Consider the following 41,872-nt stretch of genomic DNA (forward strand, 5'->3'; position numbering starts at 1 on the left):
AGCATTACGGTGTGTCACAGGGCTGGTCCTTCTTGGTCGAGAACGGTTGTGTCGCAACTCCCATTCTTACGCCGAGGACCAGCCCGTCTACTTCAATCCCTCGTCAGCAACGTCCATACCCACAACAACTAGGCCTCATCGAACGACGACGCGCGATGAACGCTCGGTGCGCTTCTATAGTTTCCGAGGGGTAGACGGCCTTGTAGCCCATCGTCGTGTCAATTGTCTTGTGCCCGCAGATAACCTGTGCGATATGGGGTGGCAGTCCGTTCATGATCGCGTCGGTGACGAATATTCGCCGGAAGTCGTGAGGCTGAAACATCAACGGATCGCCACTGGCATCGGTGAGAGCTGCCGCCGTGAGCGCATTGATGAGGAGCTTGCGGACGAAACTCGGTGGGATCGCGCGGCGTTCGTTTCCGATTGCCCGCTGAAACAGCAGCGGCATCGGCGGATTCCAGAGCTTCTCCTGTGTATCGTAGGCAGCCACGAGAGGTATCGATCCGTTTGGTTGCCGTGAACGTTGAACTACCGCACTGAGGACTTCCGCAAGCTCGGGACTGACCAAGATCAGCCGCTCGGTATCGGTCTTCGATGGAGCTATCTGCAGCAGCGGAACCAGTTCACCGGTACTGGGTAGTCGGTATTCGGTGATGCTGTGGTGACTCAGCTCGAGGAGCTCTTCATGACGGATACCGCTGAGCCGCAGCACTTCGATGGTGGCGAATGCCCAGAATGCTTCCTCGTCCTCGTAGGTGAGATCGCGACGAACACCGCTGACAGTATTGTCGGCCCATACGACGCGGCCGGTTCCCCGAAGGATCAAGGATCGTCGCAGTTCTCCTTCGGTTCCCGCGATCACCTCACCTGGTTCGGTGTTCTGAGCCGCAACAAGTAGAGCCGCTGCGGCCGCGCGGCGGTCAGCGGCGGACCGAACCAACTGAGACAGGACAGGCAACCGCTCACGGGTGCGCTGATCCATCCGCGCTTTGCGGTGTTTGAGTTCCTTGCCTCTTTTGACCTCGGCATCGCTGATCGGGCAGGGCGCCACCCACTGCGCCCAGCGTGCCGGATCTTCGACGGCCCAGTGCGCGAGGTCGAGATAGAACGCGCGCACTTGCAACAGATTGTCTTTGTAATTCTTTCGGGGCGAAGTTGTTTCGTGCTTTCGTCCCGCCGCGTCGACGGCGGTGCGTGTGATCGAGCTCAGGTCGTCCTTCCATGCGCGGGCGACGTCAGGCGGCAGCGCCAGGGTGTCGATACCGGGTGCGAGTGCCTCGACGCGGCTCCAGAACAGCCCGGCGAGCCCTCGGGCACGAGAGTTGAGACTGGTGTAATCCAGCGCGGGTTGGCGCTCGCGCAGATAGTCAATGAGCAGAGCTCGGATCGGTTGGTTCTCGATCGGGTAGCGGTCGACGAGTTGTTCGATCGTCAACTGTCCGACCGGAGCGCCGAACGCGCGGATGCTGTGTGGTGCGTCCTCGGGAAAGATGCCCATCGCACGTAGCCGCAGGTAGAAATCGATTTTCTTCTGACCGCGGCGGGAGTGCACCTGCGCCATCGTTTCGATCAGCTCCACGCAATCGCCGACAGTGATCTCGGTGACCGTCCCACCTTTGGATACCAGCAGGGTCGCGATTCTGGTCGCTGCGATTCGTGCATCGGCTCGCGAGGTATCCGGCTGAGTGGCAGCAAGCTCGTCCAACCGCGCGAATCCGTCCGGATCTCGCAGCTTCGCCATCATCGGCGCGAGAAACGGGTGCGCCTGGGAGAGCATCCACGGCAACTGCGGCCGGATCACGTCCAGGCAAAGCAACATCAGCAGTCCTGCAGCCAGGTCGTTGCGATCGTGTCTGACAGGGCGCCCCTGTCGGGCAATCCATTCCACCGGGAGATCGGCCCAGGAGGCTGTCGCGCCGTAACGAGACCCGCGAATGTTCTCGGCGCCGCTGGCGAGCCACCGGGCTTGCCAGGTATCGCCGGGCACCGAAGCCAACCAAGTCAGTATCTTGATCACGCCTCGGTGCCGTCCGGCTCGGGTGGTGACCGCAGCCTCGGCAAGCACCGAGCAGTTCAGTCGGGCCTCGACCTCCTCGGCAGAGGCAGCGGTGTGCGGCCACCAGAGTTCAAATTCGCGTGGTGGAAACTGTTTGTGCAGTTGGCGAATCCTCGAATGCGGCACCGGTGTGACCTCGAAGCGTTCCGGGCGGGTCATGTGCTTGACGGCAGTGCTCACAACGTCCTCCCGAACAACACGCTCAACGCTGCCGGATCGTACCCAGGTGCAGGAGGCGGTAGAGGAGTCCTCGGATGTTCCCGCTGATCAGCAGTACGAGCGTGGTGGGCCAGGACGCTGGCGATCACCTCGTCCTTGTCGGGTGTCAGATAAATTTCGGTCGTCGACAAATGTGCGTGCCCCAACACCTCTTTGACCTCCACCAAGGACAAGTGCGGGTCGTTGGCCATCCGCCTCGCTGCACTGTGACGTAAGTCGTGCAGAGTCCAATCCGAACCGAGGGTAGCGTTCGCACGCTCGAACATCCGATGCGCCGCATGGTAATTCAACGGGCGACGAGGCCTTCGCAGTGTCCACCACAACGGTTGCATCCGTCCGGGTGGCACCTCGCCCCGCAGCTGCTCCTGATACAACCGCAACCAGACGAACGCGTCTGCCGACGCAGGGACCTGCTCCACCGCACGTGTTCCCTTGCGCACCACGGTAATCAACTGTTGACCAGGATCGACATCGCACTCGCGGACTCCCAACAACTCCGACGCTCGCACCCCGGACGAAATCCAGAACGCCACCAACGCCCGGTCCCGATCCGACGACAACGCCGCGAACAACTTATCGAACAGATCCTCGGGAATCGCTCGGGGAATCCGCTGCGAGACCCGGGGCCGGTAGCGCCCCACACGCTCAGGTGCCCAATGATCCATCGGATTGTGATGCGCATGAGCCCGTCTCGACCGGCGAGAGAGATCGAGAGGGAACGGATTCAGAAGCGGGCCAGTCCCCGCGTCCCGATGAAAATCGTAGAAACTTCGCAGCACCGTCTCACTGTGCGCCACAGTCGCCGGCGAGTACCCGGCCCCCAGGGCCGGTTTACCGGTGACAGGATTCGGCGATGCCGCAGCAGTAGCAGCCAATTCGGCACTGGCCGGCCCCCCTGATCCTTGTCGCATTTTCGCCGTCAACTGAATCCAACAACTGAAATCACGGGCATCGACCCGAGAAGCACGATCCCACGCCATGTCCACAGCGTGAAGGAACCGCCACCACCTCAGCAGATCCATACCGTACGAACGCACCGTCGCCACCGACCTCCCAGAAGCGATCAACTCCCGAAAGAACACCTCGACGGACTCCACTCGTTCACCGTCGCTGCGCTGCAAGACGTAAGGCTCCGACGCCTGACCAGTCGCTGTCAACCGACCCACTCGGGCCACCACCAGCCCCGACAGATCTCTCGAACTTTCCCCTTCGCTCATGTCCGCAAGCTACCGACCCACATCGACCCCACCCCTTCAGACCTGCACCGTTCGGCATTTAGTTCAGTCAACGGGGCTTCGCCTGTGCCGCAGCCTCTTTCGTAACCAGGGATGTTCGGCAACTTGTCGACGACAGTCACCGATCCGAGTAATTCGTCGAGGTGAGGCGTCGACTCGTCGGCCACTTTTGCGACCACGAGAGGTGCAGCAGGTGCACTCGTCTCGATTCCCGTCCAGGGGCCTCCCTGGGCAACCGCTGCACACCCCGAGACCGCGGTCATAAGAAGCCCCGCTGCGGCAACACACGTGGCGACCTTGCGCCTCATCACGGGTTCTTCGTTTCCGCTGACGGCCACATCAATTCGGCGGCGTTAGGTGCGACGGACGAAAGGCTGACTCTGCGGGCGAAATTGGAGGCCACCTCGCTCGGATCCGCAGCAGGAGCAAACGCGGGGTGTTCGTCGAGCATCACGATCAGTCGACCGCTGTCTTCGTCACCTTGGGATTCGGAGCTGTCCTGCTGTTCCTTTTCGGCCGCGTTTCGTACTGCGGCGGCAGCTTCCCTGGCTCGTGCGGCGAGCGTCGTGACAGTTGTATCGGGTGGTTCGATCGGCGTGGTCATGGTCTCCCTTTCCTGGCGAGCCGATGCGGTGCGTCCGGCATCGCCGCACGCTAACTCCGGACCTGGACTGGATGACGCCGTGCACGCACCTCCGTACAAAACCTGCAGCTCAGGCTCCTTTCACTTCGCCGTCAGCCGGGGAAATTCAGCCGGTATCCGGGTGCGCAAGTTTCAAGAGGCTGCCCCGATTCGGTACAGGCGAATGGCAGGACCGGCCGAGTTGGTCCACCGTGTGGGGTAGTGTCGGCGGCACTGAGAATGCACCGGGTGAGTCGGGGGCACACCATGTGGTGGCCTCCGACTTTTCTTTTGTGTGTGTCCTTCAGTTCTGTTGCGCTCCGATGTCGCGGACTGCGTCACCGGCTTTGTCGGGACCAGCTTCTTTCTCTCGGCGGGTGTCGACGACTCGGAACTGTGCCGGGATCCCGAGAATGTCAGGATGAAATGTCAGGTCCGGGCGGCGCCGACGCGACGTCTGGTCTTTGCTCATCGTTGTTCTCCTTCGGGTCTGTGATCGGTCAGTTGCACGACAAGGCGCTCACCAGGTTGTTGTCCAGGTCGCTCGTACGGCACGAAATGTGCACCCACCACGTCCAATTGGATTCCTCTCGGAAGCAAATGATGAGAGTTGTTCATCCGTGAAGACTGCCCGTAGTACATTCCGCGTTCTGTCGAGATCTCGAAGACGACATCTGTCGGGCGAGTGGTGGAATCGAGCTCGTGTAGAGAGTGCGTCGCCGCCGTGAACCTGTCGAAGGACAGCACCGTGCCGGGTTGAAGCGTGGCAGGCAAGTCCGCCGGGTTGACCACAGCATGGGGAACGCTGACAGATGTGTAGACGAGATGTCCGCGGCCGGATTCACGTTCGTACCGTTGAATGGCGCGGTCGACACGTTGCACCTGCTTACGCCTGTTGTCGTCGAGTTCAACGGCATCGCCGGCAACCGCAGAAAGCGCGTTGTTCGTTTCCTTCCAAGCGTTCGGATCCGACGTCAATGCCGACAGGGCGTTGTACTGTGCCTGCGGCATCGAATCGAGCACCTGACGTTTGGTGGCAGAGCGTGCGTTTTTCTGCCGTGCGGACAGTGAGCGACGCAGTTCGATCGCGGCCGGCAATTCTCGGCGCAACCTTTGGTTCTCGATCGGTGCCGGCGTCGGGCGTGGATAGGCCCGGTTGAGGTCTCGACTTGCGCGGGTGAGGCCGGGCAAGTTCTCTGTCGCATGGTCGAGTTCGCGTGCTCCGCTGCGAATGTCGGCACGAGTGCTGTAGGCGTGTTCCGAGATCAAGGCACCTTCTTTGCGGGTGGCGATGTCGCTCTCTCCCCGATCTGGGTCGAAGACGCCGTTACCGCGGTCCGGGCTGATCCTGTCGTGACTTCTCCCCATCAGTCCCGCTCCTCGAATTCGTAGAGCTCTCCGCGTAGTTCTGCCAACGCGGACTCTCGGGCGCGCCGAAGGTCTGTGAGGTCGGTCGCCAACTGGCCTATCGCCGAGGCCGCCACATCATCGCCGGCCGAGTTGACCAGAAGGCCCTCGATGGCCCGGTCTCCGTCGTGAATCCTGTCGAGAGATTCACCGGCTGTGATCGATTCCTGCAGCTCGAGCAGATGGCGACGATAGCTCCACAGCGCAGCTACACGTGTGAGCAGCGAACGCTCGACGCGCCCCAGCCACCGGCTGCTCACCAGGTGAGCTTCCCTCGCTGCGAGGGCTTGCGGGCTGCTACCCGGCGCCGGGGTTCCCAAAGTTGCTCGCACTGTGGCGAGTTCACCGGCATGCGCGAGAATTTCGGCCAGTTGCTCGTCGAGATTCAGGCGTATGCGACCTATGTCGAGATCCTCGCTTTCCCAGACCGGTACGGTGCGGATCTCGTCGACGAGTGCCGATGCCGCCAACGCCAACCGCAGCTCGACATGCGCTCCGCCCGCTGAGATCAACGTCTGCAGAGCTGTCACAGCGACGCCGATCTCGGTTTTGTCCTCCGCGCTCAGGCGGAGTGGATCGCGGCGGGTCCACCACCACAACCCCACCGCCTCTATCCCCGCGGCGAGACCAATGCAGACAAGTAGTGCGACGAATGGGTTAGCCTGCGCAGTCACGCCGGCAAGAACCGGGACGAGTCCGATCAGAACCGGCGCGAGAAGAGCGAGCGGAATCTTCACCTCCTCACCGCCGGCGGTGCGACCGGTATGTACCGTCGTGCGCCACACATCGCGCCGAGGGTAGTAGTCGAGCGACGAATTGCCTTCCCATCCAGGCTCGTCGGCACTCCACGTCTGCTCACGCCTGAGCCCGACGATCTCCGCCGCGCGCTCGCTGAGCATCTGCTCCCACAACCGGTCGAGCGCGCACAAGAATTCTTCGCTCTCCGGGTCCACGTCGATGTCGGCGATCATGGACCGCACCGCGGTTGCTGCACTATCTACGCTCACGTCACGCTCCGACCAGATCCGTTGTAGGTGAATGCTCCCGGTGATAGGTCTGCGCACGGACAAGCAGCCGATCGAGCGCTTCTCCGACGACCTGCGGTTGCTCCAGACCCACCATGTGCCGGCCACCGGCGACGGCAACGAGTTCGGCATTCGGCACAAGCGCAGCCAGCTGCTGTGAATGCAAGATCGGAGTGACCCGATCTCTGGTTCCGCACATGATCGATACCGGGATGCGCCCCAGCACTCCCACCGCGGCAGACGCGTCGTAGAGACGCAGGTCCCGCAAGAATGCCGCAACCGTCGCAATCGGTGTCGCGTGGACCATCTCGTACGACGTCGCTGCCGCCCGCAGGCCCGAGCTCGGAGCCATGGGACAGGTCGCGCCGATGACGGGCGTCAGCAGCCGCCGCGAGAGACTCCAGCTGCGCCCCACCAATCTCGGTGCATGCGCGCACGCACCGCCGAGCAGTGAGACTGCCGGGGTATTCAACGCGCGCCCGATGCCGGCGCCCGCGACGTTACTCAAGGCGGTCGAGATCAACCCCACGCCGACCACACGAGATGTCGAATCGGCGTGTTGTGCGAGGTACGACAACACCGCCATACCGCCCATCGAATGACCCACGAGGACAACGGGTCCGGTGGGCGCTACCGCACCAATGATTTCCTCGACGTCGCGTCCGAGCTGGCTGATCGTGTAGGTGCCGGCGTCCGCACCCCCGGAGCCACCGTGACCTCGGTGATCGAAGAACACCAACCTCGCCCGGCCACTCCACTTCCTACTCACATAGCGTTGCTGAGGCTCCCAGGCACCGGCGTGTAGGCAGAAGCCGTGGACGAAGATCACCGTCAGCGGCGCCGTTCGGGATCCGACCTCGCGGACCGCGAGTCTGGTTCCGTCCGCGACAACCAGCGTGTGCGAACGGCCCCCTTCGCCGTTCACAGCAGCCCGCCCAGAGTCCTGGTGAACGGCCTGAAGCCGGGGCTCTCGCCGCTGTCTCGCAATGTGCGGCATCCCGGATGTTCCCACGTCCTCGGAGTATTCGGCTCCCCCACCTCGAACCCCAACTCGCGCCAGAACTGCACACGCTCCGGAAGATCCTCCGTCGATCCGTACAAGCGCCCCTTACCTGCCGTGTCGTCGCTGAGCTCGGCGATCAACCGCTCGATCAGCGCGGCCCGGACCACGGCCGCATCGGGAACCTCCGGGTTGACGACGAGAGCGTCGACGATGCGGACGTGTGCAGCAAGCTGCTCACAACCCTCCGTAGACCAACCTGCCTGGCGCGCAGTCCGAATCAGCCCATGAGGCGCCGAAGCCAGTGCATACCCGAGCTGCCGGTACTCCGACGATGCGACGATGCCCACCGTTCCTGCGCCCCCAAGCCCCGCCGGAACGTCGGTACCCGGCGACCAGTGCCGGTGCAGCCTGCGCATCTTCTTCGCCTCGGTCGGATGAATACGAACAATCTCCACAGTCATCAGGCTCACTCCTCGTCGTCACAAACGGCATGTGGGAGGACCATAGGTTCGGACCTGGACAACTCAGCGCCAACCACCGTCCCGCCGATCCATGACCTGGTCAGCGAGTCCGAGTTGCACAGGGCGGACACGTGACGTTTCCTTGCGGCGGACGACGAAACGGGGGCGGCACGAGATAGGGAACTCGGGCCCGAACTCGCTCACTCATGCACTCGAACCGGAAAGGGCCGCCGCTGTGCCCGCAAAGTCCCGAACAACCTTCGGTGAGCTCGTACACACGTATGCAACGCCACACCGGTTCGCCGTCTTCACGATCGGTCTTCAACGGGCGCTCTCGGGGTTCTGCCTTGGCGCATTTCTCATTTACATGACAGGCGTACCCGTCGTGTCCGCTCAAGAGGGCAACATCGCATCTTTTGTCGTACTGTTTGTCGCATTCGTATTCGGGGCTGTGCTGCTCCTGTCCCTCATGCGGCCGATCTTCGGTGTCGCTACCAAGAACACTCGTATCGTCCTTGCCCGAGCCCGGTGCGCTGCACGCAGCATCGGCTGCGTACTCCCACAACCCCCAACCGTCGCGAACCTTGTCGCCGTCACCATCGCCACCCTGGCGATCACCGCACTGCTGCAAGGACCGATTCTCGACCTCGTAGTCGAGACGGTAGGAACACACCAATCCCCTGAACAACTTGCCGCGGACGCCGAACGATCCACCTGGTGGACCGCGGGCTGGGCATCTCACATCCCTGGTCTCACACTGATCTCCGGAGTCGTCACAGAAGAAATCCGGTGGCGTGGACCGCTGATCGCCGCAGTCGTTCTCGTACGCCGATACTTTCGCAACGGCTGGCCGAAATGGGCAGCACTCATGATGGTCACCGGACTGTGGATCCTTCTCGGCTTCAACTTCGGCATAGGGCACGACACTTTCTCCGCCGCCAATGCAACACACATGGTGATCTCCGGACTTCTCTGGGGCGGTCTTGCCATCTGGACAAGGTCACTGATCCCCTCGATCGCCAGCCACGCCGCCTACAACGCCCTCGTTGTCTAGTGGTGATCACTTCGCCGCCGGCCTGACCGATTGACTAGGTGCCACGGCACCCAGCTAGGGGACACGGCCTGCGTTCAGGCGGTGCAGATCGCACACCAATCCTCACGGACGAAGTCTGCACTCACAACCTGATCAAACCAAGAGCCGCTTCAGTTTTCGTGATCCTCGACGGCCCTCAAACGGTCTCCCGTTCAGGGGTGCAACGCCCGGTGATCCAACTGCGCCAGCGTGCTGCTGAACGTATACGGCAACGACGCCTTTGCTTCGCTGATCTTTCCGAACGTGTCCCAGTGCGGTCGCGCAATTACATCGTTGTCAGCGATAATCCAGTGGAGACCAAGCGAACCCGTAAACTCGGACATCGCTAAGTGCGCATCCTCCAGCCCCAATATCTGCAGTTTCAACGTCGCAGAAACGCATGCGTAGTATCGGCTGTCGCGGTCACGGTAGGCATCAGAGTTCCGCTCCATGGTCGGGTTATTACTCGACACCAACTCATCAGCCCGGTTCATCGCCTCCAGTGCGGACAAGAGAGCGTCGGTCACCTGCTGTCGATGCTGGACTGCACGATCCTCACCGAGGGTGGCCTCATGCAACGCTCTGTCGGATCGGGCCTTCACAAGGATTCCCAAGAACGCGATGCTCGCCGCCCCCACTGCGATCCCCGCCGCGATGATCGTTGCCTGCCCCTGCGTCAAACCTTCTCCGAGCGCCATGATCAACACGCTGCTGTTCACCCTTCACAAAGTCTGTCGCGGGACCTATTCAGCGAATCGAGGAACAGGGATGTCACGCCCCACCAACGGCCATGCGCCTTCAGCAGTCCGGCCGAGTGGAATCTCGGTGCTGACAATATCGGCTACCGAGTAGGCGATACGCCCACATCGTCGGCACTGGCCGGGCAACTGCTGAAAACGGATCATGGCCCAATGTTCGTCGCACAGTAGATAGTCCACGGGGGCGTTGCCATGACAACAGTCTTTGACCACCGCTGCCCACCTCGCTGCGCGCACGAAACCGACAGGGTCACCGGCAAAGTACTGCGGGTGCTCGGCGCAGAACTCGCACGGAAGTTCAGTCTGCACGACATCTGACTTCGCGTCCCTCGCTCGCTCGTCCATGCTGCAATCCTCTCCTCCACTTCCCCGTCCGAGAAGCATTCGTGTTCCGAAACAATCCTGAAGTGTTCAACCCCTAGCGTCGGATGCTTCTTACTCGATCGAGATGCCAGCGTGCGCGCTCGGACAACTCACACACCGTTGCGTGTTCGAGGACATGCGGCGCTGCCAACGTATTCGAACCTGTGCCGATCAGTCTGGCCGCATACTGATCGAAGAATGTCACCAATGTTCGAGCACGCACCACCGGCATCCGAGAACCGATAGGACCGGACGCCTCGTTCGCCAAACGTTCGAAGTGTTCGACCAGCCCGCGAAGCTCGCGATCAGGGACAGGGCAGTCGAGAAGTGCACCGAATCTACCGACCTCACTCACATTCTCGACATGCGCCGGCGTCATGTCGCCGCTGTGAGCTCGTCGTACCAACTCCGTCAGAACCTTGATCCCTTCCGGAGAAGTAGGCATCCGGTGAACATTGACGGTGATTCCGGTGGCTGCTTGAAGAGCATGAAATTCATCCAGTGCGGCAAGTCTTTCGTCATCGCGCTCCGGAGTGTCTTCCGCATCGAGATCCGCCGCGAGCCGTGCTGCGCATCCGTGCGCGGTCATCACGTAGAACTGTCCCAGACTGACCGACTCGACTGTCGTGCCTGCGATGGCGTTGTGAGTGCGCAAGTCCTCCTCCAGCTCACGAATCATCGAGACGACCACGTGCAGACGTCGCACACCGGCCGATCCCGGAGCATCCGATGCCGGCAGAGCGCGGTCTGCGACCTCCTGGACATGATCAAGGAACTCATTCACCCGTTCCACCCGATTCGGTGAATGAAAACGATTCCGCCGGCGCCACCTCATGTCCAGTTCCTCTCGTCTACACGGCCGCACTTGCTCAGATTCACAACATCCACCAGCCCGCGGGCAAGGCAATAGCGAGTGCTGTGCCGACAACGAGGTACGGAGCGAACCCGAACTCCACACCCCGGACCTTTCTGCCTCCGAACACCTTGGTGACCGCCACCCCTACTACCGCCAGAATATTCGGCAGCAGCACTGCCGAAGCCACGTTCATCCAACCGACCCATCCGACAGCTGCAGTGAGAATGAAGCTCAACCTCACATCCGCCAAACCGGGGTGACCGCGAGTAATGATCGCGAACACCAGGTAACTGGCGAATATCGCGGCCCCGGCCACCACAGCACGAAGACCCGCGGCAGGGTCCTGATCGACCACCACTGCCATCGCGCCGAGCAACAGACCCGCCGCGGTGACTGCACGAATCAGCGGCAAGGGGAACCGCAAGGTGAAGTGGTCAATCCACGCGGCCCAGACAGACAAAGCCGCCACCGTGAGCCATGCCGGCAAGATCGCGTCGCCGCCGGCGATCATCACGGCCCCGAACCACAATCCTGCTGTTGCTACTGCCGGGCCGATCGAGCGACTGGTCGGCGTCACGGGAATCTGCACGAGTGCACACAAACTTGCCATCATCGGACGCACCGCCACGCTCACCGCCGCCCCAGCCAGAGCAGCGAACGACGCGACCGACCACAGGCCAGCCTGCTCGTGACGACCGAACGCCCAGCGAGCAGCGATCCACACCGCCACACTCACAGCAATGACACCCAGGATCGGCAGATACGTCGAGAGAGGGGGTTTCCGCCTTCCTGCGTCGGCGGCGGTGACAAGCCCCGGTCGTTGACCACGGCCAGGCGTTGTGGACTCGACTTCCTCAGCGGAGAGAGAAGTCGAAGCACCGTCGGCAGTATTTCCCGACTCCACATTCGATTCGGCCATCTCGGAAAGCTCCTTCAGCGCGTCCATCACCCGTGGTCACAGGCAGAACCCGACCCTAACCGCTCTACCGGACAGCGCGGGCTTCCGAACTCATCGTTTGGCCGCTGGGGCGTGCGCTGTCCATGCCATGGACTATCACTGACCGCACATCTCAGATGCCTGAAAATCCGCTCGTGCTGCTCTCGAACGACGATGTTCCCGCATCGTGACCGGACTCGCCGCCACCAAAACCACTCGAAAACTCACCAGTAGAGGCAACATCACCCTATGAACGCCCCAATCGGAAAAGCTGACCGCCGCCGCGCACGACTCCACCCGGCACGTTCCTCCCGTCCAGCATTGATCGTTCACACCTTCAGCGAATACACCCACCACATCCGCGGCGGCGCCAAACGACTGATCATCGACGCCGACCCTGACCTGTGGTTCGACCTCGGGCATGTCCCGCACGGAGTCGACGTGAAGATCATCGGTCAATCGTGTGCCGGAATCAGCGGAGGATCCATCGCTGCCGCCGGTCGATGCTTCCTACAGGCCTGCCACCGCGCCCGTGTCACCGCCTACGAATTCGCGCACGTCGAAGCATTCGATGGCGTCACCATCGAAGCGCGCGGGAAAAGCCACATTGTCGGTACCGATCACGCCAAGATTCGCGCCGAAGATCAGGCTGTCGTTTTCGCCCACTCCCAGTGCCACGTCCAAGCGGCCGGCCATACTCTCGTCGCAGCGACAGACACTTCCTCTGTCTCCGTGAACGGCGACGCACACGTCCGCGCCAGCGCCGGAGTGCACATCATCGGAGTTCCTCAGCCGAGGAACCTGAGCATCGAGTCGCGCCCGATCAGTCGACTGGCCAACCAGCTCAACATGTAAGGCCCCGCAAGCGGCAGTTAATCGCAGAGCCTCAGCCAGCCGACGACCGATACACCGTGAGATCAATCGACTCCTGATCGCGGAAACTCGACTCCAACAATTCCACCGCCGGCACAATCACTTCACTCTCGATCTTCCACACCACCGACGTCGTCCACCCCACCAACCCGCCAGGCCCGGGCGTCTCTTCACCGAACAAACCTTCCAAGGCGTCCCGCCGGTAACCGAAGGTATCCACCAGGTCATCAGCGGTGTACCAGTACTGCCGCAACGGATCCGGGTCATCGGCGTGCAGAGCGCTGCCTTCGCTGATTCGAAATGGTTCGGTACTCATCTACATGCCCTCTCTGTGGTGCGGTCCGCCCTGCGCCGTCTTCACGTCGACAATCCGCACGTGTGCATAATCCGGGTTCTCCACAACGTATTTCGAACGCTCGATGCGCCAACGAGCGACAAGCATCTCCAGCTCCTGAACCTCCCGTGGGTCCTCGAGATACTCACACGCGAAGTCGAGCCACGGCACATAATGCCGCAGGCTTTGACCGATCCGTCCGGACTGGCCACCGATCACGCTCTCGAGCACGATCAGTTGTCGCTCGTCCTTCATTCGTCGGCGCAACGCTTTCTGAGTCACTTCGACCAGCGCAGGTTCCGCCGCAGACACCGACTCGCCTACCCCGTCGACGCGGGAGCCCATCTCGTGGCGGTGGTCGACGGCATCGACGAACTCGCGACAGACCGACGCTTGAACCCCTTCCGGGAGCATCGACATAAGCGCAAAGCCTCGTTCCTCAAGGAGCTCGAAGCCGTGTCGATTACCTCGGGCATACCAACAACTCATGACTAGTGACCGCTCCCAAGCCAACGCCAAGCGCCTCTCGAGAAAAGGAAGCGTTCGGGCGGCCGCCACGAATTGAGAATCACACTTTCCAGCGATCTCACGCGCCGACTCCCAGTCCACACTGCCTGTAGGAGAGCTGATCTCACGTACAGCGCGCATTCGACCACGAAGATCCGCAGCAGCAGCGGCGATGTCGACTCTCACCGCGTACTTGTTGGATCGAGAGCGCAAGAACCAGAGGGTCATGCGGCTGAGCCTAATCTCCGCACCTCCGAGCAGGAGTGCAGTAGCATCGTCAGCGGCGCATTGCTGGCGTAGTGTGCTCCGGCTCACCGCATCGATGTCATCGTCGATGCGGTGAGCCACCTTCACAGAATGGCTCAGACGCGAACAGCTCCATCGCCATCCACTCGTTGATCCTGTTGGCGACTCCGCATTCGTTCCGCGTGCCGTTTCTGCCACCGCGCGTGTTTGACCTTGAAGCGCTCGTCGAATTCCTCCCACCGCGGCGAAGCCTCCACCTTCCTCGCAGAGAGAACATCAACGGGTTCCGGTCCGGATGCAAGCGCAGGAACCACATCGCCGACTTTGAGGCGATCGAAGAGCTCCGAGAACAACCACGCCGGGCAGCCCTCCCCCCGAAGCGCGTCGACTGCGTCTGGTTCGTCGTCGATCCAGGCCACTATCGGGCTCGTCTCTGCGTAGTGGTTTTCCCACCGCCACCAATGCCGACGTTTGACATCAAACGCCCGACGCACAGTTCCGTCCACCCACAAGCTCCGTGATTCGATATGACCGGGCGGCAACGACTTCGCCCGGATCCACCGATCAGATGTCCGATTGAATTGGTCCAAGCGGGTTGTGCTGTAAGCAATGGTGAAGCCTGCACTGTCGAGCGCCCGAACCAACTTTCCACCCGCGCGGTTCAGGGAAGCTTCACCGAAATGGGTATGAAACCGCTTCCAATCTCGATCGGCGTATGACGGCGCGGCGATCAACCCCTCGAAATTGTGCATATCCGCAACGACGCCATCGATGTCGACAACGACAGTCGGCCCCGGGCGCGGAGCATCCAACCACGGTTTCGGGCGATCAAGAAAGCGTCGATTCTCCGTCATATCCCCAACGATATGGGCAGACACAGACATTGAGCACGGTCCCGCGCCCCACCCGGACGAATCCTCTGATGCATCTAGTTGCCAAAGGCCCTGTTCACGCACTCGAACAGGGCCTTCTTTGATGCTTCTGGCCTTAAGGCTCACCGGTCAACACAACTGACCGCGATTGCCGATCGCCCACGTCTACCCCGACCTCAGTGCCCAAACGAGAACCACGCGACCTCTCGATCTCTGCGATGTAGACAACAGCAAAGCCGACCACTACGACCGCGACGGCCACGACCACGACCACGACCACGACCAACCATCGCCGTCCCATCCAACCCGCCGCCACGCCAAGATTGAAAATACTGTGAGGCACAACTAATCCCAAGAGCGACCGATAACGGTAGTACGCGAAAACAGCAAACCCTCCCCACAACATCGCCCCGACTGCGAACCCCCACCCCTGATAGATGTACGCAACTGCAAGCAACGTCGAGACTGGACGGCCGCTCGGGAGATGAATCAATCAGGGCGGGCTGTAGTCAACTACCCAAGCGCCCTCGACCCTGCGGAGAGGCACCAGCCAGCGGTGGCGATGATCTCGCACGACCACCTCAGATCCCATGAACCCCAACACCAGCGAGGTGGAGAATACGGCCGACAGCGGAACCAACTCAGCCAACAAAATGCCCTCACCGTCCCTCGCGAAATCCAAGGCAACCTCAAAGTTGGCCGTAAACGACGACAGAGGCTGCGCGCTGTAATCGTGAGGTGCCCGGCGAGCCGCCAGTTCAGGCCAAACGTCGCGTCGAGGGCTTACCCCGAACTTCCCCAGTCCCCGCCACAACAAGATATAGCGACCCCGAACACCGATCTCGGCGAATTCGCTGCGTACCACCATCGGGATCGCAACTGCCAAAGCTGCGGCCAACCGCGCCTTCCCACGATCGACCCTCGACAGGCTATCCAAGGCCAGATACCTGCTTGTGCTGTCAACGGCGTGGTGCATCAACATCGGCCACGGACGGTTGGGCCACGCATCCCATTCCCGAGCCAGTTGGTTGATCGCAGTACCAACCGGATCCCCGAATTCGAATCTGAGTGCCTCCTCGAAGGGGGTGGGGTCGGGAGATTCTGCGCATGGGGTCAACGTCGCCAACAAGTCCGAAATCAACTCCGGATCGACGGAATTCACGCAAGCGCGCAACGCCGAGACGCGGACAGCAACATCAGTCGCGTGCCAGTAGTCCTCGACTCTGGCTGCATTACGGGATGCCTCACGAGCATGAACCGACCACGCACCCAGGTACGAGAGCTTTTGTCTCGCCGTCAGAACTGACGATTGCGTTATGGCCCTTCGGATTTCATTCAATGACAACGATGTTTCCTCGCTCGGATCCCCGGTCAGCACGTGTAGTTACATCCCCTCGACAATGATGTTCGGACAAGCGGCGACTGCTTGGCCTGGCGAGCTGGCCGGTACCAGGTGAGGAAGTTCAGGTTCGTCATCAAGGGACACCGGGCCGTCCCACGGAGCTACCAGTGACGAGTCGTATTCCCAACCGTCACAGGACAGGTCGTCTACCCAGATCGCCGTCAGGGGACTATCGAAATACTTCTCCGCGAACGCCATGATGGCCGGGAGTCTGTTCTGATCAAACGAACCTCCCCTACCGACCTTGATGTCGCATCCGAATGCGCTCGGCCTTACCCTGGCGACGTATTCGCCAGCTGCCGAGCGTAAGACCACGTGATGATAGGTGCCCACCGGTGATTCCCTTCTCGTTCTGCCGGCGCACGTTTCGCGCAGTACAAAAGCTTGCACTGAGCACGAACTTCAAGCTCTCGCTCTACGATGTGCGGTCTGATCCGATCGTCAGCGTCCACACCTCTTCGCCGCGACTGTCAACAGACATCTGCCATCCCTCCCCCAAAGGCTTCCTCGAATCCGATGGCAGCATCTCATCAGAATCCAACCCGCTGTTCCACTCGTACGGAAGTTCCCAACGCGCCCGGCGTTCGCTGTAGACAATCGCGTATCGCGGAGCATTCCTCGAATACCAGGGGCCCTCGATATGAACTCGATGCTCGTGAGGAAGCTGGATCACCTCTCCCCAAAAGAGCGTGTCATCATCGATCTGGCACGGCTCCTCCACCAGATCCCAGTTCAGGGTGGCAACTCGGTTCACCAACTCCCGATCGAGAACTGCCACGACAGCATCCCACCGCGCGCCCTCGTCCAGCGCATTGAGTTCGTCAACGATGTCCTGCACATCACGCTCAGACGGAAAATCCGGGACCATCGAAGACGAAACATCCTCGTACGCCAACCTCAACCGGCGGAGCTCGCCCCACCGCGGCCGCCGCGGCTGCACTCCCCGCGCCGCATCACCCAGCCGCCGCAGACCGCCGAACACCACAGGATCACCGCCGCAACGGCGGTACCGAAATCGTGCTCGCGCATGCACCAGTGCAGCTTCGATCCTCGCCCAGGGCACCACAACCACAACGCACAAGCCGACAACAATGACCGCGGAAACTAGCTGCATGACCGAATTTCCGTTGATAGCCCCCCATCCGATCCCAGAACCCGCGAATCCGAGACCGAGCCATGTCGCAATCTCCGATACTCGCTCTGCACTTGGTTTGCGCCACTCCGCAACGGCAATGAAGAGCAGCAACCAAAACAGAATTGAAAAATAGGCTCCAAAAACAACAATCACCCATCCGACATACGCGGGCGCTATCTGCATCTGAACCACCACCCACACCGCGACCGCCACAGCAGCCAACCTCACAGCAATCATTCGAACCCTCCTGACCATGACGACACGGACCCAACGCCCGTGTCGCGGGAACCATACGACTGAACCTGGACAGGCCGGGATCGACAACGCCCGACCCGCACCCCGACTCGCGGAAGAGAGCAGGTAATCGCACATCGCCACCAGACGCGACCGGCACCGATATGGTTTCATCAGCAAATGAAACGATCGCTGACAACGGTCACTCGGGGGGGACTCGCAGTAGCCTGCGCAACCATTGTGGTTGCGTGCGGCACCGCTTCGAACTCCGACGAAACCGTCTCCACGACGCCGGACAACACAAGCGCCGCAACAACTACGACACCGCCCGCCGTCACAGCCGCCGATCCCGCGCAGTACCAATTCGCACCGGACAGGTACCGTTTCGCCGTCGAGGGTACCCCTCGACGCGAATGCGTACTGTTCCCGGGCATCGCGGACTCCGGCCGGACCGTCACCTGCTCAGTGTCATTCCCTGCGGGTACTCCCGAGGTCGACGTGCCACCGTTTGGTAGCGGCCCTCCCAACGCCGTGGCGCTCACGAAGCAGGGCTACTACCCCACAATCACCGAATCCGGACCACCCGGCGCAGCCGTCCTGCCCGTCAATTCCCAACTGACAGTCGACGATACGACGTGCACCGCAATCAGCGGCGGTTTCGAATGCTCCGCCGACTCCAACCAGGTCCGCTACGTCGACGGCAACCTCACATTGACCGGCACACAAACCACGACAACAGCAGTACCGACCACGATCCCCACAACCACCCCGCCAACCGCATATGGGGCCCCCATGGACGTCTACACAGACAGCACCACCCCAGCCGCCCCAGGAACAACCTGCGGAGCATCCACCGGCCGACGAGTCCTCACCGTCGTCAGCGGAACCATTTCCTGCGCGGACGCACTCACCGTCATGGACACCTACCGGGGCCTCCCCCTCGACTCAGCCCACGGCAATGCGAACATCCGCGAATTCGACGGCTGGAACTGCGCAAGCCCCACCTACGTAATGTCCCGAGAACTCGGCTACGGATCACGATGCTCAAAGGGCGACATCGATCTGAGGACGCCCGTCAGCTGACACCGATGCACACACGAATACACGCGCACCCCCACTTCACCCAACCACCCGAAAGCAGCAACACATGAACACCGTAACCAAAATTTCCATCATTGCTTGCACTGCAGCAAGTCTCGCCCTCACAGGCTGCAGCAGCGACGACACCGAACAATCCGCTCCCACCACCACAACAACAACAGCCAACACAACAACAAACTCTCAACCAACCAGCACCACAACATCTTCGAGCACCACCACCGCACTCACCACCGGCAACCGTGCAAACTCACCAACAGACAACAAACCCCCACAAATCGGCGATACACAACACGCCACAGGCCAAGGATTCACCGCAGACCTGGCGATCCTCACACCCTCGTTCACCACAACGAAGTCCGGCAACAAAGCCTTGACGTTTCCAGTCGTCATCGATGTCACAACCGGCAAACTGAACGCCCAACCAAGCTATTGGAAAGTCACCACCCAAAGTGGGCAGACAATCAAAGGCAACTACTCAACCGGCATTCCCACCGCAATTGGCGACGCCGACCTCGACGGCCACATCGAAGGCCTCATCCCCTTCGCCGATTCAAATCTCTTGACGAACCCTGATGTCGCCATCTCCAAGATCACGCTCTACACAAGCTTCGGATACAACACCGAAATCGCGAGCTGGACCTTCCCCACAGCAATCGCGGTCACAGATATTCCCACGAAGTAGAACACTCGCGCACTACTCGTCACACAACACGACATGCCTTGTGCACGAAGGACATTAGTCCAACCACACAAACCGACCCGACAACCCCACATTCAGGGCCGTCGGGTCGGTCCTTTCACATCACTAAAACGCGTCGCAATCGACCCGATCGCCCACGATCCCCCTACGAATCGAGCGACTCCGGATAAACACCCGCGCGGACAACGTCGTAGCGTCCAAGGCCGGCAGGCGAGAGAATCTTCACCTCCACCGCGTCGACGTCCCCGCCCCTCGCTCTGTCCAAGATCCCGAGAGCGTGTCGAGCGCACAGCGACACGGCGCCCGAGCTGTATCCGTCGTCGATTGCATACGGGGGCGTGAAACGACCGCCAAGAGCGTCCTCCCCCGCACACCAGGCCCTACGTCCCTCCCACCATCGCGAGAGGGCCTGACGGTGAGCAGTCTCCCGCTCGACTTCCACACCCAGCACACGGATCTCGCTGTACCCAGCGGCAGCGAGTTCATCGTAAATAACCTCGACCTGGCCTGGCCACGACAACGTACCTTCGATGATCACGTTTTCGCGACGCCCGAGACAATCCCTGCGAATGATGTCGATCAGATCCGCCGACTCACGATGCACGAGCGCCGCCAACTCCATCGGTGCGATCGGATAACCGTCGTCGAGACGTCGCGACAAGAGATCGTCGTAGATTCCATCAGCCAAAGCCCGCTCGATCAATGGCACTTTCACGATGTCGGCGTCAAGCAGCCGGTACTCACTCAAACCGTCGACGTATCTGCCGAGCATGGTCGATTTGCCAGCCCCCGGCACCCCCGCCGAAATGATCGCAGAACCTTCCTCCTTCGGACCCTCATGTCTATCGAGATAGTCGGAAAACAATTGCCGATGAAACTTCGACCGGGCCGGATCGTTGATCCGATAACGTGATTTCGTGCTGTCGGCCGAATCAGTCCGCAGGACACCGCCTTCCGCACACAACGCGGCTAACTGCATGCCGACAGCAGTACGCAACTCGTCGACGCCACTCACGGCGAACTGAGGCGATCGAGGATCTCGTTCTGACGGTCAGCCAACGCCTGAAACTGATCGTCAGTGAGGAAACCCCGGTAGTACGCCAACTCGACCTCGTTCCAGTCACCAGTGATATAGGCGTCGGTCTCGTTGCCGTTGACGGTGGGGAGATACCCGAAGGTATACCGCCAACCCATCAACCGTTCCATCATTTCCGCCGGGTCGATTTCGCCCGCCGCACACCGATCTATCACCTCAGCCGGCGTCTCACGAACCAAATCAGGATCATGCTCCGCACGCTGAAGCAACCGCGTAACCGTCGCTTGCGAGACGGTCCCCAGACGATCACTGATCACCCGATGGGTATAGCCCCGCCTACTCGCATCGACAATAAGCCGAAGTCGATCACGGTCCGCGACACGATCACGTGCCCCGCGTCGAGCGAGCAAGTCGGTGAACTGATCATCGACAGTCACTGGCCCCACCTCCTTGATTCACTATGCATCAAGATTACGGCAGGAACACACAAGCAACAACCCCGCACGAGAATGCCGAGATTTCAACTGGACATGCCCTGCATCCGGTGCCGCGAAGCTCAGGGGCGTATCGACTTCGGCCACGCCGTCGCATCCTTTGCCGTAACAGCGGGGTGCGCGATGATGACGGCAATGAAACTGGGGATCGACATGCCCAACCCGTGTGAGAGCGTCGCCGCGACCTTGTCTCCTTCGAGCCACGCGCTCGGATCATCTGCGAGGTAGAAGCGGAAATCTGTGTCGTACGGAGGATTCAAAGACTCGGTGACCACACCGGGGCCAGTCGCCCCGTTCCACATCCACGCCACTGATCCCAAGGAACCGGGACCACGACCTCTAAAAGAACTGACGATATTCGCGGCATAACCCTTCACCGCGTCCTCGAACCGGCTGAAGGTAACCGCCCCACTCTCACTGTTACGCTCGGATGCCGAGATCGCGACGTACCCGTTCGCGGTCTTTCTCACACCGCGATACCCGTCGAAGAACCGCCCACCGCTACTACGCGGAAGTTCCGTCACAACGTATCCTTCACCCGAAAATGCCGGGTCATTCCATTCCAACCCGAACGCGGCAGGAATGACAGCACGCAGATAGTCGACGGTCGCAGTGAACTCGGCGACCTCGTCATCGGTCAGCGATCCGGTTCCGAGGAAGTTGTTCTCTTCCGCCTCGCGAAGAGGGCTCCTGGTCATAATCTGCTCCTGGGTGGGGTGGCCTGACGGTACTGCCCGCTCCCGACACGCCGCTGAGCGGCGACGCTGGTCACGGGGTATGTGGTGGGTAGATCTGTTTAATGATGTCCGCATCGAGCATTTCCTGGATAGATCACGAAACGGTGACAACCCGAACAAACAGCGACCAAACAGCGACCAAACAGCAACCAGCGCCCGAAACAGGACCACAAGCTCCTGAACTGCGCCCGCGAAGCAGAACGACGAGACCCGGAGTGCCGCTTCGACGCGACACACACAGAACGGCGAATCCGCAGAAACCACTCGGCGGCCATCGGAGATACGAAGCTTGGCGGCCAGATCCCGCCAGCAACTCCAGCGACGGCGCGGAGAGACCGTTCCCCGCCGCAACAGGGCCTTGCGCACCGGGTCGCCGAGCCGCGCGACAATACCTGCGTCCTCGACCTGAACATCACCACTCGCGCAGGGGCGGTGAAGAAGTAGCCACGACAGACACGCCGAAGATATCAGCGAGCACGGCAATGTAGACCTCACCGTCGGTGATATCGCCCTCGGCATGGGACTGGCGATCCTGCTCAACATGGGCACCATCACCGTCCCCGGCGGATTCCCCGTCATCGCAACATTTCTCGCGACCTCCCTCGATCTTCCGCTCGAAGCCGTGGGCATACTGATCGCCGTGGACTGGTTCGCCGGTATCTTCCGGACATTCCTCAACGTCAACGGCGACACCTTCGTCGCGATGCTGGTGGCCAACGCCGACGACGAGATCGACCGCGATGTCTACAACGGCAGGAAGACCGTGGTCTCCGAGGAGATCGACGTCAGCGAGTTCGCCGCCGCAATAGCCAAGGCCGACGCCACCGACTGAACTCGGGTGTCCCTGTGGTTTCTGTCAAACACACTGCGCGAGAGTGCTACGCCGAAGACTGGACTTTTCACGATCCTGGGGACTATCTCGTTAACGGTGTTTCGGCCGTTTTCATCAGTAGGTTTCTGATCCGGGCCAACGATCCGCGAACGTGATCGCGAAGGCATTGAGAGCGGGTTTCCACCGTGTGATCCATCGTGCCTGACCTTTGCCTGTCGGGTCCAGCGAACGGGTCACCAGGTACAAACATTTGAGCGCGGCTTGCTCGCTGGGGAAATGACCGCGAGCTTTGACCGCCCTCCGGTAGCGCGCATTCAGCGACTCAATAGAATTGGTAGAGCATATGACTCGACGTATCTCCGTGTCATAGTCAAGGAACGGGATGAACTCCTCCCACGCGTTGTCCCATAGCCGGATGATCGCCGGATACCGCTTGCCCCAGTTCTCGGCAAGGTCGTCGAAAGCAGCCCGCGCCGCTGCCTCACTCGGCGCGGTGTAGATCGGCTTCAGTTCCCGCTTCAGTGCGTCCCAGTGCTGACGTGCCGAGAGCCGAAAGGTGTTGCGGATCAGGTGCACCACACAGGTCTGGACCGTGGTGGCCGGCCACACATGCTCGACAACCTCCGGCAGGCCCTTGAGACCGTCGCAGACGAGAAAGAAAACGTCTTTGGTGCCACGGTTACGGATGTCAGTGAGCACGCTCATCCAGAACTTGGCGCCCTCGCCGCCCGTGCCGGCCCACAAACCAAGCACGTCGCGGCGCCCGTCCAGGCTCACCCCGATGGCCGCGTAGATCGGCCTGTTCGCGACCTGGCCGTCGCGGATCTTGACCACGATGGCATCGATGAAGATCGCGGCGTACACCTCATCGAGCGGACGTGCAGACCAATCCTGCATCTCCTCGATCACCTTGTCGGTGATCCGAGAAATCGTCTCCTTCGAGACCGATGCACCGTAGATTTCAGCGAAGTGCGCGCTGATCTCCCCAGTCGTTAACCCTTTGGCGTACAACGATAAAACGATCTCATCAACGCCGTTGAGCCGACGCTGCCGCTTCTTGACGATCTGCGGTTCGAACGTCCCTTCGCGGTCTCGGGGGACTTCGATCGGGACCTGCCCGGTCGACTCGGTCAGTACCGTCTTCGACCGAGTGCCGTTGCGGATATTTGTTGATGCCCGATCCGGGTTGGCCTGGTTCTTGTCGTGCCCGAGATGCTCGGTCATCTCCTCGTTCAATGCCGTTTCCAGGACCGTCTTGGTGAACTGCTTGAGCAGCCCATCCGGGCCCGTCAGCGACAGGCCCTGCTCTCTCGCCAAGCGCACGAGCTCCGCTGCCGCCGCCTCCTCGGCCGACGGTGGTGTCGACTTCTTCTTCGTCACATCATCCAGTGTCGTCATCACGGCACCCTTCTCGCCGGGCATTCACCCAGCGTGTCGGGCCGAAACACCGTTTAAGAAACACTCCCCGATCCTGTCGGGGAGACAGATGCGGGATGGCCGGGGGCGACGAGTGTTTGCGGGGCGAGGGAATTTCCGGGGGCGAATTTTCCGCAGTTACTCGGGGCGGGTGCGCCGTTGAACCGGTCGACGAGCCACTGCAGAGCGCCGGGCAACCAGAGCGCGCCACCGATCAAGTGCTCGATGGTGTCGTACTGGTCGTACTGGATGGCGAGGCCGGCATTGCAGTAGCGGGTGGCGAGGGCTGCGACGTCATCGGCGACCATGACGCCGTCACCGGGGCCGGTGCCGGGACCGCCGGGCAGGGTTCCGTTGAAGATGCCGTTGGCGGCTTGGGCGATGAACATCGGGATGGTCGGGATCGGGGCGATGCCCATGTTAATCGTGTTGACGACGTCGACGAACTCGGGAACCGAATTGGGGTCCGCGTACTCGGGTTTGACCATCTGCTGCCAGGTCAGGCCGGGGTACTGGGCGCCGGCGTTCACGATCGACGCGTCCTGCATTCGCGCCATGATCTCGCGGCCGTAGTCGTTGAGATACGGATCGAAGTCGATATCGTACGCGCGACCGATTCCCACGATCGCCATTCCGACAACCCCGCCCCACCCCAGACTTCCGTTTGCGTACCGCAAATTGGTGGCGGGATTGACCATGACGCCGGCTTCGGCGGCACCGATCAGGTCGTCGTCGACATCGGGGGCGTAGTCCGGGGCGAGGATCGCTGCCCAGTTGGTGGCGATCGCCCCTCCGGAGTACCCCATCAATGCGATCTCCGCATCGTCGGTGATGCCGGTCTCCGCGACCTCTCGGGCGGCGCGCAACGAATCGAGAGTCAGCATCCCGTACTCCGGCCCGGCAGCGAAGTCCGCCTCCGGGCCCTCGGTGTCGGGAATGACGACGGTGTACCCGGCGGCGAGCATCGGTCCGAACATCGCAATCTCGCCGGACACCATGGTGCCGCCGAGGTTGAAGTTGCGTCCGCTCGGGGTCCACTGTCCGATCGGGGTGTTACCGGCGATGGCACGTGAGGGGCTGTCGTCGGGGTTGAGTGAGTCGTAGACGGACTGGTAGGAGAGAACTTTTCCGGGTTGCGCGTTCGGCGGTCGCAGAATCGAGGTCACGTTGGCGACGGGCCGGCCGAGGGCGTCGGTGGAACGGTAGAGCACCTGCACCGCCTGCAACGGGGTCGGAACGTTCACCACGTGATAAGGCACGGTCCGCGTTTTGAGGACATCACCGGGGGCATACGAGGACAGCGGTGCCGAACCGTCGTAGTCGTAGAACGTGTCGAACACCCGCGGCTGCGCCGCTGCAACCGAAACCGTGACCGGAGCGGTCACACCCACGAATGCGGCAGCAGCAACCACTGTCACCACCATTCGGGCGAGTGTTCGTGAGGGCATATTTCGACTCCACATCTATGTGACTGACACCACCGCCGGACTGCGTTATGACGATCACCATATATTACTGCCCGGTAACAGCGGTAGCGTGAAAAATCAGACACCCATACCGAAAGATCATCTGCGCCAGCGATCGGCTTCCCCGTCGACCGGGTCAGCCGGAGCACGGCCCCCGCCGCTCCGCCCCGAATACATAAGCCCGCCAACCACAACCACCCGACGCGCTCGTCCTGCCGGCGGTATGGAACCACCCCTCCTCGTCGGGAGCGAATTCCCCGTCAAGTGGCTCATACGATCGAAAGCCGGGGACACCGCAGGTCACCGGGTCGCCGAGCAGGCGGATGACAGCCTGCTGCCTGCGGTCATGTCAGTATCGTGAATACCGAAGGGCACTCACGGTGAGGGAGTATTTAGTGCACGAATTCGCGGAACTGATCGACAAGGTTCGCAGCCGACACGAACGGGAACTACACCGACTACTGCGAAAAGCTCTGGTGCCAGGGACATCTCGCACGATCGCCCGCAAGAAACCCCCGCCGAAGCTGATCGGACGATCGATACTCGACCGAACCGTGGAGGTTCGGGTGTTCGCTTCCCATCTGGCATTGGATACGAGCACAACGATGACCGGTCCCTATCCGGCCGGGTCGGTGCTGATGATGACGTTCGTCGGCGGCCGGCACGTCCGCACCGGCGAACCCGTGGCGCTCGATCCCATCGAGGCGGATGCGTGGGGGCTGGCGCTCGTTCCTCCTGGCTTCGAGGAATATGCCTTGCGGCTGGGCACGATCGCGAAATTCTCCGCAGGTGTCCGGCACTATCGAATGGTCGTGGCGTCGGACGGAACTGCGTGTGTGATGCCCCCGGCCGACAAAGAGGTCCTTCTGACGAGCATGGCTGAGTTACGCCGTCTCAACGCTGTGTCGATCGCCCGATACGGAGTCACGGGATACTGATCGCGTCTTCACCGACACAGAGATCGAGTGTGACGGAATTCTGACCGTTTCCGCTGCTCGCATTCACGGGCACGACGGCCACCCTCTCCCGGAGCTGGTGTGGAACCATGCCGACTGCGTCGCAGCCATGATGCCTTCGACGCGCACAGCACAGGCTTTCACGCGTAGAGGTATGTGGTCTGCTCGTTTCCCGTATCGGGCGAGGCCGAGGGCGACGTCGATGTCTTGTGCCCGCTACCGCCCAAGAAGAACGGCATCGACAATCTTGCCGCGCTCTGGTCCAGAGCCGTCGCCGACCAGCCTCATCGGAGGCATCTCACTCATCGCTGTTCCCCGTCGTTCACAGTGCCGCGACTGACAATCCCCGACAGAGAAACGGGCCCACATGACCAGCAACAGTGAGGACACGAAAACCGACAGCAGCGCGACCTGGACGGTACGCACCGTGGGAAGCTTCGCCGCGATCCATGTCAGCGGAACCTCACGAGCACAAATCACGGCCGCCAACGCCTTCGTACGCACCGCGCAAAACCTCGGACTCGTCTGCTACAACCCGCTCAGCGAACGAATCCTGCCGCCACGGGACTAGAACTGGATCTCCTTGAGCCGACATCCCGAGATGCGACGGCTCCCCGATGACGGCTCACCGAAACCATCCACGACCTACTCCTGAGAAATGTCAGTGGCCCAGCAACCCACCCTCCCGGCACCGCTGCCGGAACGCTTCGTCTGTCAGCACAGAAACCCACCTTCGGCATCCCCAACCACCGTCGCGGCAATACGCGCCGCCCATCCCTCGTGACCGAGCAAACTCCACACCGGGTCACGGTCGTCCAATGGTGTCGCAGCCAGCTGCACACGCCGCACAAACCGGCCGACAGCAGGAACAGACAACGCGATCCACCGCCACGAACCATCATCCGAGCTGATACCGAGTCGGCTCATCAAGCCAGTCGCGATCACCGACACGTCACCGTTCACTCCCGCAAGAGCATCCGCCGAGACATGAAGAACAGCCACCCACGACTGCACCGGCGACTTCGGCCCCCGCGGTGACGACCTCAAACCTGATCTCACCCGCTGCGGCCCCTCCATCACCGCTGCCACCGACCGCACCCACCCCGCATCATCGACACGGCTCGCCGGCAACGGATGCGATCGAACATGCCGACTCATCTCTCGACAACCGCCAACGACCTCCACCCCACCGACAGGTTCGGTCCCCAGCAGAAACTGCAACAACGAACCCACATCACTCGTCATACGCACATCCGAAATCACGGCACCATCCCACCGGCAATCAAGTCACCCGACGCGTCGCTGCTCATCTCGACACCTTCCCCTCGATCGAAAACACCGTGAGCCAACGGATTCGGCGTACGCAGCGGACCCGGCCGCCCGATCAAACCATGACCGTTCAACAGCGTCCCGACAATCGCCAGAGCGCCACGATGAAATGTCGCACCAGAGATCGAACACACCCGACCAAACCACGGGCCAGTGTGAAACTGAAACGACGGATTTCGGCACGAGGAGATCGAAGTATGCAGATCATGATCTGACCGGCTTACCGAGACGAGCACCCTTCGACCCCCTGTACGCAGTCGGTGCGCGGTTCTAAAATGGACGTCGCGGCGGTTTGATGTCGGGCACACAGTCTGCCGCGCCGGCCGGCCCCCGGGTGTCTTTCCCTCGGGGGATGGGTCGCCTGAACTGCGCACTGTCAGATAGCAACGGTTCGGTGCGCACGGCTCACCGCCAGTGCGCTCACAGTCCCGCTTTGGCGGTGAGTCCCCGGCCTCAACGCAAACCCGGCGGACGCATCGGCGCCCAACACGTCGAAGGCCGCACACACCGCCTTGCAACTACGTCGTCAGCGTCGAGATCGAAGGCAACCTCGACCAACTCACCGTCGCACTTCCCGACAGAGAAACGAGCGGACCACAAATATGGCCGCGCACACTGCTCTTACTGAAATTTTTCGGCGTGATCGCTCAACAACCGAGCAAGAAACCGAACCGTCTCAGGGTCAGTCATATCACCACCCCGCGCGCAACCGAGTCGGGCACCGGACGCCGCCTCCGCAGCCCGCAACTCCTCGTACGCCGCAACAAGCTCAGGACTCGGATTCGCCGCCAGCTCCGCCCGCCGCTGCCGCTTGGCCTCCCGGGCAACGCGCATCCTGTCCGAAAACTGCTCCTCACGCCAGATCCCGAACCTGCGACGCTTCCACGGCGACCGGACCGCAGCACCATCCATCCACTCCGCGAACTCAGCCCCGTCCTGCTCCCACCTCCGCGCCCGAAAAACCGGACTCCAGTCATCCACCAATGTTCTCCCCCATCTCGCGCCCGAAAGACCGGACTCCAGTCATCCACCAATGTTCTCCCCCATCTCGCGCCAAACCTCCCGAACCACACGACAGAGTCTGCCAAGCCGTCCACACCAACAAGCGATGCCAAGTCGCATCGAATTGCGTCACACCCACATTCTGCGGCCCAGCACCCACCCAAAACCCCTACGCCTCTTCCCATTGCCACTCATGCTGACGCCACGCCTGTTAACGGGACAGACAATCGCCGAGTTGATGAACGATAGTCTTTTCTGCGAGAGACCACGACCGTGGTCGACGCAAGACCACGACGGGCTAACAGATGCTGCTGACGGCGAACTGGCGAGACTGGTACCACTTCCGCCATCAACAGGAGTGTTTCAAGTCGGGCACAGCATTCGAGGACTATGCCTCGAAGGTGCTGGATCGATTCCACGACGACTACGTGAACCCCGCTCCGTCAGGAACACTCGGCGATGGCGGGTGCGACGGGCTGGCGGACTCAGGCACCATCTTCTACGCCTGCTACGGCCAACGACCGGCCCGCAGCGCAGAGCGCGAACTCGCTGCCAAGATCAATTCAGACTTCGCACGGGGGCTCTCTCAGTGGGACAGCTTCCACACATGGAAATTCGTCACGAACGCACCAGCAGGTCCAGAGTCCTTGAAAGCCCTCACCGGTCTCCAACAAAGTCACGGTCCGTCCGCTGAGCGCCCACTGACCATCCGGCTCGTTAACACCGAGAAACTCTGGGTGGAAGTGGTCGGAACCCTCGATGTCGCTGTCCTCAACGCGCTGTTCCCTGGGGCGCCCGGGGCAGAGAACGTGGAACTTTCTGACTTGTTGCCCCTACTTGACGCGCTCGACTCCAACACCGTGATTGTGGAAACCGGCGCACGTGTACTGGCCGTCCCCGCAGGCAAGATGGACTTCAACGAGCTCCCCGACGCGAGCCGTCTCGAGTTCAACGCAGGCCGGTTACTGGCTCCTCGTATTGACCGTTGGTATGAAGAGTTGTCCGACCCAGGTCTGTGTGACGTTCATGGCGAGAAATTTCGGTCGATGTACCAGGACGCCCATGCGGTGACGGCAGTACCAGCCGAAGTTCTTGAACGACTGTATGTGTCGGTAGCCGGAACTAACTTCAGGATGGATGGAAAGCGCGCCAACGCGGCGTTCGCAGTCGTCTCGTACTTCTTCGATTCCTGCCACATATTCGAGATGCCACCCACCAACGAAGACGGCCCAGAAGTGGAGACACCCAATGCTTTTACCCACTAAAGGGGTGTCATCGGACCGCGCCCTCATGACAGTCGGTTCCAAGATCCTCGAAGAACTCCGCGATCCGATGTCGGTCTCGGCCCTCTGGGAACGGTTCAGCATTCACGAACATTCGTCACATCGAGCCCAACGCATCACATTCGATTGGTTCACACTCGCACTGGCCGCCCTCTACACAATGAGACTCGTGGACACATCCGATGAAGGCTTCCTCAGGCGCACACATGTTTCTTAGCCGCCTCACCTCCTCCGACCCAAGATTCAAGACTCTGCGGTTTCGCGAGGGCCTGAACATCCTCGTCGCCGAACGCACCGACACATCCCAGCAAGGCGACAGTCGAAACAGCATCGGCAAAACCAGCGTCATCAAGATCCTGAGGTACCTCCTCGGCGGCGACCTACCGCCAGAATTCAAAGCATCCGAACTCACCGACCACACATTCACCGCCACCCTCGCGCTTCCCGCGAAAGATGGCGACCGGGACGACGAAGTTACTGTCACACGCGCCGTCTCACCGACGACCCGCGTTCAAGTCTCCGGTTGGTCGATAACCGGAAACTCGACGGACATCCACGTCGATGAATGGCGCGAATTACTCTCCCACAACATCTTTCGGATACCATCCGACGCAACCCGCCCGACAGCCGGTCAGCTCTGGAGTCAACTGATCCGAACATTCTTCAACAACCCCATCAAGGGCCACCAGTCCGAGGCCGACTGGGAATCAGGCGTGAAGATCGGCTTCATGCTGGGACTCTCACCAGAAATCTTGGGCAAGGCAGGCGATGTCGATCGCCTCACCAAACAAGGCAAAGCCATCCGCGCAGCAGTCCGTGAAGGCGCAATCACCCACCTCTCACTCGACGAATCCGCGATCCGCGCACAACTCGCGACAGCCCGCCGCCACCGCGACCGCGCACAGGGGGATCTACGCGGGTTCAAAGTCGATGAACAATACGCCGATCACCAACAAGAAGCGGACAAGCTCAGCGCCTCGATCCAGAAACTCAACGACGAAGCCCTCGCTCTACTACGAAGGTCACGGGAGATCGACGAAGCAATAGCCGACGAAGTCGAGACGTCCGAGCAGGACGAACTGACGGCGAAACTCTCTCGTGTCTACGCCGAGATCGGACTCGTCCTCCCGAACACCGTCAGCCGGCGCTACGACGAGGTCAGAGCATTCCACGAATCCGTGGTCCGCAACCGCCGATCATTCCTGGAACAAGAACTCAACAGCATCCGCACCCGCCTCGAAGCCATCCACTCCGAACGCAGCAGCCTCGACAACCAGCGATCCCAGATCATGCTTCTCCTCAACGAAACCGTCGCACTCGACACCTTTCTGAGCCTCCAGCGTGATCTTGCGAAGAAGGAATCCGACGTCGCAGACCTGGAACGACGACTGGAAGCCGCGAACTCAATCAGCACCATCAGCGACACGATCAAACTGCGAACCGCAGAACTCGTCGCCTCGGTCCGAACCGAACTGAACGAGCGAAATGACAGCCTCGTTGAATCGATCTCCCTATTCGGCGAACTCGGCGCAGAGATCTACACCGACCGTGAGGCATCACTTCTGATTTCGCCGACACCCAAAGGACTCTTAGGCGTCGAGCCCCGCATATCAGGCGACGCGAGCGTAGGCGTCCGCAGCGTAGAGACCTTCATACTCGACATCGTGTGCGCAATCGCCGCAATCAAAGCAGGCCGTGCACCTCGGATACTCGTACACGACAGCCACCTCTTCGACGCAATCGACGGCCGCCAAGTCGCATCGTGCCTCAACATCGGAGCCCGACTCGCCGAACAACACAACTTCCAGTACATCGTGACCCTCAACTCGGACTTCCTCGCCACCGTGGAACTTCAAAGCGACGGCGCCTTCGACGCAGACCCCTACATCCTCGACACACGTCTAACCGACGAAACAGACGCCGGCGGACTCTTCGGCTTCCGCTTCGATTAACCGCTCAACATGGCCAACAAGATCACCAACCAATGGGGCCACTCGGGACATAAATCAATCAGGGTGGGCTGTAGTCAACTACCCAAGCGGTCTCGGTCCGGCGGTGCGGTGCAGGCAGCGGTGGCGATGATCCTTACAACCCAAGCATGCGTCCGGGGGCCTTTCCGTACACGGATCCCTATTTCGTCTCGTTCGGATGGTTGGTGTGCACCTGCTCCACGTGCACCGTGCGCCCCTCGACATAGAACCAAATGCGGGCATCACCCTGCTGAGTGGGTTTGTGCTGCCACCGCTGATGGCTCACGCCGTCGCGAGTGACGACGCCGAGGTCGCCGCGTAGCGGGTAGTTCTTCGGATCCACCACCAGCGGGGTTCGCGTCAGGAAATCCCAGGCCTCCGCCAACGGGTTGCGGATCACCGCAGTGAGGTCCCGCCAACCTTTGCGTGCATTGTTGGTCGCGAAGCGGATCTCGTACTCGGTCTTCTTCGTCGGTCGAGGTACGAGCTCGCCGCGTTTTCCTGCCACCGCTACGGACGCTCCACCATCGTGTCGTCTTCTGGAGTGTCCAGCCATTCGAGGTCGGCCTGACCGAGGCCGGCAGCGATCGCGGTCGCCGTTTCTCGCCACGAGGTCAGTTCCGCAAGTACCAGGTGCGGTTGGTCGGTCGCGAACGACGCGCGTGCGGCGTCGACCAGGTCTCGAGCGCAGACGGCACGATCCTTCGGGGAAAGTGCCAGCATCCAGGGGAATGCGCGCGACATCCGTCCGTCGAGGGGTCCGTCGTCGTCGACGGCCACTCCGATCAGCTGTGCCGCGAACTCGAGGAGTCGGGCGCGGCTGTCTGCTTCGCGTTGTGTCATGAGCACGAGATCTTCGCCGTCGCGGCGGGTGACGGTGACGGGGTGGTCCTCGGCCTCGGCGAACACCTCGGCCGAGTGTTTGCTCAGGTCGGAGGAGCGGCGTGTGGTGCGGGTCGCGGTCGGGGCCATGCCCCCACAATATTCGGAACGTGTTCGGAAGTCTATGTGAAGTGCACTGCACGGCGACCGGCATGGCCCGGGTCCAGGCTTCTCCGGAACCGAAAACTCAGGCCGCGACTGTGACTTTCGGAATTATTTGGCACGTTCTTCCCTGAATCTTTTGGCACGGTGGTAGCCGTCAGACACTCTCACCTTGGGATCCTCGGTCGAGCAGGAGGCGGGAGGTATCTCGGTTTTCTCACTGTGTTGAGATCCGCCAACCCGGCATCCTCAGAGCCTCCGAACAACTCCTCGACGCGGCGACTGTTCAGAAAACCACTGATCAACTGCCACAGTTCATCCGCGAACGCCGGGGCTTCTGGACCGACCAAGCGAAGCAAGAACACGAACGCATCATCATCATCGAGCGCGGCCACGATGCCGTGCTCGGCAATCGCCCCCGCATCATCGGGGTACACCCCACTCAGGAACTCAAGCCCATGCAGATAATCGTCGAGGTACCTGTTCGGGCGCATCCCCTCATTCTTCCATCACGATCACTCCTGCAAGATCGGCAAGCCCGATCGCCCCGTTCGACGGTCAAACCGAAAGGATCTGTTTTTTCGAACAGATGACGGTTGCTTTGGACGCGGGGAATATTGTCACTCACAGGCGAAATAGCAACGGCTGTCGAATAGCATTCGGAGAATGTATGTGTCCGGTTCCGACTTCGGTGCCAGGTGGGATGTCAGATTCACATTCGAGCCGTCACCGGAACTCCAAGAGATACTCCTGACCGTGATCGCCCGGATCTCGCGCGACACCCTTCGTTTCGATGGAATGCGGGAGTTCGATCCGGGGGTGTGGCGCGTCGACATTCGACGAGACGTGTTCCCGGTTCCTGGGCTCGTTCTCAGTTTGGGAGTGAACAATCAGGACGGTAGCGGGTTCGGGATCTCCAGCGGCCTCGATGCTTTGGCCGCAACCATCGAGATCGCGCACAACTTCCAGGACTTCAATGAATGGCTGCAATGGCCGACTCTGCCAAGCGGCGGTCATCTGGATCCCGGAATAGTCGACGGTGAGGCAACGTGGATGCTGCGAGGCGAGGTTGTCGCCCCGATCGGACAGCTCACCGAGTATCTCGACCTGCTGGACCATTGAGCCCGCACACTCTGGACCCGAATGGGCTCAGATCGTTTCTGAGGGCTTGGGTGTGCGTTTTGACCATCGACCAAGCAGGACAAATCATTCAGTGGGCGGGACCAGACATCGAATACGGGTTATCCAGTGGCCAGCGGACTGACAACACGACCACTCTTGCCTGAAATCCAGACTCTGAATCACACCGGCGAGTCCGGAGACTTACTGATTTGAGAACTCCGCGATTCGCGTAGCTCTGTGTTCACCGTAGTAGAACGCCTCGATTCGGCGAGAATACGCGTCGATGACGAACGCGACGTAGACCCAGCCCGACCATGTCGAAACGTATGTAAAGTCGGCTACCCACAACATGTTTGGCGCGATCGGGTTGAACTTCCGTTGCACCAGATCGTCTGCGCGATGCCCTTGTGGATCGGCGATGGTGGTGCGCTTGGCCTTGCCTCGACGGGCACCTTCGAGCCCGAGGACACCCATCAACCGTTCGACCGTGCACCGCGCGCTACCTCGATACCCTCTCGCCTCAGCTGAAGCCACACCTTGCGGGCGCCGTAGACCGAATAATTTTCGGTGTGCACCCGGCTGACCTCGACTTTAAGCCTTTCGTCGCGCAGAGACCGCCGAGACGCAGGACGGTTGCGGGCTTCGTAGTAGGTGGACGGCGCAATTGAGCAGCCGTGCTCGGTGAGCACCCTGCACATCGGCTCGACGCCGTACTTGCTCTTGATCGGTTGACGAAGTCGATGAAGTCCCCGGAAACTCCGGTGTGATTCAGCGGTGAGCCGGTCATGGTCCCGGAGAGAGATCGTGGAACGGAAGTCGAGATGTAGTCATAGATGACGGAGAGCGGGCCGCACCGAAAGGTGTGACCCGCTCTCGTCGATGTCCCATCACTCCGATCGGCGATGGACTTCTCGGAACTCTTAGTTTGCCAACACCACGATCTTGTTCGTGACCGCTGAGTTCGAGATGGTGATGGAAGGCGGTGTCGATGACGTCCCAGGGCTGAATTTCACGGTCTGGACCCCGACTTTGTAGCTGTTTTCACTCTTCCGAATACCACCGCTCTTGAGGGTGCTGTAGAAGAGTCCTCGCGCGTCGTTCGATTTCACGTAGCTCACTCGTGGTGAGACACCTGCTGGATTCGAGCTCCGATTGATCAGCGTTTCGGGGCTGTTGATGCTGCTCGCCTGCACCACGGGAATAGAGTTACTTCCGCCTTTCGGGACCAGGATCTCGATTACTTTGTCGAGGACGACTTGAACGACGACCCCCTTTGTTGCGTCCTTGAACTCCTTCTGCCAGTTGACCTTCTGGAGGTACTTCACAACTGCCCCCGCTGGGCCTTGCTGCGGTGCGACGACGGGGGTCGCGTGGACGACAGGGACGACGACGAAACCACCAAAAGCGGTGAACGCTGCGAGAGCAGCGGCAACCGTTGCAGTGCGGATGGAAGTTGACCTGGACATGTCGTTCCTCTCGGTCGGGCAGGCGCCCGGCGCGGCAACCTGCACAAACAGAGGCTAATGGGCGAACCTGCGCCGTTCAAGCACTCTGGTTGCTCCATAAATGGCACACTTGCCACATGGTGAACACAGCAGATCCCGCGTGGCTTCGATTCGTGGAGTTCGTCAAGGAAGACCTGGCGCATCTGACTCCGGTCGCACTTGCCGAAATGTTCAACGACGAAGAAGTGACACCCAAACGGATCGCGGACTGGAGGCGCGGCCACGGAAGGCCGAAATTGGCAGAACTGCCTCGCCTCAGCCTCGAGTGGACGTCATCTGCCGCTCACGACGGAGAGGTAGACGAGCTGTTCTTCGCCAGGATGCTCGATGCAGTCCCAGACGTGCAAGAGGCGCTTGCGCACGAAGTATGGCTGCACAGAAGGGTTTTCGAACTGCGCAGTGAACTCCGAGATCTCGAGATGTCGGTGCGTCATTCCGACACCACCGAGGCAACCGGCGCGATCATCGCAGCCACCACCGCGACGCAGAATTGGGCGGTCGCAGTTCAACCAGCTATTGAAGGACCCGGCGATCTTCGGTTTCACGTAGCGGACATCCTGGACTTTCGGCGGGTGTACAAGCAAGGGAACGACTCTGATGTCTCACTGCGGGACGAACGTAACGACCTGGAGAACGAACTGCATCACGTGCTGAACAGGTACGGGGCGGTCTACGCGCCTCGCGCCCCCACTCAATGGATGAGTAAGGCAGACGCGGAGGCTTCAGGGGACGCTGAACCCGACAGGTTGCGATACTCCGTCAGGCACACGATCGCCGAGCGTAGCCCGGATCGTCAGTGGCAGCACAAAGATGTCCCGGCTGTCGCCATCGTCTCGTTGACCGACGGTCCTTGGCCGGCAGATGTCGGTGCACTCCTCGCGAGAATGTTGGGTTACGGATTCTTCACTACTCGGAAAATTGCGCAAGGGTATAGGCCCAACAACAGCCTCCCCACCAGCGAAGAACTAGACGCCTACCGATCACAACTCCACGGAGAGCACCTGCACAAGCCTTGGCCTCGCTACGTCTGGGCCCATCGAGGCACCGACGTCCTACCAGGCCGGTTCTTGCCGACACCGCCGAAAGATGTAGGCAATGCGCCCCAATCGGGCCCATTGCATGTGATCTGGCTGAGGGAGGATCGCCAGCTCATCGCCAATCTGGTGAGGGGACGAAAGCTGGATCGGAAACAGGCAGCCGCGATCAGAGAGGGGCGGGACAAAATCGACCGGACGATCAAGTCGTTCGAGGGTGCAGACGCTCGCGTAATAGTGCACACGATCAACTGCGAATCAGTGGGGCCGGGGCCAGACGACCGGCGTGGCCCGCGATGGCAACGCTCGTTCAGGTTGGCCAGAGAGGCAGTCGAACTGGTTCTCGGAGAAGAATACAAGGACATCATCGCACCCCACCTAACCAAGCTGGCAGTCAAACAGAATCCCGACCCTATCGAGAAGTGCCTGATCGACTGGCTCGGTAAAGACTTCCTGAGTTGATGTCAGAGCTGTAAGTCGTTGCAGGATGTGCACCGCTGGCACCGCCGCAGAAACGGATCCCCAAATATCACCTATGAGTGATATTATGACGAAGTGTCGATCTGGAGTGTGGACGTCGAGTTGGTCGAAGATTGGCTTGCACAGCTGGATCAGTCGTCCTATGAACAGGTTGTCGCTGCACTTGAATTGCTCGAAGAACGTGGGCCTCAGCTCGGTCGGCCGCTGGTCGACACGGTCACTGCCTCCCGCCACAAGAACATGAAGGAGCTACGGCCGGGATCGAGTGGGCGCTCGGAGCTGCGAGTGCTGTTTGCGTTCGACCCGCATCGAAAGGCGATCTTGCTGATCGCGGGAGACAAATCAGGTCAGTGGACCAAGTGGTACAAGAAGAACATTCCGATCGCCGACGATCTGCTCGACACCCACATCGAAAACCTGGAAGGGAAGTGAACGTGATGGCAAAAAGTCTCGACGACATGCTCAACGCACGGCCCGTCGACCGGTCCGCCGTGGACGCGCACAAGGGCCGACTGCTCGAGGAGGTACGGGCCTACCGACTCAAGGAACTCCGCAAGAATGCTGCCTTGACTCAAGGTGAGGTCGCAGACCGTCTCGGCGTCGGCCAAAACCGCATCTCCAACATCGAGCGCGGGGACCTCGCACGAATTCAAATCGACACCCTGCGCCGATACGTCGAGGCAGTAGGCGGTTCCCTGCGTGTCGAGGTCGAACTCGGAGACGACCGCTTCCACATCGCCTGACCGCAGTGCCGGCCGGTCACCTACGGCGGTGGATCACCGTAGGTGACAACCATCGAGACGATCTCCGGACCGGGCAGGATGACGCGCATCCACTTGTCGGGAACCTTCGCCATCTGTGACGCGGCAGCATCGCGGACAGACAACGGGGGACTCAGGACCAATTCCCTGTTCGCCATCTCCGGGTCGGGCGTGTATTTGGCGACCCGCCCACCCCAGACCGTGCCGCTTTTCATTTTGACCAGGGCATATGCGACACCTGGGTCAGGTAGATCGTCACGCAGGACCGACCTCCATGCGGAAATGTCGGAGATCGCGGCTTTGTCCGTGCGGTAGACGAGACGGAACGCGCCGTAGGAGATGCCGAGCGAGACCCCCAAGCAAAGGGCTGCTGCCCACGACACCGCTGCGAGGTGCGCGTTGACGTAACCTGAGCCGCCGCGGATCATCGACGCCGGATCCGGAAACGGGTACTTCTCCCATCGTGCGGCGACGATCATGCCGATTACTGTCACCACAGCTGCAGCGCCGGCACTGCACAGCGTCGACATCAGTGTGATCCGGCTGATCTCGGTGAACACCGTCTCGTGTCGACGGGTGCGCTTGGTGACGCTGGCCAGGTCGTACAGCAGCCCAGGAGCTACGAACACGAAGAAGGCCAGCACTGTCAGCCAGGTACCAGGTGTCACAGTCAGTGGTCGAAATCGCCCCACTGGTCGGAGACGGTTTCCCCGGACGCGGGCGGCGACTCCTGGCGTTGCTCGACAACCACCGGAGCCTCGACGTGCAGCGAGTCGATCGACCCCAAGATCGTGTCCGGATCCTTCGGAGGCACCGCGTAGAGCGTGCCGTCGTCCTGAGCTTCTTCAATACCCATGCCGCTGTCCGTTCGTTCACTCGCGCCGGCACTACTCGCCGCCACTCTGCGCCGTCAGTGTGCCCCATCACCACGACACATGGTGATCGAACCGATGGTCACCCGAAGCTGTCGAGGTCGAGGGTGATCTCGACACCCTCTTTCTCCACCACGATCTTCGCATGCACTGCGCCGGCCGCGGCTAGGTACTGGCGCAGGGTCGAAAGCAGCAGATCGTCGCGATTTTCTATTCTCGATACCGTGCCCTGATCAGTGTCGAGGATCGTTGCGACTTCGGTCTGAGTCAGCTTGCCCGCTTTGCGGATGTCCGCCAGGCCTTGTGCGTAGATCCGGTTCACTTCCGCGCGCTCGGACGCGTAGCGGGTGACATCGTCAGCGATCAACGGGTCCGCAACGAGTCGGTCGATGCGATCATTTCCGCGAATGAATCGGGTCTTATCCGACTGTTCGGTCATCGTTGATCTCCTTCTGTCTGAAACTTCCATGCTCGGACTGCGGCGTCGGCTCGGGGTCCGACACTGTTGTAGAACACGTCGCCGATTCTCGATTTGTCGCCCGCGAACAGTGCCACTACGACGGTGTTGCTGTCGGGTGGGAACCAGCAGATCAGCCGAAATGCGATGTCGGGGTCGAACGGATGGGCAGTGCGCCAGACCTGGTGTTGACCTGATTGGCGGACTCGTTTCAAGTCGGGTTCATCTTCTTGTGGACAGCCTCGCAGGCTCCGCAACAGCGAGAGTGCATCGGCGGCCCACGCGAGGAGGCGCCGGGAGAGCTCGTCTCCTCCTCTGGCCGCGAGAGACCCGATTCGCCTCGTGGACTGAGGAAAATCGGGTCTCTCGATTTGCTTTGGTGAGCTACTCGGCCAATCGACGCAGACCGAGTACTGCCTCTGCGGCGGCGATTGCTTCTTCCTTACGTTCGCTCCAGCCCACGTTATCCCCCGCGTCGATCATGATTGGGTTTCGCAGGGGCACCTCGTACGGAAGCGTCCCGATACCGGTGGAAACCCACAGGTGGAACGCGCCGCCAACCTTCCATCCACCGTCCGACTTCAGTATCGCGGCGACGTTGTGGGTGACATTGAGCCACTGCGTCGCCCCGATTCCGCCGTCGTCGTATTCGTAAATAGGGCTGACGCGTTTTCCGGGGCCACGGCCTCGGTTGTATTCCTCGTCCGGAGTCGCCGCAACAGGGAACCCGTCCAGCCAATACTCCTTAATGATGGCCCTCACCTCGTCGCCCAGCAACGCCCAACCATCGGCATAGCCCGTCATTCTTTCCTCTTCGTTGTGTGCCCTGCCGACTGGCACTGTTCTACGCACGCGTATCCATGACCATTCAAGCGGACATATTTCCAATACTGACTCGGTAAAATCCTCGCCCTGGAGCAACGGCCGCGACCAGTCAATCCGACGTACCCTCGAACAATCGCTCAATCCGACGCACATGTTCACGCGTATAACCAGTCCGACGAACAACCTCCACCTGCGAAACTCCAGACTGTCGCGCGCGCCAAATCTCGCCGTACAGAGCATCCCGAGCAGCCTTCTCCGCGACTACTGCACGCTTGTGCGCCTCGACGGCCTTCTCCAGCGGATCCATGCAGGTGACGTTACCGTCCGACCTGGACGCGAAACGATTCTGAACCGAGTCCACCCTGAATGCTCGGCCAAATGTCCTTCTCACACTTGCCAATGTGACATGCATGAGGCATCCTGAATGTCACATAGAGTTCTTTCCTTCGTGCTTCACAATCCGCGACAGCTCCAGTCACGCTGACCGCATCGCAGACAGAGGACCTCATGACATCCACGGCAACAAATGTCCATGCCCACGCGCAGCGCGCCTGCGACTCCCTCGTCGACCTTGCCGACAATCTCGACGCACTCGGCCGCTACAACCTCCCACAAGACATCCACACCGCAGCCCTGACCGCACAACACATCTCAAACATCCTCAAAGTCGCTTACCAAATCGCGTTCGCCTACCACAACGCCATCCCAGCACCCCGCGATGCGCTCAAAATCTACGACGTCGACGAACGCTCCTATCTCCGCGTCATCCGCAAACACAGTCTCTTCGCCTTCCGTTCCGGATACGACGCATTCCGCTGCTTCGACGACATCCACGACGTCGCACGACGACTGGAAGCGACAACCAACGCCAAGACCGCAGAGCGACTGAGACCGAAGGGCGAGTAGACATTCCGCCCACAGACTGATCCGTTCACTGTCGTACCCCTACACAAGGATTCCGTCCATGCCCGTGCGCGCCATACCTGGACTTACCGATCTCGCCACTCTGCGACCAGATCTCGCCGCAGAGTGGGATGCAGAGAGAAACAAACGGCAACCGACCGATATCACGCCGAAAAGCAGCATCCGGGCGTGGTGGCGATGCGGAAAGAAGCATTCCTATCAGGCCTGCGTCGCCGACCGCACTGCCAAAATCGGTCCAGGATGCCCCTACTGCACACTGATCCGCCCAATTCCCAATGAAACCGACTTACCTACGACTCATCCCGAAATCGCGTCCCAATGGCACCCCACCTTCAACGGCGACCGGACGCCTACCGGCTTTACAGCAAAAAGCAACTGGAAAGCTTGGTGGCGATGTGCCGGCGGTCACGAGTACCAAACAGAAATCACAAAACGCACCAACAGAAAATATGGGTGCCCACACTGCGCAGGTCGCTACGCGATCACCGGGGTCAACGATCTCGCGACAACCGAACCCGAGATTGCAAAGGAATGGGACACCATCCGAAACGATCGACCACCAACTGCAGTCAAGACAGGATCCGAGTACAGCGCGTGGTGGATTTGCCCAGACCGCAGTCACTCGTACGCATCAAGAGTCGAGCAGCGCGTAAAAGCGATAATTGGCTGCCCTTACTGCGGTGGGCGGTTACCTATTCCAGGTGAAACCGATCTCGCCACGCTACGGCCGGAGGTCGCGCGCGAGTGGCACCCCACCAAGAACACGCTCTCCGCCCACGACGTTCTCGTTGCCTCGAACAAGAGCGTCTGGTGGGCATGTTCCAGTGGTCATGAATGGAAGACTGTCGACGGCCATCGTAAGCTCCCCACTGGCGGCCATTTATGGCGCATTTTGTGGCCATGGTTTCTCCCCGCGTACGGCCAGATAGTTCCCCACCTGCTGTGAGTCAGATTCGGTCCCGGCAACGC

Annotated in this window: 48 protein-coding genes and 2 pseudogenes; 16 read left to right on the plus strand and 34 right to left on the minus strand. The window is 60.8% G+C overall.

The window, feature by feature from the left end; genetic code table 11:
- Nucleotides 1-103: 103 nt before the first annotated feature.
- The 8 genes from ATN38_RS01505 to ATN38_RS01540 form a co-directional block, all read right to left on the minus strand.
- Complete coding sequence (locus tag ATN38_RS01505) at nucleotides 104-2,236, minus strand: site-specific integrase (protein WP_308255748.1); 2,133 nt, start codon at nucleotides 2,234-2,236, stop codon at nucleotides 104-106.
- The gene (locus tag ATN38_RS01510; protein WP_218747469.1) at nucleotides 2,233-3,492 is read right to left on the minus strand and encodes a site-specific integrase; all 1,260 of its coding nucleotides are present in this window, start codon (nucleotides 3,490-3,492) and stop codon (nucleotides 2,233-2,235) included. The genes ATN38_RS01505 and ATN38_RS01510 overlap by 4 nt, the downstream gene beginning before the upstream one ends.
- A gap of 325 nt (nucleotides 3,493-3,817) precedes the next feature.
- A complete protein-coding gene (locus ATN38_RS01515; protein ID WP_218747470.1) occupies nucleotides 3,818-4,114 on the minus strand; it encodes a hypothetical protein in 297 nt (98 codons plus the stop codon).
- A gap of 322 nt (nucleotides 4,115-4,436) precedes the next feature.
- Nucleotides 4,437-4,604, minus strand: coding sequence for a hypothetical protein (locus ATN38_RS01520; RefSeq protein WP_218747471.1), 168 nt, complete (start codon nucleotides 4,602-4,604; stop codon nucleotides 4,437-4,439).
- Nucleotides 4,601-5,500, minus strand: coding sequence for a hypothetical protein (locus ATN38_RS01525; RefSeq protein ID WP_218747473.1), 900 nt, complete (start codon nucleotides 5,498-5,500; stop codon nucleotides 4,601-4,603). Before ATN38_RS01525 ends, ATN38_RS01520 begins: the two co-directional genes overlap by 4 nt.
- Nucleotides 5,500-6,546 carry a hypothetical protein gene (locus ATN38_RS01530; RefSeq protein ID WP_218747475.1) on the minus strand — a complete coding sequence of 349 codons (1,047 nt, stop codon included), beginning with the start codon at nucleotides 6,544-6,546 and terminating at the stop codon, nucleotides 5,500-5,502. Before ATN38_RS01530 ends, ATN38_RS01525 begins: the two co-directional genes overlap by 1 nt.
- A 1-nt stretch (nucleotide 6,547) precedes the next feature.
- A complete protein-coding gene (locus ATN38_RS01535) occupies nucleotides 6,548-7,489 on the minus strand; it encodes an alpha/beta fold hydrolase (protein WP_218747477.1) in 942 nt (313 codons plus the stop codon).
- The gene (locus ATN38_RS01540; RefSeq protein ID WP_218747479.1) at nucleotides 7,486-8,028 is read right to left on the minus strand and encodes a hypothetical protein; all 543 of its coding nucleotides are present in this window, start codon (nucleotides 8,026-8,028) and stop codon (nucleotides 7,486-7,488) included. Before ATN38_RS01540 ends, ATN38_RS01535 begins: the two co-directional genes overlap by 4 nt.
- 235 nt (nucleotides 8,029-8,263) lie before the next feature.
- On the opposite strand from ATN38_RS01540, the gene ATN38_RS01545 reads away from it, so the two are divergent.
- Nucleotides 8,264-9,082: a CPBP family intramembrane glutamic endopeptidase gene (locus ATN38_RS01545; protein WP_218747481.1), complete on the plus strand. Its 819-nt coding sequence runs from the start codon at nucleotides 8,264-8,266 to the stop codon at nucleotides 9,080-9,082.
- A 191-nt stretch (nucleotides 9,083-9,273) separates the two neighbouring features.
- Here ATN38_RS01545 and ATN38_RS01550 read toward each other — a convergent pair whose 3' ends face one another.
- The 4 genes from ATN38_RS01550 to ATN38_RS01565 form a co-directional block, all read right to left on the minus strand.
- Entirely contained in the window at nucleotides 9,274-9,798 is a 525-nt protein-coding gene (locus tag ATN38_RS01550) for a hypothetical protein (protein ID WP_245220019.1), read from the minus strand.
- Between the two features lie 45 nt (nucleotides 9,799-9,843).
- Nucleotides 9,844-10,203, minus strand: coding sequence for a hypothetical protein (locus tag ATN38_RS01555; RefSeq protein ID WP_209923480.1), 360 nt, complete (start codon nucleotides 10,201-10,203; stop codon nucleotides 9,844-9,846).
- Between the two features lie 73 nt (nucleotides 10,204-10,276).
- A complete protein-coding gene (locus ATN38_RS01560) occupies nucleotides 10,277-11,005 on the minus strand; it encodes a hypothetical protein (protein WP_298783396.1) in 729 nt (242 codons plus the stop codon).
- A gap of 91 nt (nucleotides 11,006-11,096) precedes the next feature.
- Nucleotides 11,097-11,996: a hypothetical protein gene (locus ATN38_RS01565; protein ID WP_245220018.1), complete on the minus strand. Its 900-nt coding sequence runs from the start codon at nucleotides 11,994-11,996 to the stop codon at nucleotides 11,097-11,099.
- Nucleotides 11,997-12,263: 267 nt separating this feature from the next.
- Here ATN38_RS01565 and ATN38_RS01570 point away from each other — a divergent pair, with 267 nt between their 5' ends.
- Entirely contained in the window at nucleotides 12,264-12,869 is a 606-nt protein-coding gene (locus ATN38_RS01570) for a hypothetical protein (protein ID WP_037129826.1), read from the plus strand.
- A 31-nt stretch (nucleotides 12,870-12,900) separates the two neighbouring features.
- Here the strand turns inward: ATN38_RS01570 and ATN38_RS01575 are convergent, their stop codons facing one another.
- From ATN38_RS01575 to ATN38_RS01600, 6 genes are all read right to left on the minus strand, one after another.
- Entirely contained in the window at nucleotides 12,901-13,203 is a 303-nt protein-coding gene (locus tag ATN38_RS01575) for a hypothetical protein (RefSeq protein ID WP_003941817.1), read from the minus strand.
- Nucleotides 13,204-13,956, minus strand: a complete 753-nt coding sequence (locus ATN38_RS01580) for a hypothetical protein (protein WP_232508934.1) — start codon at nucleotides 13,954-13,956, stop codon at nucleotides 13,204-13,206.
- A 134-nt stretch (nucleotides 13,957-14,090) separates the two neighbouring features.
- The gene (locus ATN38_RS01585) at nucleotides 14,091-14,828 is read right to left on the minus strand and encodes a hypothetical protein (protein WP_245220017.1); all 738 of its coding nucleotides are present in this window, start codon (nucleotides 14,826-14,828) and stop codon (nucleotides 14,091-14,093) included.
- A gap of 133 nt (nucleotides 14,829-14,961) precedes the next feature.
- Nucleotides 14,962-15,189: a hypothetical protein gene (locus ATN38_RS01590; RefSeq protein ID WP_218747483.1), complete on the minus strand. Its 228-nt coding sequence runs from the start codon at nucleotides 15,187-15,189 to the stop codon at nucleotides 14,962-14,964.
- A gap of 150 nt (nucleotides 15,190-15,339) precedes the next feature.
- Entirely contained in the window at nucleotides 15,340-16,191 is an 852-nt protein-coding gene (locus ATN38_RS01595; protein WP_232509004.1) for a hypothetical protein, read from the minus strand.
- Nucleotides 16,192-16,663: 472 nt separating this feature from the next.
- Nucleotides 16,664-17,362, minus strand: coding sequence for a hypothetical protein (locus ATN38_RS01600; protein WP_157770423.1), 699 nt, complete (start codon nucleotides 17,360-17,362; stop codon nucleotides 16,664-16,666).
- 435 nt (nucleotides 17,363-17,797) lie between these two features.
- On the opposite strand from ATN38_RS01600, the gene ATN38_RS01605 reads away from it, so the two are divergent.
- Both ATN38_RS01605 and ATN38_RS01610 read left to right on the plus strand, forming a co-directional pair.
- On the plus strand, nucleotides 17,798-18,700 hold the full coding sequence (locus ATN38_RS01605) for a hypothetical protein (RefSeq protein ID WP_037131378.1): 903 nt from the start codon (nucleotides 17,798-17,800) through the stop codon (nucleotides 18,698-18,700).
- A 64-nt stretch (nucleotides 18,701-18,764) separates the two neighbouring features.
- The gene (locus tag ATN38_RS01610) at nucleotides 18,765-19,400 is read left to right on the plus strand and encodes a hypothetical protein (RefSeq protein ID WP_003944246.1); all 636 of its coding nucleotides are present in this window, start codon (nucleotides 18,765-18,767) and stop codon (nucleotides 19,398-19,400) included.
- A 163-nt stretch (nucleotides 19,401-19,563) separates the two neighbouring features.
- Here ATN38_RS01610 and ATN38_RS01615 read toward each other — a convergent pair whose 3' ends face one another.
- From ATN38_RS01615 to ATN38_RS01625, 3 genes are all read right to left on the minus strand, one after another.
- On the minus strand, nucleotides 19,564-20,190 hold the full coding sequence (locus tag ATN38_RS01615; protein ID WP_157770424.1) for a zeta toxin family protein: 627 nt from the start codon (nucleotides 20,188-20,190) through the stop codon (nucleotides 19,564-19,566).
- A gap of 239 nt (nucleotides 20,191-20,429) precedes the next feature.
- Nucleotides 20,430-20,891 (minus strand): helix-turn-helix domain-containing protein, encoded by a 462-nt coding sequence (locus ATN38_RS01620; protein ID WP_003944279.1) that lies wholly within the window; start codon nucleotides 20,889-20,891, stop codon nucleotides 20,430-20,432.
- A gap of 119 nt (nucleotides 20,892-21,010) precedes the next feature.
- Nucleotides 21,011-21,646, minus strand: coding sequence for a hypothetical protein (locus tag ATN38_RS01625; RefSeq protein WP_003944227.1), 636 nt, complete (start codon nucleotides 21,644-21,646; stop codon nucleotides 21,011-21,013).
- 517 nt (nucleotides 21,647-22,163) lie between these two features.
- On the opposite strand from ATN38_RS01625, the pseudogene ATN38_RS01630 reads away from it, so the two are divergent.
- Nucleotides 22,164-22,517, plus strand: a pseudogene (locus ATN38_RS01630) (cation:dicarboxylate symporter family transporter); the annotation flags it as partial.
- A 114-nt stretch (nucleotides 22,518-22,631) separates the two neighbouring features.
- On the opposite strand, the gene ATN38_RS01635 reads toward ATN38_RS01630, so the two are convergent.
- Together ATN38_RS01635 and ATN38_RS01640 are read right to left on the minus strand one after the other, a co-directional pair.
- Entirely contained in the window at nucleotides 22,632-23,915 is a 1,284-nt protein-coding gene (locus ATN38_RS01635) for an IS256 family transposase (protein WP_209923685.1), read from the minus strand.
- A 53-nt stretch (nucleotides 23,916-23,968) separates the two neighbouring features.
- Entirely contained in the window at nucleotides 23,969-25,381 is a 1,413-nt protein-coding gene (locus tag ATN38_RS01640) for a lipase family protein (protein WP_209923400.1), read from the minus strand.
- A gap of 413 nt (nucleotides 25,382-25,794) precedes the next feature.
- On the opposite strand from ATN38_RS01640, the gene ATN38_RS01645 reads away from it, so the two are divergent.
- Together ATN38_RS01645 and ATN38_RS01650 are read left to right on the plus strand one after the other, a co-directional pair.
- On the plus strand, nucleotides 25,795-26,337 hold the full coding sequence (locus ATN38_RS01645) for a hypothetical protein (RefSeq protein ID WP_218747485.1): 543 nt from the start codon (nucleotides 25,795-25,797) through the stop codon (nucleotides 26,335-26,337).
- A gap of 385 nt (nucleotides 26,338-26,722) precedes the next feature.
- Nucleotides 26,723-26,926: a hypothetical protein gene (locus ATN38_RS01650; RefSeq protein WP_037131380.1), complete on the plus strand. Its 204-nt coding sequence runs from the start codon at nucleotides 26,723-26,725 to the stop codon at nucleotides 26,924-26,926.
- Nucleotides 26,927-27,069: 143 nt separating this feature from the next.
- Here ATN38_RS01650 and ATN38_RS01655 read toward each other — a convergent pair whose 3' ends face one another.
- Both ATN38_RS01655 and ATN38_RS01660 read right to left on the minus strand, forming a co-directional pair.
- Nucleotides 27,070-27,600 (minus strand): hypothetical protein, encoded by a 531-nt coding sequence (locus ATN38_RS01655; protein ID WP_218747487.1) that lies wholly within the window; start codon nucleotides 27,598-27,600, stop codon nucleotides 27,070-27,072.
- A gap of 14 nt (nucleotides 27,601-27,614) precedes the next feature.
- Entirely contained in the window at nucleotides 27,615-27,818 is a 204-nt protein-coding gene (locus ATN38_RS01660) for a hypothetical protein (RefSeq protein WP_003944283.1), read from the minus strand.
- Between the two features lie 1,173 nt (nucleotides 27,819-28,991).
- Between ATN38_RS01660 and ATN38_RS01665 the strand changes: the two genes are divergently transcribed.
- Genes ATN38_RS01665 through ATN38_RS01670 form a run of 3 tightly spaced genes read left to right on the plus strand, consistent with a single transcriptional unit; the run spans nucleotide 28,992 to nucleotide 31,921 of the window.
- Nucleotides 28,992-29,951, plus strand: coding sequence for an ABC-three component system protein (locus ATN38_RS01665; RefSeq protein WP_003944224.1), 960 nt, complete (start codon nucleotides 28,992-28,994; stop codon nucleotides 29,949-29,951).
- A 25-nt stretch (nucleotides 29,952-29,976) separates the two neighbouring features.
- On the plus strand, nucleotides 29,977-30,186 hold the full coding sequence (locus ATN38_RS33320; RefSeq protein ID WP_003944266.1) for an ABC-three component system middle component 6: 210 nt from the start codon (nucleotides 29,977-29,979) through the stop codon (nucleotides 30,184-30,186).
- Nucleotides 30,176-31,921, plus strand: a complete 1,746-nt coding sequence (locus tag ATN38_RS01670) for an ABC-three component system protein (protein ID WP_037131384.1) — start codon at nucleotides 30,176-30,178, stop codon at nucleotides 31,919-31,921. Before ATN38_RS33320 ends, ATN38_RS01670 begins: the two co-directional genes overlap by 11 nt.
- A gap of 178 nt (nucleotides 31,922-32,099) precedes the next feature.
- Here ATN38_RS01670 and ATN38_RS01675 read toward each other — a convergent pair whose 3' ends face one another.
- The 3 genes from ATN38_RS01675 to ATN38_RS01685 form a co-directional block, all read right to left on the minus strand.
- Complete coding sequence (locus tag ATN38_RS01675) at nucleotides 32,100-32,447, minus strand: hypothetical protein (RefSeq protein WP_003944211.1); 348 nt, start codon at nucleotides 32,445-32,447, stop codon at nucleotides 32,100-32,102.
- A 2-nt stretch (nucleotides 32,448-32,449) separates the two neighbouring features.
- Nucleotides 32,450-32,911 carry a hypothetical protein gene (locus ATN38_RS01680; RefSeq protein WP_003944221.1) on the minus strand — a complete coding sequence of 154 codons (462 nt, stop codon included), beginning with the start codon at nucleotides 32,909-32,911 and terminating at the stop codon, nucleotides 32,450-32,452.
- A 179-nt stretch (nucleotides 32,912-33,090) separates the two neighbouring features.
- The gene (locus ATN38_RS01685; RefSeq protein WP_037131386.1) at nucleotides 33,091-33,417 is read right to left on the minus strand and encodes a hypothetical protein; all 327 of its coding nucleotides are present in this window, start codon (nucleotides 33,415-33,417) and stop codon (nucleotides 33,091-33,093) included.
- Between the two features lie 172 nt (nucleotides 33,418-33,589).
- Here ATN38_RS01685 and ATN38_RS01690 point away from each other — a divergent pair, with 172 nt between their 5' ends.
- On the plus strand, nucleotides 33,590-34,045 hold the full coding sequence (locus ATN38_RS01690) for a hypothetical protein (RefSeq protein ID WP_037131388.1): 456 nt from the start codon (nucleotides 33,590-33,592) through the stop codon (nucleotides 34,043-34,045).
- Nucleotides 34,046-34,306: 261 nt separating this feature from the next.
- On the opposite strand, the pseudogene ATN38_RS32545 reads toward ATN38_RS01690, so the two are convergent.
- Both ATN38_RS32545 and ATN38_RS01705 read right to left on the minus strand, forming a co-directional pair.
- Nucleotides 34,307-34,758, minus strand: a pseudogene (locus ATN38_RS32545) (IS3 family transposase); the annotation flags it as partial.
- 207 nt (nucleotides 34,759-34,965) lie between these two features.
- Entirely contained in the window at nucleotides 34,966-35,511 is a 546-nt protein-coding gene (locus ATN38_RS01705; protein ID WP_003944234.1) for a hypothetical protein, read from the minus strand.
- A 116-nt stretch (nucleotides 35,512-35,627) separates the two neighbouring features.
- Between ATN38_RS01705 and ATN38_RS01710 the strand changes: the two genes are divergently transcribed.
- The 3 genes from ATN38_RS01710 (at nucleotide 35,628) to ATN38_RS01720 (ending at nucleotide 37,807) form a co-directional block, all read left to right on the plus strand.
- Nucleotides 35,628-37,046, plus strand: coding sequence for a hypothetical protein (locus ATN38_RS01710; protein WP_003944280.1), 1,419 nt, complete (start codon nucleotides 35,628-35,630; stop codon nucleotides 37,044-37,046).
- A gap of 93 nt (nucleotides 37,047-37,139) precedes the next feature.
- On the plus strand, nucleotides 37,140-37,496 hold the full coding sequence (locus ATN38_RS01715) for a type II toxin-antitoxin system RelE/ParE family toxin (RefSeq protein ID WP_003944240.1): 357 nt from the start codon (nucleotides 37,140-37,142) through the stop codon (nucleotides 37,494-37,496).
- A gap of 5 nt (nucleotides 37,497-37,501) precedes the next feature.
- A complete protein-coding gene (locus tag ATN38_RS01720) occupies nucleotides 37,502-37,807 on the plus strand; it encodes a helix-turn-helix transcriptional regulator (RefSeq protein WP_037131447.1) in 306 nt (101 codons plus the stop codon).
- Between the two features lie 20 nt (nucleotides 37,808-37,827).
- On the opposite strand, the gene ATN38_RS01725 is transcribed toward ATN38_RS01720, so the two are convergent.
- The 4 genes from ATN38_RS01725 to ATN38_RS01740 form a co-directional block, all read right to left on the minus strand.
- Entirely contained in the window at nucleotides 37,828-38,493 is a 666-nt protein-coding gene (locus ATN38_RS01725; RefSeq protein ID WP_157770428.1) for a DUF6338 family protein, read from the minus strand.
- Between the two features lie 2 nt (nucleotides 38,494-38,495).
- Nucleotides 38,496-38,681, minus strand: a complete 186-nt coding sequence (locus ATN38_RS01730) for a hypothetical protein (protein ID WP_003944200.1) — start codon at nucleotides 38,679-38,681, stop codon at nucleotides 38,496-38,498.
- Between the two features lie 98 nt (nucleotides 38,682-38,779).
- Complete coding sequence (locus ATN38_RS01735) at nucleotides 38,780-39,136, minus strand: helix-turn-helix domain-containing protein (protein ID WP_003944213.1); 357 nt, start codon at nucleotides 39,134-39,136, stop codon at nucleotides 38,780-38,782.
- Between the two features lie 402 nt (nucleotides 39,137-39,538).
- Nucleotides 39,539-39,958: a hypothetical protein gene (locus ATN38_RS01740; protein ID WP_003944284.1), complete on the minus strand. Its 420-nt coding sequence runs from the start codon at nucleotides 39,956-39,958 to the stop codon at nucleotides 39,539-39,541.
- A gap of 528 nt (nucleotides 39,959-40,486) precedes the next feature.
- Here ATN38_RS01740 and ATN38_RS01745 point away from each other — a divergent pair.
- Nucleotides 40,487-40,885, plus strand: a complete 399-nt coding sequence (locus ATN38_RS01745; protein WP_003944286.1) for a hypothetical protein — start codon at nucleotides 40,487-40,489, stop codon at nucleotides 40,883-40,885.
- Between the two features lie 58 nt (nucleotides 40,886-40,943).
- Nucleotides 40,944-41,849, plus strand: coding sequence for a zinc-ribbon domain-containing protein (locus ATN38_RS01750; protein WP_218747489.1), 906 nt, complete (start codon nucleotides 40,944-40,946; stop codon nucleotides 41,847-41,849).
- Nucleotides 41,850-41,872 lie beyond the last annotated feature (23 nt).

Source organism: Rhodococcus sp. FH8 (genome assembly GCF_019266085.1).
In the GTDB taxonomy this organism is placed as follows: domain Bacteria; phylum Actinomycetota; class Actinomycetes; order Mycobacteriales; family Mycobacteriaceae; genus Rhodococcus_F; species Rhodococcus_F qingshengii.

Excerpts from the sequence above, each read along its gene's own strand:
- ATN38_RS01565 (WP_245220018.1), bottom strand. The coding sequence starts at position 11,996 with ATGGCCGAATCGAATGTGGAGTCGGGAAATACTGCCGACGGTGCTTCG.
- ATN38_RS01515 (WP_218747470.1), bottom strand. The coding sequence starts at position 4,114 with ATGACCACGCCGATCGAACCACCCGATACAACTGTCACGACGCTCGCC.
- ATN38_RS01605 (WP_037131378.1), top strand. The coding sequence starts at position 17,798 with ATGAAACGATCGCTGACAACGGTCACTCGGGGGGGACTCGCAGTAGCC.
- ATN38_RS01640 (WP_209923400.1), bottom strand. The coding sequence starts at position 25,381 with ATGCCCTCACGAACACTCGCCCGAATGGTGGTGACAGTGGTTGCTGCT.
- ATN38_RS01555 (WP_209923480.1), bottom strand. The coding sequence starts at position 10,203 with ATGGACGAGCGAGCGAGGGACGCGAAGTCAGATGTCGTGCAGACTGAA.
- ATN38_RS01720 (WP_037131447.1), top strand. The coding sequence starts at position 37,502 with ATGGCAAAAAGTCTCGACGACATGCTCAACGCACGGCCCGTCGACCGG.
- ATN38_RS01665 (WP_003944224.1), top strand. The coding sequence starts at position 28,992 with ATGCTGCTGACGGCGAACTGGCGAGACTGGTACCACTTCCGCCATCAA.
- ATN38_RS01685 (WP_037131386.1), bottom strand. The coding sequence starts at position 33,417 with ATGCGCCCGAACAGGTACCTCGACGATTATCTGCATGGGCTTGAGTTC.
- ATN38_RS01540 (WP_218747479.1), bottom strand. The coding sequence starts at position 8,028 with ATGACTGTGGAGATTGTTCGTATTCATCCGACCGAGGCGAAGAAGATG.
- ATN38_RS33320 (WP_003944266.1), top strand. The coding sequence starts at position 29,977 with ATGACAGTCGGTTCCAAGATCCTCGAAGAACTCCGCGATCCGATGTCG.
- ATN38_RS01705 (WP_003944234.1), bottom strand. The coding sequence starts at position 35,511 with ATGTCCAGGTCAACTTCCATCCGCACTGCAACGGTTGCCGCTGCTCTC.
- ATN38_RS01655 (WP_218747487.1), bottom strand. The coding sequence starts at position 27,600 with ATGACGAGTGATGTGGGTTCGTTGTTGCAGTTTCTGCTGGGGACCGAA.
- ATN38_RS01735 (WP_003944213.1), bottom strand. The coding sequence starts at position 39,136 with ATGACCGAACAGTCGGATAAGACCCGATTCATTCGCGGAAATGATCGC.
- ATN38_RS01580 (WP_232508934.1), bottom strand. The coding sequence starts at position 13,956 with ATGACCCTCTGGTTCTTGCGCTCTCGATCCAACAAGTACGCGGTGAGA.
- ATN38_RS01710 (WP_003944280.1), top strand. The coding sequence starts at position 35,628 with ATGGTGAACACAGCAGATCCCGCGTGGCTTCGATTCGTGGAGTTCGTC.
- ATN38_RS01750 (WP_218747489.1), top strand. The coding sequence starts at position 40,944 with ATGCCCGTGCGCGCCATACCTGGACTTACCGATCTCGCCACTCTGCGA.
- ATN38_RS01690 (WP_037131388.1), top strand. The coding sequence starts at position 33,590 with ATGTATGTGTCCGGTTCCGACTTCGGTGCCAGGTGGGATGTCAGATTC.
- ATN38_RS01525 (WP_218747473.1), bottom strand. The coding sequence starts at position 5,500 with ATGGGGAGAAGTCACGACAGGATCAGCCCGGACCGCGGTAACGGCGTC.
- ATN38_RS01650 (WP_037131380.1), top strand. The coding sequence starts at position 26,723 with ATGACCAGCAACAGTGAGGACACGAAAACCGACAGCAGCGCGACCTGG.
- ATN38_RS01730 (WP_003944200.1), bottom strand. The coding sequence starts at position 38,681 with ATGGGTATTGAAGAAGCTCAGGACGACGGCACGCTCTACGCGGTGCCT.
- ATN38_RS01520 (WP_218747471.1), bottom strand. The coding sequence starts at position 4,604 with ATGAGCAAAGACCAGACGTCGCGTCGGCGCCGCCCGGACCTGACATTT.
- ATN38_RS01510 (WP_218747469.1), bottom strand. The coding sequence starts at position 3,492 with ATGAGCGAAGGGGAAAGTTCGAGAGATCTGTCGGGGCTGGTGGTGGCC.
- ATN38_RS01615 (WP_157770424.1), bottom strand. The coding sequence starts at position 20,190 with ATGCTCGGCAGATACGTCGACGGTTTGAGTGAGTACCGGCTGCTTGAC.
- ATN38_RS01740 (WP_003944284.1), bottom strand. The coding sequence starts at position 39,958 with ATGACGGGCTATGCCGATGGTTGGGCGTTGCTGGGCGACGAGGTGAGG.
- ATN38_RS01585 (WP_245220017.1), bottom strand. The coding sequence starts at position 14,828 with ATGACGGAGAATCGACGCTTTCTTGATCGCCCGAAACCGTGGTTGGAT.
- ATN38_RS01600 (WP_157770423.1), bottom strand. The coding sequence starts at position 17,362 with ATGCAGCTAGTTTCCGCGGTCATTGTTGTCGGCTTGTGCGTTGTGGTT.
- ATN38_RS01610 (WP_003944246.1), top strand. The coding sequence starts at position 18,765 with ATGAACACCGTAACCAAAATTTCCATCATTGCTTGCACTGCAGCAAGT.
- ATN38_RS01575 (WP_003941817.1), bottom strand. The coding sequence starts at position 13,203 with ATGAGTACCGAACCATTTCGAATCAGCGAAGGCAGCGCTCTGCACGCC.
- ATN38_RS01570 (WP_037129826.1), top strand. The coding sequence starts at position 12,264 with ATGAACGCCCCAATCGGAAAAGCTGACCGCCGCCGCGCACGACTCCAC.
- ATN38_RS01670 (WP_037131384.1), top strand. The coding sequence starts at position 30,176 with ATGTTTCTTAGCCGCCTCACCTCCTCCGACCCAAGATTCAAGACTCTG.
- ATN38_RS01680 (WP_003944221.1), bottom strand. The coding sequence starts at position 32,911 with ATGGCCCCGACCGCGACCCGCACCACACGCCGCTCCTCCGACCTGAGC.
- ATN38_RS01550 (WP_245220019.1), bottom strand. The coding sequence starts at position 9,798 with ATGGCGCTCGGAGAAGGTTTGACGCAGGGGCAGGCAACGATCATCGCG.
- ATN38_RS01625 (WP_003944227.1), bottom strand. The coding sequence starts at position 21,646 with ATGACCAGGAGCCCTCTTCGCGAGGCGGAAGAGAACAACTTCCTCGGA.
- ATN38_RS01635 (WP_209923685.1), bottom strand. The coding sequence starts at position 23,915 with ATGACGACACTGGATGATGTGACGAAGAAGAAGTCGACACCACCGTCG.
- ATN38_RS01745 (WP_003944286.1), top strand. The coding sequence starts at position 40,487 with ATGACATCCACGGCAACAAATGTCCATGCCCACGCGCAGCGCGCCTGC.